The 56,834-nt window shown below is 59.6% G+C and carries 54 protein-coding genes and 2 pseudogenes (1 of these 56 running past the window's edge); 30 read left to right on the top strand and 26 right to left on the bottom strand.

The annotated features are described in order from the left end of the window. The 3 genes from Q2M23_RS32585 to Q2M23_RS32575 form a co-directional block, all read left to right on the top strand. Positions 1 to 215 carry the final stretch of an enoyl-CoA hydratase/isomerase family protein gene (locus Q2M23_RS32585; protein WP_050401602.1) on the top strand. The gene continues 565 nt to the left of window position 1, outside the view, so only the last 215 of its 780 coding nucleotides appear in the window; the start codon falls outside the window, past its left edge; the stop codon is at positions 213 to 215. Between the two features lie 3 nt (positions 216 to 218). Further along, on the top strand, positions 219 to 2,090 hold the full coding sequence (locus Q2M23_RS32580; RefSeq protein WP_316398258.1) for an AMP-dependent synthetase/ligase: 1,872 nt from the start codon (positions 219 to 221) through the stop codon (positions 2,088 to 2,090). Positions 2,091 to 2,225: 135 nt separating this feature from the next. Continuing rightward, positions 2,226 to 3,458: an ABC transporter substrate-binding protein gene (locus Q2M23_RS32575; RefSeq protein ID WP_253589477.1), complete on the top strand. Its 1,233-nt coding sequence runs from the start codon at positions 2,226 to 2,228 to the stop codon at positions 3,456 to 3,458. Positions 3,459 to 3,522: 64 nt separating this feature from the next. Here the strand turns inward: Q2M23_RS32575 and Q2M23_RS32570 are convergent, their stop codons facing one another. Further along, the gene (locus Q2M23_RS32570) at positions 3,523 to 4,386 is read right to left on the bottom strand and encodes an AraC family transcriptional regulator (protein ID WP_225643874.1); all 864 of its coding nucleotides are present in this window, start codon (positions 4,384 to 4,386) and stop codon (positions 3,523 to 3,525) included. A gap of 1,268 nt (positions 4,387 to 5,654) precedes the next feature. Further along, a complete protein-coding gene (locus Q2M23_RS32565) occupies positions 5,655 to 6,122 on the bottom strand; it encodes a MarR family winged helix-turn-helix transcriptional regulator (RefSeq protein ID WP_253589480.1) in 468 nt (155 codons plus the stop codon). Positions 6,123 to 6,412: 290 nt separating this feature from the next. On the opposite strand from Q2M23_RS32565, the gene Q2M23_RS32560 reads away from it, so the two are divergent. The 9 genes from Q2M23_RS32560 (at position 6,413) to Q2M23_RS32520 (ending at position 15,871) form a co-directional block, all read left to right on the top strand. Continuing rightward, positions 6,413 to 8,671: a xanthine dehydrogenase family protein molybdopterin-binding subunit gene (locus Q2M23_RS32560; protein ID WP_316398257.1), complete on the top strand. Its 2,259-nt coding sequence runs from the start codon at positions 6,413 to 6,415 to the stop codon at positions 8,669 to 8,671. 4 nt (positions 8,672 to 8,675) lie between these two features. Beyond that, positions 8,676 to 9,125 (top strand): CoxG family protein, encoded by a 450-nt coding sequence (locus Q2M23_RS32555; protein ID WP_016840497.1) that lies wholly within the window; start codon positions 8,676 to 8,678, stop codon positions 9,123 to 9,125. A gap of 2 nt (positions 9,126 to 9,127) precedes the next feature. Next, positions 9,128 to 10,003: an FAD binding domain-containing protein gene (locus Q2M23_RS32550; RefSeq protein ID WP_316398256.1), complete on the top strand. Its 876-nt coding sequence runs from the start codon at positions 9,128 to 9,130 to the stop codon at positions 10,001 to 10,003. Further along, the gene (locus Q2M23_RS32545; protein ID WP_316398255.1) at positions 10,000 to 10,488 is read left to right on the top strand and encodes a (2Fe-2S)-binding protein; all 489 of its coding nucleotides are present in this window, start codon (positions 10,000 to 10,002) and stop codon (positions 10,486 to 10,488) included. The genes Q2M23_RS32550 and Q2M23_RS32545 overlap by 4 nt, the downstream gene beginning before the upstream one ends. A gap of 38 nt (positions 10,489 to 10,526) precedes the next feature. Beyond that, entirely contained in the window at positions 10,527 to 11,738 is a 1,212-nt protein-coding gene (locus Q2M23_RS32540; protein WP_316398254.1) for an FAD-dependent monooxygenase, read from the top strand. A gap of 32 nt (positions 11,739 to 11,770) precedes the next feature. Further along, positions 11,771 to 12,487, top strand: coding sequence for an isochorismatase family protein (locus tag Q2M23_RS32535; RefSeq protein WP_316398253.1), 717 nt, complete (start codon positions 11,771 to 11,773; stop codon positions 12,485 to 12,487). Further along, on the top strand, positions 12,484 to 13,296 hold the full coding sequence (locus Q2M23_RS32530) for an alpha/beta hydrolase (RefSeq protein ID WP_316398252.1): 813 nt from the start codon (positions 12,484 to 12,486) through the stop codon (positions 13,294 to 13,296). Before Q2M23_RS32535 ends, Q2M23_RS32530 begins: the two co-directional genes overlap by 4 nt. A gap of 60 nt (positions 13,297 to 13,356) precedes the next feature. Next, positions 13,357 to 14,409, top strand: a complete 1,053-nt coding sequence (locus Q2M23_RS32525; protein ID WP_316398251.1) for a leucyl aminopeptidase — start codon at positions 13,357 to 13,359, stop codon at positions 14,407 to 14,409. Positions 14,410 to 14,521: 112 nt separating this feature from the next. Further along, a complete protein-coding gene (locus Q2M23_RS32520; RefSeq protein WP_316398250.1) occupies positions 14,522 to 15,871 on the top strand; it encodes an MFS transporter in 1,350 nt (449 codons plus the stop codon). A gap of 336 nt (positions 15,872 to 16,207) precedes the next feature. Here Q2M23_RS32520 and dinB read toward each other — a convergent pair whose 3' ends face one another. The 4 genes from dinB to Q2M23_RS32500 are packed head-to-tail and all read right to left on the bottom strand — an operon-like array spanning position 16,208 to position 18,926. Beyond that, a complete protein-coding gene (gene dinB / locus Q2M23_RS32515; protein WP_316398249.1) occupies positions 16,208 to 17,311 on the bottom strand; it encodes a DNA polymerase IV in 1,104 nt (367 codons plus the stop codon). Next, positions 17,308 to 18,033, bottom strand: coding sequence for an SOS response-associated peptidase (locus tag Q2M23_RS32510; protein WP_316398248.1), 726 nt, complete (start codon positions 18,031 to 18,033; stop codon positions 17,308 to 17,310). The genes dinB and Q2M23_RS32510 overlap by 4 nt, the downstream gene beginning before the upstream one ends. Before the next feature lie 3 nt (positions 18,034 to 18,036). After that, positions 18,037 to 18,486, bottom strand: coding sequence for a hypothetical protein (locus Q2M23_RS32505; RefSeq protein ID WP_316398247.1), 450 nt, complete (start codon positions 18,484 to 18,486; stop codon positions 18,037 to 18,039). Positions 18,487 to 18,530: 44 nt separating this feature from the next. Next, on the bottom strand, positions 18,531 to 18,926 hold the full coding sequence (locus Q2M23_RS32500; protein ID WP_199805267.1) for a hypothetical protein: 396 nt from the start codon (positions 18,924 to 18,926) through the stop codon (positions 18,531 to 18,533). A gap of 140 nt (positions 18,927 to 19,066) precedes the next feature. Between Q2M23_RS32500 and Q2M23_RS32495 the strand changes: the two genes are divergently transcribed. Both Q2M23_RS32495 and Q2M23_RS32490 read left to right on the top strand, forming a co-directional pair. Next, on the top strand, positions 19,067 to 19,990 hold the full coding sequence (locus Q2M23_RS32495) for a Ku protein (protein WP_316398246.1): 924 nt from the start codon (positions 19,067 to 19,069) through the stop codon (positions 19,988 to 19,990). A gap of 35 nt (positions 19,991 to 20,025) precedes the next feature. Further along, positions 20,026 to 20,703: a hypothetical protein gene (locus Q2M23_RS32490; RefSeq protein WP_316398245.1), complete on the top strand. Its 678-nt coding sequence runs from the start codon at positions 20,026 to 20,028 to the stop codon at positions 20,701 to 20,703. Positions 20,704 to 20,718: 15 nt separating this feature from the next. On the opposite strand, the gene Q2M23_RS32485 is transcribed toward Q2M23_RS32490, so the two are convergent. Next, positions 20,719 to 20,976 carry a hypothetical protein gene (locus Q2M23_RS32485; RefSeq protein ID WP_316398244.1) on the bottom strand — a complete coding sequence of 86 codons (258 nt, stop codon included), beginning with the start codon at positions 20,974 to 20,976 and terminating at the stop codon, positions 20,719 to 20,721. Positions 20,977 to 21,920: 944 nt separating this feature from the next. On the opposite strand from Q2M23_RS32485, the gene Q2M23_RS32480 reads away from it, so the two are divergent. The 3 genes from Q2M23_RS32480 to Q2M23_RS32470 all read left to right on the top strand — a co-directional run bounded on the left by Q2M23_RS32480 (position 21,921) and on the right by Q2M23_RS32470 (position 27,212). Continuing rightward, on the top strand, positions 21,921 to 23,927 hold the full coding sequence (locus tag Q2M23_RS32480) for a ParB/RepB/Spo0J family partition protein (protein WP_316398243.1): 2,007 nt from the start codon (positions 21,921 to 21,923) through the stop codon (positions 23,925 to 23,927). 718 nt (positions 23,928 to 24,645) lie between these two features. Continuing rightward, the gene (locus Q2M23_RS32475; RefSeq protein WP_229191564.1) at positions 24,646 to 24,957 is read left to right on the top strand and encodes a DUF736 domain-containing protein; all 312 of its coding nucleotides are present in this window, start codon (positions 24,646 to 24,648) and stop codon (positions 24,955 to 24,957) included. A gap of 872 nt (positions 24,958 to 25,829) precedes the next feature. Continuing rightward, complete coding sequence (locus tag Q2M23_RS32470; RefSeq protein WP_316398242.1) at positions 25,830 to 27,212, top strand: serine hydrolase domain-containing protein; 1,383 nt, start codon at positions 25,830 to 25,832, stop codon at positions 27,210 to 27,212. A gap of 50 nt (positions 27,213 to 27,262) precedes the next feature. Here Q2M23_RS32470 and Q2M23_RS32465 read toward each other — a convergent pair whose 3' ends face one another. Next, positions 27,263 to 27,667: a hypothetical protein gene (locus tag Q2M23_RS32465; RefSeq protein WP_316398241.1), complete on the bottom strand. Its 405-nt coding sequence runs from the start codon at positions 27,665 to 27,667 to the stop codon at positions 27,263 to 27,265. A 79-nt stretch (positions 27,668 to 27,746) separates the two neighbouring features. Here Q2M23_RS32465 and Q2M23_RS32460 point away from each other — a divergent pair, with 79 nt between their 5' ends. Further along, positions 27,747 to 27,977, top strand: coding sequence for a helix-turn-helix domain-containing protein (locus Q2M23_RS32460; protein WP_063709270.1), 231 nt, complete (start codon positions 27,747 to 27,749; stop codon positions 27,975 to 27,977). Between the two features lie 447 nt (positions 27,978 to 28,424). Here the strand turns inward: Q2M23_RS32460 and Q2M23_RS32455 are convergent, their stop codons facing one another. The 6 genes and pseudogenes from Q2M23_RS32455 to Q2M23_RS32430 form a co-directional block, all read right to left on the bottom strand. Beyond that, a complete protein-coding gene (locus Q2M23_RS32455; RefSeq protein WP_316398240.1) occupies positions 28,425 to 28,895 on the bottom strand; it encodes a hypothetical protein in 471 nt (156 codons plus the stop codon). Between the two features lie 15 nt (positions 28,896 to 28,910). Further along, positions 28,911 to 29,573 carry a hypothetical protein gene (locus Q2M23_RS32450; protein ID WP_316398239.1) on the bottom strand — a complete coding sequence of 221 codons (663 nt, stop codon included), beginning with the start codon at positions 29,571 to 29,573 and terminating at the stop codon, positions 28,911 to 28,913. 79 nt (positions 29,574 to 29,652) lie between these two features. Further along, complete coding sequence (locus tag Q2M23_RS32445) at positions 29,653 to 31,185, bottom strand: ATP-dependent nuclease (protein WP_316398238.1); 1,533 nt, start codon at positions 31,183 to 31,185, stop codon at positions 29,653 to 29,655. A gap of 111 nt (positions 31,186 to 31,296) precedes the next feature. Next, positions 31,297 to 31,954: pseudogene (locus Q2M23_RS32440) on the bottom strand (SOS response-associated peptidase). Between the two features lie 3 nt (positions 31,955 to 31,957). Then, positions 31,958 to 32,605 carry a hypothetical protein gene (locus Q2M23_RS32435; protein WP_316398237.1) on the bottom strand — a complete coding sequence of 216 codons (648 nt, stop codon included), beginning with the start codon at positions 32,603 to 32,605 and terminating at the stop codon, positions 31,958 to 31,960. 32 nt (positions 32,606 to 32,637) lie between these two features. Further along, on the bottom strand, positions 32,638 to 33,051 hold the full coding sequence (locus tag Q2M23_RS32430) for a hypothetical protein (RefSeq protein WP_316398236.1): 414 nt from the start codon (positions 33,049 to 33,051) through the stop codon (positions 32,638 to 32,640). A gap of 169 nt (positions 33,052 to 33,220) precedes the next feature. Here Q2M23_RS32430 and Q2M23_RS32425 point away from each other — a divergent pair, with 169 nt between their 5' ends. Continuing rightward, on the top strand, positions 33,221 to 33,973 hold the full coding sequence (locus Q2M23_RS32425; protein ID WP_316398235.1) for a hypothetical protein: 753 nt from the start codon (positions 33,221 to 33,223) through the stop codon (positions 33,971 to 33,973). A gap of 432 nt (positions 33,974 to 34,405) precedes the next feature. Here Q2M23_RS32425 and Q2M23_RS32420 read toward each other — a convergent pair whose 3' ends face one another. From Q2M23_RS32420 to Q2M23_RS32400, 5 genes are all read right to left on the bottom strand, one after another. Beyond that, a complete protein-coding gene (locus Q2M23_RS32420; RefSeq protein WP_316398234.1) occupies positions 34,406 to 35,017 on the bottom strand; it encodes a TetR/AcrR family transcriptional regulator in 612 nt (203 codons plus the stop codon). A gap of 43 nt (positions 35,018 to 35,060) precedes the next feature. Beyond that, positions 35,061 to 36,587, bottom strand: coding sequence for a class I adenylate-forming enzyme family protein (locus Q2M23_RS32415; protein ID WP_316398233.1), 1,527 nt, complete (start codon positions 36,585 to 36,587; stop codon positions 35,061 to 35,063). Further along, positions 36,584 to 37,018: an OB-fold domain-containing protein gene (locus Q2M23_RS32410; protein WP_316398232.1), complete on the bottom strand. Its 435-nt coding sequence runs from the start codon at positions 37,016 to 37,018 to the stop codon at positions 36,584 to 36,586. The genes Q2M23_RS32415 and Q2M23_RS32410 overlap by 4 nt, the downstream gene beginning before the upstream one ends. Before the next feature lies 1 nt (position 37,019). Continuing rightward, positions 37,020 to 38,177 (bottom strand): thiolase family protein, encoded by a 1,158-nt coding sequence (locus tag Q2M23_RS32405; RefSeq protein ID WP_316398231.1) that lies wholly within the window; start codon positions 38,175 to 38,177, stop codon positions 37,020 to 37,022. A gap of 346 nt (positions 38,178 to 38,523) precedes the next feature. Next, entirely contained in the window at positions 38,524 to 39,420 is an 897-nt protein-coding gene (locus Q2M23_RS32400) for a dihydrodipicolinate synthase family protein (RefSeq protein WP_316398230.1), read from the bottom strand. A 136-nt stretch (positions 39,421 to 39,556) separates the two neighbouring features. Here Q2M23_RS32400 and Q2M23_RS32395 point away from each other — a divergent pair, with 136 nt between their 5' ends. Both Q2M23_RS32395 and Q2M23_RS32390 read left to right on the top strand, forming a co-directional pair. Beyond that, a complete protein-coding gene (locus Q2M23_RS32395; RefSeq protein WP_157340379.1) occupies positions 39,557 to 40,003 on the top strand; it encodes a CoxG family protein in 447 nt (148 codons plus the stop codon). 262 nt (positions 40,004 to 40,265) lie between these two features. Beyond that, positions 40,266 to 40,796, top strand: a complete 531-nt coding sequence (locus Q2M23_RS32390; RefSeq protein WP_316398229.1) for a cupin domain-containing protein — start codon at positions 40,266 to 40,268, stop codon at positions 40,794 to 40,796. A gap of 71 nt (positions 40,797 to 40,867) precedes the next feature. On the opposite strand, the gene Q2M23_RS32385 is transcribed toward Q2M23_RS32390, so the two are convergent. After that, entirely contained in the window at positions 40,868 to 41,644 is a 777-nt protein-coding gene (locus Q2M23_RS32385; RefSeq protein ID WP_316398228.1) for an aspartate dehydrogenase, read from the bottom strand. A 158-nt stretch (positions 41,645 to 41,802) separates the two neighbouring features. On the opposite strand from Q2M23_RS32385, the gene Q2M23_RS32380 reads away from it, so the two are divergent. Next, the gene (locus Q2M23_RS32380) at positions 41,803 to 43,230 is read left to right on the top strand and encodes an aldehyde dehydrogenase family protein (RefSeq protein WP_316398227.1); all 1,428 of its coding nucleotides are present in this window, start codon (positions 41,803 to 41,805) and stop codon (positions 43,228 to 43,230) included. An 81-nt stretch (positions 43,231 to 43,311) separates the two neighbouring features. Here Q2M23_RS32380 and Q2M23_RS32375 read toward each other — a convergent pair whose 3' ends face one another. Then, a complete protein-coding gene (locus Q2M23_RS32375; RefSeq protein ID WP_316398226.1) occupies positions 43,312 to 44,244 on the bottom strand; it encodes an alpha/beta hydrolase in 933 nt (310 codons plus the stop codon). A 39-nt stretch (positions 44,245 to 44,283) separates the two neighbouring features. Next, entirely contained in the window at positions 44,284 to 45,237 is a 954-nt protein-coding gene (locus Q2M23_RS32370; RefSeq protein ID WP_316398225.1) for an amidohydrolase family protein, read from the bottom strand. A gap of 227 nt (positions 45,238 to 45,464) precedes the next feature. Between Q2M23_RS32370 and Q2M23_RS32365 the strand changes: the two genes are divergently transcribed. The 8 genes from Q2M23_RS32365 (at position 45,465) to Q2M23_RS32330 (ending at position 53,997) form a co-directional block, all read left to right on the top strand. After that, entirely contained in the window at positions 45,465 to 46,322 is an 858-nt protein-coding gene (locus tag Q2M23_RS32365) for a xanthine dehydrogenase family protein subunit M (RefSeq protein WP_316398224.1), read from the top strand. A gap of 9 nt (positions 46,323 to 46,331) precedes the next feature. Further along, complete coding sequence (locus Q2M23_RS32360) at positions 46,332 to 46,805, top strand: (2Fe-2S)-binding protein (protein WP_316398223.1); 474 nt, start codon at positions 46,332 to 46,334, stop codon at positions 46,803 to 46,805. Further along, on the top strand, positions 46,805 to 49,096 hold the full coding sequence (locus Q2M23_RS32355) for a xanthine dehydrogenase family protein molybdopterin-binding subunit (protein WP_316398222.1): 2,292 nt from the start codon (positions 46,805 to 46,807) through the stop codon (positions 49,094 to 49,096). Before Q2M23_RS32360 ends, Q2M23_RS32355 begins: the two co-directional genes overlap by 1 nt. Before the next feature lie 195 nt (positions 49,097 to 49,291). Then, positions 49,292 to 49,930 (top strand): TetR/AcrR family transcriptional regulator, encoded by a 639-nt coding sequence (locus Q2M23_RS32350; protein ID WP_316398221.1) that lies wholly within the window; start codon positions 49,292 to 49,294, stop codon positions 49,928 to 49,930. Between the two features lie 519 nt (positions 49,931 to 50,449). Next, on the top strand, positions 50,450 to 51,301 hold the full coding sequence (locus Q2M23_RS32345; RefSeq protein WP_316398220.1) for an ABC transporter ATP-binding protein: 852 nt from the start codon (positions 50,450 to 50,452) through the stop codon (positions 51,299 to 51,301). An 8-nt stretch (positions 51,302 to 51,309) separates the two neighbouring features. Continuing rightward, a complete protein-coding gene (locus tag Q2M23_RS32340) occupies positions 51,310 to 52,089 on the top strand; it encodes an ABC transporter permease (RefSeq protein ID WP_316398219.1) in 780 nt (259 codons plus the stop codon). A 19-nt stretch (positions 52,090 to 52,108) separates the two neighbouring features. Then, positions 52,109 to 53,209, top strand: coding sequence for an ABC transporter substrate-binding protein (locus tag Q2M23_RS32335; RefSeq protein WP_316398218.1), 1,101 nt, complete (start codon positions 52,109 to 52,111; stop codon positions 53,207 to 53,209). Between the two features lie 176 nt (positions 53,210 to 53,385). Beyond that, on the top strand, positions 53,386 to 53,997 hold the full coding sequence (locus Q2M23_RS32330; protein ID WP_316398217.1) for a TIGR00730 family Rossman fold protein: 612 nt from the start codon (positions 53,386 to 53,388) through the stop codon (positions 53,995 to 53,997). A gap of 170 nt (positions 53,998 to 54,167) precedes the next feature. On the opposite strand, the gene Q2M23_RS32325 is transcribed toward Q2M23_RS32330, so the two are convergent. The 4 genes and pseudogenes from Q2M23_RS32325 to Q2M23_RS32310 form a co-directional block, all read right to left on the bottom strand. After that, positions 54,168 to 55,004 (bottom strand): alpha/beta fold hydrolase, encoded by an 837-nt coding sequence (locus Q2M23_RS32325; RefSeq protein ID WP_316398216.1) that lies wholly within the window; start codon positions 55,002 to 55,004, stop codon positions 54,168 to 54,170. Positions 55,005 to 56,003: 999 nt separating this feature from the next. Then, on the bottom strand, positions 56,004 to 56,240 hold the full coding sequence (locus Q2M23_RS32320) for a hypothetical protein (protein WP_316398264.1): 237 nt from the start codon (positions 56,238 to 56,240) through the stop codon (positions 56,004 to 56,006). A 183-nt stretch (positions 56,241 to 56,423) separates the two neighbouring features. Continuing rightward, positions 56,424 to 56,542: pseudogene (locus tag Q2M23_RS32315) on the bottom strand (Lrp/AsnC family transcriptional regulator); the annotation flags it as partial. 101 nt (positions 56,543 to 56,643) lie between these two features. Then, positions 56,644 to 56,834 (bottom strand): hypothetical protein (locus Q2M23_RS32310; protein WP_316398215.1); only part of this gene is annotated, 191 nt, incomplete at its 5' end.

Genomic DNA, 56,834 nt, shown 5'->3' with positions numbered 1-56,834 from the left:
AGGATGCTGCAATCGAGTACGCAGAGATGCTCGCGAGCGGCCCAAGAGAATCAATCATCTGGACCAAGTATTGCGTGAACAAGATCATCAAGCAGTACGCGCATCTGCTCCTGGACACCTCGACCGCCCTCGAGACGATCACCTTTGCCGCGCCCGACCGGCGCGATGCCGTGGCCGCCTTCGCTGAAAAGCGCAAGCGCTTCGCGGAGCGTTGAGAGGTGAGCGCCGAGGGTTTCGCGTCAGGCGCCCAACTCGCCGACGTGACCATTCCGCAGCTCCTGAGCCAGCGGAGGGTGGAGCTTTCTGACGAGATCGCGTTCAAGCAAAAACGTCGCGGTGAGTGGATCGCCACGACCTGGAAGCAGTATTCGGACCTGGTGGCCAAGTTGGCGGCCACTCTGCAAAAGGCTGGATTCGAACGCGGCGATCGCGCGGCGATTATGGGGGATGTGTCCCAGGAGTGGCTTCTTGCCGACATGGCGATCATTTGTGCCGGCGGCATCATGGTCGGGGTCTACTTCACCTCATCGGCGGAGGAGGTCGGCTATTATCTCACCGACTCCGGAACGTCGTTCATGTTCGTCGGGAGTGAACTTCAGCTCGGTACTGTCCTTGCATCGGGCCGTGCTGACCAGCTGAAAAGAATCATCGTGCTCGATCCCGCGTGGAAGAAGGCAGGCGGGCCGGCGAATGTCGTCTCTCTTCATGACTTCTGGAGGGAAACATCGGTCGACGCCGACATCTTTCTGCGGGAGCAAGTCGCGAAGGCAAAGGCGAGCGATCTGACCAGCATCGGATACACGTCCGGCACGACGGGATTTCCGAAGGGAGCCATGCTGACCCATTTGTCGCTGCTCGCCGGTGCGCATAGCGTAACCCTGTTCACGTCGAAGTTGCGCTCCGATGTCCACCGTGTCGTCGTGCACCTGCCGATGTCACACACGGTGGCACGCGCGCAGGCAACGACACTGCCTCTACTCATCCGCCTGGTGCCGTATTTCGGCGAGAACAGCGCAGAGTTCGCTCAGACGGTCAAGGAAGTGAAGCCGACCTACTTCATGGCTCCGCCGCGGTTCTTCCAGCGTTATGCCACCCAGATCCTCAGCAAGGTTCACTCCGGGTCCGAGAAGCAGAAGCAGAACTATCAACTCGCGATGACCATCGCCCGCAAGGCTCTTGATGATCGCCAGGCCGGAGGCGTGCCAGACACGTTCGTTTCCGGCCTCTTTGCCGTGTGTCAGCAACAGGTTTTCCGTCCGCTGCTTTGTGAGGTCGGGTTCGAGGAACTCACGGTTACATACACCTCGTCTGCGGCGATGCCTCCCGAGCTCATGTCGCTGTGGCAGCTATGGGGATTGCAGCTGAAGGAATGTTACGGACAGACGGAGCTGGTCGGCGCCAATCTGGTGCAGATGGCGGAATGGCCGGAAGCCGGCACCGTGGGCGTACCTCTGCGGGATCCGGCTTGGGAGACCGCTGTTCTCGAAGACGGGGAAATGATTGTCAGGGGACCCGGACTCTTTGTCGGTTACTGGAATAAGCCGGAAGAGACCAAATCCGCTCTGAGCGATGGCTGGCTCTACACCGGAGACATCGTGGACGTCGATTCGGCAGGCCTTTTCAGGCTGGTCGATCGAAAAAAGGAGATCATCAACACTTCCAACGGAAAGTCTATCAGCCCGACGCAGATCGAAAACGAGCTCAGGCGCAGCCCGTTTATCTCTGAGGCGGCTGTGCTTGGAGAAGGAAAGAAGTACCTCACCGCGCTGATCGAGGTGAACGCGACCGCGACGATGGATTGGGCCAGATCGCATGGTCTGCGGATCGACCGGTACTCGGAACTGGCGAACTCCGAAACCGTGGTGCGGATGATCGAAGCAGAGATCGGCAAGGCGAATGGTCGGCTCGCCAGGGCCGAGCAGATCAAGGCGTTCCGGATATTGCCGGAAGAGCTTTCTCCCGAGAACGGCATGATGACGCCGACTCGGAAGAAGCGTCGGAAGCAGATCATGGAGAGGTATCGGTCGTTGATCGATACGCTTTACGACGAGAGCGAAGACAACCTCGTCAAGGCGGAAGTCAAACCCTGAGCCAAATCATGCGGGCGGCGCATCTCGTGAAGCGCCGAGCGCGAGCGCACGTCCCTGGCGCGATAGCGCCTCACCGTTCAGTGAGCGCTATCAGACCGCATCGATATTCTTGCAGCCAACCAAAGGGGGAATGAAATGAGAAAGCACAGCGAAAGCGGTTTGAGCCGCCGGTCCTTGATCGGTAGCGGAATTGGCGCCGCAGTCGGGTTCGCATCGTGGCAGTCAAGAGCGGCCACCCCGACCAAGGTGCGTGTCGGCGCAATCAATCCGAGCAGTGGCGTCCTGGCGTTTCCGGGGCAGGCTTGCGTGCGCGGCATCGATGTCGGTGCGAAGTTCGCAAAGGAGAAGTTCGGTATAGAGCTGCAAATCATCCATGCGGACACGCAAAGTCGGCCGGAAAACGGACGGATTGCCGCCGAAAACCTGATCAGACAGGGGTGCACGGTACTTATCGGCGCGTGGGATTCCGGAGCAACCATCTCCGCGCTTCAGGCCGCAGAGGCCGCAAAAGTGCCTATGGTCGTTCACATCGCGAGCGCGACCCAGGTGACCTCTCAGGGATTCACCGAGGTGTTCAGGTATTACCCGACGTCCCTGACAATCGTCAGGAAGTCCCTCATGGAGCTGAAGTCACTCCTGTCCTCGATCAAGGACGCGCCGACAAGCGCCGCCGTCATGCACCTCAACAATACGATGGGACAGTCGACCGCGGCGAGCATCGATCAAGCCTGGAAGGAGGTCGAAGTGCCCCTCAGGATTGCCGAGTATATTCCATACGATGAAAGAGCCAAGGATCTCTCGGTCGAAGTTGCAAAAGCCAAAGCTTCTGGCGCGGACGCGTTGGTCTCCGTGACGCGTGTCAACGACGCCATCATGATCATTCGGGAATGCACCAAGCAGGGGTGGAATCCAAAAATGATCTTCTCACCCAACTCGAATGGCGCGCAGGACAAGGCGTACTATGACGCGTTGGGCAAGTATGGCGACGGCGCGATACTCTCGACCCTGTGGTATAATCCGAAGGCGCCCGATGCCGCGGCGATCTTGAAGAGATTTGCATCCGATTATCCAAATGACTGGGTCGACGGGAATTCAGGGTGTGCCTTCGAAGCTGTTCAGATTGTTGCGGACGCCGTAAGCCGCGCCGGTTCTTCCGAGTCCGCTGCGATCCACGCCGCGCTTAAAGGAACGGACATGACGCCTATCCTGATGTCCAGCGGCAAGATCAAGTTCGACGCCAATGGCCAGAATACGGGCAGTGACGTGACCATCCTCCAAGGGCAGAACGGGAAGCCTCGCGTGGTGGCGCCGCAGTCGGTCGCCGAAGCTGCGCTCCAATACCCTCTGGTCCCATTCAATTCACGGTAGGAGAAGCCGTGAGCTGCGGCCCCAGCGGGCGGTGCTGGGGCCAGCGTTCCCCGCGCGAAGGTCTTCAAGCCAAGGGCTCACGGCCTACGAAGCTGGATCGCTCGGCAAGGAAGCGGCGCGGGCTCTTGCCCATTGCCTTCTTGAACATGGTTATGAAGGCGCTGGGGGTCTCATAGCCCAGATCGAGCGAGACGGCCTGAACGGAAGATCCCGCAGACAGCCTCTGCAGCGCGACCAGGATGTGAAGGCGCTGTCGCCAGCGTCCGAACGTCATCCCGGTTTCCTTCAGCACCAGGCGGGCGAAGGTCCGGACACTCATCGCATATCTGGTCGCCAGTTCGTCGATCGTGCTGCGATCGCCGGGGTCATTGAGCAGCGATGCCGCGAGATGCTGAAGCCGGCTGTCGGTGGAGATGGGCAAGTACATCTGTTCAGTGGACATCTGCACCAATTCGTCGAGCAGCACGCGTCCGAGCCGGCTGGTCGGCCCCTCGACCGGATACAGGGGAGGAAAAACGGAGAGCCGATGTATCAGTTCACGGACGAGCGATGATATCGTGAATGTGCAGCACGTGCTCGGAAGCGTACTCGCCTGCGGATCGATGAAGACGACGTAGACCTTACCATTGTCCGAGACGCAATTGCTGTGCATGACGCCGGCCGGTATCCACACGGCACCCTGCGGCGGAACGATCCATAGTCCGCCGGGGGCACGACACATCACCGATCCATGTGAAGCGACAACGAGTTGCCCTTTCTTGTGTGAGTGGAGCGGAAGCTCGTCATTGTCTTCACCGGTTTCGATGCAGAATGAGGTGATCGGCCGATCGAACTGATCCGGATCAATCGGATCGTAGTTGATCCGAAGCTCGGGCAAATTCATTCTGGCAAAACCAGGATCCATTTCGGACGTGGATAACATGCTCATCGAATTCGCTCGTTATTGGCTACGGCTTCCGCAATTCAGGAGGCGGAGATAAGGGGCGCGCCTGGAGTCCGGGTGACGATAGCGCTCCGGGACATGCTCGTCACCGAAAAGTAACGCGAGGATGCAAGAATCCGATCCTGCGGGTTAGCCTCGTCCTTCCCCGGAGGATTTTGGTGACGGTCACGGCTGCGCATTGCCAGGCTCCGCGACGGTGAATGCAGCCGGAAGGCTCAACGCAGGAAGCTGCTGCGACAAGACGCGTCTCGGGGCGCCAGACCGGGTACCGCCCCGATGGTAGAAAATGCCGCGTTGCCGCGTCAACCGGCTCCATCGATCGCGCTTTCACGGTTCTCCGCGAGGGTTTTCGCCAGAAAATGCCGCGACCCCCGATGCTACCAAGGAACAATTTCGCGGAAAGCCGGCACGGACGTGTTGCCGATTGGAAGGCGAAAGCCAGGGCGCGCAGGCTGTGAGGTCGAAAGACGGAGGGGCGCGCCGGGCGAACGTTCGGGGGCAATTGAAGTGGCGGAGCATAGTCGAACAGTCTTCAGCATATCCTTGAGCGGTCAGGAGCAGGAGTTCGCGGCAGCATGCCGAGACTTTGTACTGCAGGAGAAACCCGAGCTCAGATCGTCCATCGTTGTAGCGAACAATATGCTTTCGATCGCCGACCAGCCACATGTCCGGCAGGCATTCATGGAATTGGGCCTGGCCAGACTGGTCCGCGTTCTGCGGCTCGCGATCGTGGGTAAAGCGATTGCGATCAGGAGAGCACCAAGATTGCTGTTTGATCTCGCGCGCTTCAGGACAAAAATTGTGCGGGCCCTGCGCAGACGCGCCGGATAGCCGCTCAGGGAACGGCGTCGATCGATCGTGCGACGAAAGCCGGCATTCGGTAGATGGCCAGTGATGGGCTCGTCAATTGGTGTGATCCTGTCGCATCGGCTATGGACCAACTGGCCTCCGGTCCATGCAGCATGGCGCCCGCCGATGTGGCTTATCCCGGCCTTGTCACGCGAAAATGCCGGAAACTAGTACAATTCCGTCTTCTTCAGCACAAAATGCCGGGCGGCATACCGGATAGTTCTGTCGCTGAGATCGTTCGTTGGGCTGTCTTCGATCGAGATCCGCGTTCGGCGTTTGCGAAGGATCCACATCCTTCGCTTCCTCCCTGGACTTGGCCCGGCTCGTGCCGGGCCATTTTTTTGCTCGGCGGCGGCTGAAGCGTTTGCGGGATCAGCTTGTCGGCCGGCTCAGCGCTGTGGGGCTCAGCGGCGTATGATTTTCTTGAGCATCTCGGTCAGAGTCCGAAATTCTTCCCTCGTCAAGGGGGCGAATGTCTCGCCGGAAATCTCGCCAATGGTCTCGATCGCAGCGTCCGCCGTCCGCCTCCCTTTGTCCGTTAATTCGATCTGCCGTCGTCGTGGATCCAAAGGATCCTTGGAGCTCTTGATTAGCCCGCGCGATTTGAGGCGATTGATGACGCCAGTAATCGTTGCTGAATCATAGTGGATCAGTCGTCCCAGGTGATTTTGAGAACATGATCCGACTTCCCTCAGTTTTGCCAGCGTCGAGAATTGGGGTGGGGTCAGTTCTTCGATCATTTTCGCGACAAAGATCGATGTGTGGGTACGGAGCGCTACGCGCAACAGGAATCCTGGTGCATCGTCCAACCTGTAAGACTGTGCGGCCTCTTTCGGCTTCTCCGTCGGAGCCGTCTTGGTTTTCGGTTGCACGATTTTCGTCCTCTTGCGGCACTTGGCCGTGGCTCGGCTTGAACAAAGCTGGATGGCTCGGCCTCGGAAGTCCCGAGTTGATCATTTGTGTACATTCGTTGCCCCCAAGAATCCATGCCGTCTGACCGCGAGCCCTATCAGCCCGGTGGGTCGGAACGTATCATTACTTGTGTGCTAGTGTATCGCTTGCATACAAGTGATAAATGCGATAGGGATTGAGGATTGCCCCCTGGGAGGAGCCGCGCAGGCTTCCTGGCCATCGGCGGCGACCTCGCACCCCGGATCCGAGCATGTCGGTGACTGACAGCAAGAGCGCCGTACGACCCGACCTCATCGAGAAGGTTACGGGGCGGGCAGAATACGTTACCGACCTCGTGATCCCCGGGATGCTGCACGGCTTTGTGGTTCGTTCGCCGGCTACTCACGCGCGCATCTCGTCGATTGACGCGAGCGTCGCCAGGTCCGTACCCGGCGTCGTCGACGTGCTCATCGGAGCAGATGTCGCCTCGTTCGGTTGCTGGGGTGTCGTGCTCAAGGACCGGCCGATCATGGCAATCGACCGGGTCCGGTATGTGGGCGAGCCGGTCGCCGTGGTGATCGCTGAGACCATCGAGATCGCCGAAGCCGCCGCGGAACTCGTCGACGTCGAATACGACGAGCTTCCGCATGCAACGACGATCCGGGAAGCCTTGGTGGCGGATGCGCCGCTCATCCATGAGCGCCACGAAAATCTCGAAGACTTCTACTTCAAGGGCGGCGCCAGGCCGACCCCGAACAGCAACATTTTTCACACTTACAGGAACAACGTCGGAGATGTCGACGCTGCGGAGGCGGTTGCGGCGTACATCCACGAGGACCACTTCACATTTCCGGCGATCTCGCATTTCGCGATGGAGCCGCATGCGGTCATCGCCGACTTCCAGGGGGACTCCCTGACGGTCTGGGCCGGTGCGCAGACGCCGACCGCGGTTCAGAAGGTCCTGTCCAGACTCTTTGGGCTGGCATTGGCCAAGGTCCGCGTAATCGTCCCGTTTGTTGGTGGGGGATTCGGCGGCAAGGCCTCCGTCAAGATCGAGCCGTTGGTCGCTGCCGCGTCCTGGAAGGTGCGGCGCCCGGTTCGTGTAGCTCAATCCATGGCCGAATCGATGCTCACCTGTCGAAGGCTTGGCGCAGACATCACGATTCGAACCGCGGTCGACGCCAACGGACGGATCCTCGCGAAGAGCGCCAGGCTTCTGCTCGACGGCGGAGCGTATTCAGATACGGGCTCGGCGGTCGCCACGAAATCGGCAAATCGCATCATGGGGCCATATGTGGCGCCGAATCTGCGGCTCGAGGCATGTGCGGTCTACACGAACACCGTCCCGGGCGCGGCATTTCGCTCAATCGGCGGCCCGCAGGCGGTTTGGGCCAAGGAATCGCACATGGACAATGTGGCTGCGGCAATCGGAATGGATCCGACAGAGTTCCGCTTGCTCAACTTGGTCCCGCGTGGCGAGCGCATCCGTCCCGATCTGCGCGCGCTCGACATGGACATGAGCGAGCTGATTGGCCGGGTAGCGCAATCGTTCGCATCCGAGACGAGGGCGTCCAACCGTCAGGCGCGCGGATTGGCCGTCGCCGCGACCGATCCGGCGAACACGCCGATCAGCAACGCGATCGTACGTCTCAAGATCGATGGGTCGGTCCTCGTTTCGGTTTCGAGTATCGAAGTCGGCCAGGGTGCGCACGCGACGATGGCCCAAATCGCGGCGCAAACCTTGAAGCAGCCGGTTTCTGCGGTCACCGTCCTGCGCTCCGATACAGCGGTCGCCCCATATGACTGGGGTACCGGCGCGAGCCGCTCGACCGTCGTCGTTGGCCTCTCCGTCGAGAGCGCCGCTCTCGACGCGGCCGATCAGATTCTCGAAATGGTTGCCGAGGTCTGGGAGCTTCCCCGCGTCAGCCTGTCACTCGTCGAGGGGGGCGTTTCGACTGGTTCGGAAGTTCTCACTTTCCATCAAATATTTCATCGCAGCCTGGGTGTCGATTCGGGAGAAGTCATCGGCCGCGGCGCCATAACGCCTCGTTCGAAGAAGGGCTCCCTGGCCGAGTCACCTTTATTCTGGGAGACATCCGCCGGTCTCGCAGAGATTGTCGTCGATGAGGAAACCGGCGAGATCCATGTTCCTCGGTACGCCAGCGCTGCCGACGTCGGTCGTGTGATCAATCGCGTCGCTGCGGAAGGTCAGGACGAGGGCGCCGCTGTCATGGGGCTCGGTCACGCGCTCTACGAGGCCCTCGAGTTCGAGGACGGGCAACCCGTCAACGCGACGCCTATCGAATATTCGATACCGCGGATCTCCGACGTGCCGTCCTCGTTCGACACGATACTTGTCGAAAACGGCGACGGCCCGGGGCCTGGCGGCGCCAAGGGAATGGGCGAGGGAGCAATCCTTCCAGTCGCACCGGCGATCGCCAACGCGCTGTTCTCCACCTACGGCATCCGAATCACCGATCTGCCAATGACACCCGAAAAAGTGTGGCGCGCGCTACAGAAGAGGAGCTGAATTCATGGAATTCAACATGTCGATGGCGGTGCCAGCGACGCCGGCGCAGCTTTGGAGCACGCTGCTCGACGTTCCACGCATATCAAGCTGCATCCCCGGGTGCGAAAGCGTCGAGGAAATCCAGCGGCTTGCAACCTACAAAGCGACCGTCAAGCAGAAGATCGGTCCATTCAAGCTCGAAGTGCCGGCTGACATCATCGTTGAATCGATCACCGAGCCGTCTCACGTGCGCACCCGCGCTACGGGCCGTGACAAGATCACAGGAACGCGGCTGGCGGTTGTCCTCGACGTGACCGTCACGCAAGAAGGGTCTGGGTCCACATTTGCCGTGGACGCGAAAGTCGACGTGCAGGGCCGCCTTGCGACCATGGGATTCGGCATCATCAAGCGCCGGGTCGATCAGAACTTCGAAGAGTTCGAGAAGCGGCTCAAAGAAATGCTGGGCGCGGCCTGACCATGCTGCCGTCACCCTTCCAATTCGAGCGGCCATCGACGATCGCCGACGCCGTGCGTGCCGTCGGCGATTCCGGCGACGGCATGTTCTATGCCGGCGGGACCGAGTTGCTGCTCGCGCTGAAAATGCGCGTCATCCGTGCAGACCGCCTCATCGACATCAAGGGTATTCCTGGGCTCGATTGCATCGCCGTCAACGACATGAACGAGATCGAGATCGGCGCGCGCTGCACGCACAGGAGGATCAGCGGCGATTCCGTCATCCGCGAGCACGTGCCGGCGCTGGCATCGCTCTGCGCGGAGGTGGCGAACATCAGGGTCCGGAACGTTGGAACAATCGGCGGCAATCTCTGCTTCGGAGAGCCCCACGCCGATCCGCCGACGATGCTCGCGGCCTTGAACGCACGACTGGTGCTCGAGGGATCCAAGGGCACGCGTGAAATTCACGCCGATGATTTCATTCGAAGCGAAATGGAAACTGTGCGCGAGCCTGACGAGCTGCTGAGAGTCATCGTGTTCCCGCGGCCCGCGGGACCGGTAACTTATCGCCGGTTCAAGCATGGTGAGAGGCCCTCAGTGAACGTCGCGATGGCCTGGTCACTGAACGCCGGCGGGAGCACGATCAGAAGCGCCCGTGTGCGGGTCGGCGCGCTTGGTTCGCGGCCACAGCCTTTGACGGCCGTCGAAGGTGCCCTCCGAAACGTAGCGGTGGCAGAGGCTCGTCGGGTGATTGAGACAGCTCTTCCCGCGGCGTTGGATCAGCTTGAGGTCAACGCGGATCGGCATGGCGGGGCCGATTACAAGCGTCACCTTGCAGGCGTGCTTCTTCTGCGTAACGCCGATGAGGCGATCATCGCCGGGACGAGCTGGCTGAAATGACACAGGTGTTGGCCATCTCGTTCTCGTTGAACGGCAAGACGATCGCCGTCGACGTCCCGGCTCATGTGCTCTTGATCGACCTCATTCGAGATCGTTTGGGCCTAAAGGGAACGAAACGTTCCTGCGACATGGAAGTATGCGGCGCTTGCACGGTCCTTATCGACGGTGAGCCGATCTCGAGCTGCACAACGCTCGCCGTCGATGTGAATCGGCGCGAGGTTACCACAATCGAGGGTGTGACGCCGCCGGACGGACTATCCCGGATCCAGGAGGCGTTCGTGCTTCATGGCGGTCTGCAGTGCGGCTTCTGCACGCCCGGCTTCATCATGGCGGTCACGGCGCTCTTGAAGGCCACGCCACACCCGACAGACGCGGAAATCCGCCACTACCTGCACGGCAATCTTTGCCGCTGCACCGGTTACACCAAGATTTTCGAAGCCGTGAAGAGCCTTGCGGTCCAGCAGGTCTCGCAGGATGCCGTTTGAATCCGCGCGAGACAGCGCAGCTACCTTCTGGAGATATCATGAGTATTGATCAGGTCAAAAGAACGAGTGTCCTTATCGCAGGCGCTGGCATCGGCGGTCTGGCGATGGCGCTATCGCTGCTTCGACGCGGCATCGATTGCGACGTTTTCGAGCAGGCGTCCGAGTTGCGCGAGGTGGGCGCCGGCCTTTGGGTCTCCATGAACGGTGTGCGTGTTCTTCGCGATCTCGGCCTCGCCGAGCAAGTCGAGCAGAACTGCATCGCGGCAGAGCGACGTTCCATCCGGCTCTGGAGCACGGGTGAAACGTGGTCCCTCTATAATCGGAGCTCCGACGCGGCCCGGAACCAACCCTATCTGCTGCTGCGCGCCCATCTGCTGAAGATCCTTGTCGACGGTGTGCGGCGATTAAAGGCGGACGCCATCCATCTGAACGCCCATGTTGTCGGGTTCAGCCAGAGCGACGAGGGAGTTCGGGCGCAGTTCGCAGATGGCCGTGAGATCGAAGGTCGCGCCTTGATCGGCGCCGACGGCTCCCATTCGAAGGTTCGTACCGGTCTGATCGGCCAGATCGAGAGCCAGTACACCAATGCAATCGCCTGGCGTGGTCTTGTGCCGGTCGACCGCCTCGAGCCGCATCAGCGCGAGCCCGTGGTGTCTACCTGGATCGGGCCGACCGCGCATGTCACGGCATATCCGGTCCGTTGGCAGAACACGGAATTGATGACGTTCTCGGGTCAGGTCGATCGCAACGACTGGCTCCTGGAATCGTGGTCGGAGAAGGGCTCTGTCGAGGAGTGCCTGAAAGACTTCCTGGGCTGGCATCCCGACATCATCGCGCTCGTCAGCAACGTCGATAGCCTTCACAAATGGGGCCTGTTCGTGCGGCCTACGCTGGCTGGCTGGTCGCAAGGACGGGTCACGCTTCTTGGAGATGCCTGCCATTCCATGCTGCCGTATCTCGGTCAGGGAGTAAACATGGCGTTGGAGGACGCGTCCGTTCTCGCCCGCTGCTTCGAGCAGCAGCCCGACGATCTCGCGAGAGCTTTCCAGACATACCAGAGTCTGCGACTTGATCGCACAACCAGGGTCGTGAAGTCCGCTGCCGGGATGCTGCCGATCTTCCATAACCCGGCGCTGTGCAAGGCCGAAACGGCGGGAGACTACATCAGGACCCAGTGGGCGCCGGAAGCGACCGCCGCTCGTTACGACTGGATCTACCAGTACGACGCGACCGCCGTTCCTCTTCATTGACATCTCTCCTCCACGAGCACCGGTGCACAACGATGATCGGCAAAGAGCAGCCCTGGGACGACGTAATACCGCTCGAAGAGCGCGAGACCTATGCCATCGCAGGGTTGGGTGGCGCGGCTGGATTCGGCAGGCGGCCCGCGCTCCTGGTGATTGACGTGCAGTACCGCTCGGTCGGTGACGCCCCGATGCCGATCCGCGACGCGATCAAGCAATATTCAACCAGCTGCGGTGAGGCTGGTTGGCAGGCCATAACGCAGATTTCCGAACTGATGCGGTTGTTTCGCGGGAGAGGATGGCCGGTGATATTTCCGCATGTCGCCTGCAAGGTCAGCCATGACCAGGGGGCATTCGCGGCAAAAATTCCGGGCATCATGCAGATTCCGCCCGAGGGCTACGACTTTGTTCGCGAGGTGGCTCCAGAGCCGGGGGAGCTGCTGCTGCCAAAGACGCAGGCGAGCGCATTCTTCGGTACCCCGCTGACGACGTATCTCGTCGGGGCCGGGATCGATTCACTGGTGGTGACCGGCTGCACGACCAGCGGCTGCGTCCGGGCATCGGTCGTCGATGCATGCGCGCTGAATTTCAAATCGATCGTGCCGAGCGACGCCGTCTATGATCGTTCGCCGACTTCGCACGCGGTCAACCTGTTCGATATAGCCAGCAAGTACGCAGACGTGATGCCCACCTCGGAAACCATCCAGCGGCTTCATGCGCTGCCGGCGGACCGTACGCAGGATCGCCCGACATGAGTGTCGCCCAGGTCCCCGGTCTGCTCTACGGCGCTCACGTGCGTGCGAACGGCATCCGCCAACATTACCTGCGGTTCGGCGGAGCCGGGCCCGCCATCGTCATCGTCCCGGGCATCTCGACGACGGCGGCACAATGGGGGTTCATCGCGGAACGTTTGTGCATCGGGCACGACGTCTATGTACTCGACGTCCGGGGGCGCGGCCTTTCCGAAGGCGGACCGCATCTCAATTATTCGCTGGATGCCTGCGCCTCCGATCTGGTCTCGTTCGCCGAGGCGCTGGAAATAGGCGCATATACCTTGCTCGGCCACTCCATGGGGGCCCGCATCGGAATTCGTGCCGCACGCTGGCGACCATCGTCCATAAGACAGTTGATCCTGGTCGATCCACCGGTCTCCGGCCCCGGACGTCGCGCCTACCCAAGTCCGATCGGACCTCTTCTCAAGCTGCTTCATAGCGCAAGCCTCGGAGAAGCGGACGCGGCGCTGCGAAGCCCGTCCGCGCCGCGCTGGCCTGAAAAGCACATTCGTGCTCGGGCCGAGTGGATGCACACCTGCGACGAGCGCGCCCTGGTCGAAAGCCACAAGGGCTTTCATCACGATGACATTCACAATGACCTCGCCAACCTCAACGTTCGCACTTCGCTGCTCGTTGCGGGCAAAGGCGATGTCATCCGTCCCGAAGATGAAAGAGAAATTCAAAGACTGCTGCCGTCCATCGTGATCAGGCGACTGGAGAGTGCAGGTCACCAAATGCACATCGACGACACGGAAGGCTTCCTTTCGATCGTCAATGACGTTCTCGCCTGACCCCTCGAAAGACCGGTCGGAGCGCTGCGAATACATGCCTGGCAAAGGAGATGACTGAAGATGACCCGGCAACGCATCGATGTTGAAATGCTCGAACTGTTCAAGGCCGAACTTGCACTCTGCAAGGTGAGGGAAGGCGAGGTCGTAGCTGTCCTGAGCGGCGGCGAGGATCAGTCGGAGTATGCCCAGACGTTCATGCTGGCCGCGCGGACCCTTGGCGCGACAACCTTCCACCTCAATGTTCCAAAGTACGGCCAGAGCAAGGTTGCGGGCCAGCAGGGCAGACACGCGCTGAGCGGTAACCAGCCGGCGATCGACACGCTCAAGCGCGTGGATATGGTGATTGATCTTCTGGGCCTGCTGTTCTCGCGCGAGCAGCTCGAAATTCAGGAAGCGGGCACGCGCATTCTGCGCGTAATGGAGCCGTTCCACATTCTCAAGAAGATGTTCCCGACCGAGGATCTCCGCCGGCGAACGGAGCTCTCACGAACGCTCCTGCAGTCAGCCAGAACCATGCGCATCACGTCGCCGGGCGGAACAGATGTGACCTACGGATTAAAGCAGTATCCGGTCATTTCCGAGTACGGATACACCGATGAACCGGGCCGCTGGGATCATTTCCCGTCAGGCTTCGCTTTCACCCAAGCCACGGATGGCGACGTCAACGGAACTGTCGTTCTGATGCCAGGCGACATTCTCTGCGCATTCAAGCGCTATATTCAGTCTCCGGTCACGCTGACCATCAAGGACGGCTTCATTGTCGACCTCAAGGGCGAGGGCACCGACGCGACGCTCATCAAGAACTATATCGACAGTTTCGGCGATCGGCGCGGATGGGCAATCTCGCATATCGGGTGGGGATCGAATGAGCGCGCCGACTGGCACCATATAGCTGCATCTCAGCAGCTTGCGTCGGAGCACATCATGAACGCGCTTTCCTTTTATGGAAACGTTCTGTTCTCGACGGGACCGAATACCGAGCTTGGCGGCACGAACGACACGCCGTGTCATCTCGACATCCCGCTCCGCGGCTGCAGCCTTTGGCTCGACGATGTCCATATCCTCGACAAGGGTGAGTTTGCCTATTCCGAGTTGAGGGCACCGGGCCGCTAGGCCTCGCCCGCCTGATCAAGACCTGGAGCCGCATCCGCGGTTCCCAATAACGCGGAAAGCGTTTCGGCAACGACCATCCACTGTCCAGCTCTTTCAACGGGAAACGCATTGCATGTCCAAAACCCTCTCAGGCGCGGAAGATTACACGGCCAGGCAACGGTATTCGATCATGATCTCGGCGATGCTGGGATACATTCTCGACTTCTATGATGTCCTGATCTTTCCGTTTCTCTTGCCCGCGATCCAGCGGTCGATGTCGCTATCGTTGACAGAGATCGGCTCCCTGCAGGCCCTGACACTATTCGGATCGGCGATCGGCGGGGCCCTGTTCGGCGTCATCGGTGATCGCCTTGGCCGGAAAACCTCGCTTCAGCTCACCATCGCGCTGTTCTCGGTCGCCGCGATCATTTCCGCCTTCGCATGGAATTACTGGTCGCTTGCGGTGCTTCGGTTCATCACCGGCATTGGTCTTGGCGGCGAGTACGGCGTTGGCATGGTGCTTTTCAATGAGGCCTGGAAAAAAGGCAGCCGAGGCTTGGGAGCAGCTGCGCTTCAGGGCTGCGCCGTGATCGCATCGTCCACGGCTTCGATCGTCGGAATCTGGCTTATCGCGACGTTCAGCGACGAGTGGAGCTGGCGCATCGGCTTGCTGAGCGGCGGAGTGCCGATCCTGCTGATCATCTTCATTCGCTTCTTCATGCCTGAGTCGAAGATCTGGCTGGAGTACGAGGCGCAACGCAAGGCCGGTCCGGTCGCGGCCGCGGCCCGCACTCTTCCCCTTGCAGACTTGTTCCGCAATGGTCTGGCGCGGCAGACCGTCACTGCCTTCGTGTGGCTGATGAGCTACATGCTTTGCTACTACAGCGTCGTCTCCTTCATTCCGACGCTGTTGCTCCGGGACATGCACACGCCGGGCGATGTCGTTCGCACCACGGCCGTTCTTCTTTCGGTGGTCAGCGGCATCTGCTACCTCGCCAATGGCTTTTTCAACGACAGGGCTGGCCGCCGGTTCGGTGCTCTCGTGCCGGCGTTGTTTTGGGTCGGATCCCTGGTTGGCATGGCGGTGTGGGGAAGTCAGCTCTACGCCGGCTCGAAGACCGAGTGGCCGATGTTCTGGCTCTATATCGGTTTCGGTATTGGCAATGTTGCGCTCGGCGTGACGGGCGTCTGGATCTCGGAGCTCTATCCGGTCAACCTGCGCGCAACGGCGGTGTCTACATTCTATATGGGCGGACGCGGCCTTGGCAGCATCGCGCCAGTGATCGTGCCCCTTGCGGCTGCTCATTTCGGCGGAAGCCTGCTGAACGGCATGGTCGCCGTGGCCCTTCCTGCCGCAGCTACTTTCATTCTGGCTTCTCTTCTGCTTCCTGAAACGCTCGGTCGCGATCTGTCCGCGAAGGGCTTCGAGGCCGACGCGGAATCGGAGCCTGCGATGAAGGCTGCGCCGGCCTCGAGCGTATGATGCACTTGTGAAATGACGCGCAGCCGGCGAGATGAGAGCTCATCGCGCTCATCTCGTCGGTCCGGCGCGGAAGGTAGCATCCGGTACTGGGCCGTCGATACGGACAAATGACGTCTGATCGAGACTAGCACTGCATCGGATCAAATGTTGGCCCGCACCGTCTTCATCATGCCTGCCGGTGCGCTGGTGGCAGGTGTTGTCGACCGGCCGATGCGCGGCGTCCTTGCCGACCTTGTTGCGGCCATGCAATAGAACCGCATCGGCAATCTGGATTTCCACAGCGTGGAGATAAAGACGTATCGTCCGGATTGGCGACGTCCGTGTCAGCCGCGACCTTCAGATCGGTAGGTCAAGTTGCGGCGCCGCATCGTCGCCTTGTAAGGACGAAAGCGAAACCCCCAACAGGCGGACTGACCTGGAAAAGGGTATCTCGTTCTGAAGCAGCGCGATCGACAGTCGTTCGAGTTCCGCGCGGCTCGAAACCGCGGCAGGTACCGACCTGCTGCGCGTAATGATTTCGAAGTCGTTGAACTTTACCTTGAGGGTCACCGTTCGGCCACGCGCTGCCTTGTCTTCACAGTGCCGCCAGACCTTGTCGATAAGTGGCTGCAGTTCGGCGGCCAACGTTTGGAATTCGGTCAAATCGCTTGAGAAAGTGGTCTCTGCGCCGACCGACTTCCGGATTCGATCCGCGCGGACCTCACGATTATCGACGCCCCTCGAGATCCAATAGTAGTACGCACCGGCCTTGCCGAAATTGGCTTGCATGAATGCGAGCGACTGATTGCGCATATCGAGCCCCGTGTAGAGGCCCAGGGCATTCATCCTGGCACCGGTCGCAGGACCAATGCCGTGGAATTTGCCGACGGGCAGGGTTTCCACAAATGCCGGGCCCATTTCAGGCGTGATGACGTACTGGCCATTCGGCTTGCGGTGATCCGATGCGAGTTTTGCCAGAAACTTGTTATAGGAGATGCCGGCCGAAGCATTGAGACCTGTCTCGGCCTTGATCTTGGCCCGGATAGCGAGCGCGACGTCGCGCGCCCACGGGATGCGTTGCAGGTTGTCGGTCACGTCGAGATACGCCTCGTCGAGTGACAGGGGCTCGATAATCGGCGTGTGTTCAGCGAAGATTTCACGGATTTGCTGCGAGATTGTCTTGTAGACCTCAAAGCGCGGCTTGACGAAGATCAGATCGGGGCATTGTCGTTTTGCCGTGACGGACGGCATGGCCGAACGAACTCCGAACTTTCTGGCTTCATAACTGGCCGCCGCCACGACGCCGCGCTCGCGGGACCCTCCAACGGCGACCGGCTTGCCACGCAGGTCTGGATTGTCCCGCTGCTCGACGGACGCATAGAATGCGTCCATGTCGTTGTGGATGATCTTGCGCTGCCGGACCGGCGCAACCGCCTGGTCGTCATCGATCTCGATGGTCACGTCCCGAGCCCGGCCATATCTTCCTTGACGCCGCGGGCGACGACCCGAAGTGTTCCGTCGGCAAGCGGCCGCTGCAATTTCAGTGCCTTGTCCGGAGGTGCCGTCATCCAGACGTCTACCTCCACCGGCGATGTGAGGATCACCGGCATCGCCTTCGGGTGAATGGCACCGACCTCTGCATTGGGCTCCGTCGTCAGGAACGCGTAGAGGTCATTGGTCGTCTCGCCTTCCCTGACCTTCCGGACGGACGTCCAGCTGGTCCAGATGCCGGCGAAGCAGGCGAGGGGACGGCTCTCGTCGAGCGCGAACCAGATATCGCCGCCCTCAGCCTTGTTGAACTCGCTGAAGGAGTTGAACGGCACCACGCAGCGGCTTTCAGGGCCGAGCCATCTCGTCCAGTGCCTGCTCTTCACGTTGCGGATGTTGGTCGTGCCGCCGTCCGGCTCCATCCGCAGCAATTCCTTGAAATCAACCGTTTTACCTTTCGCCTCGAGCTTTGCCGCGCGCTTCCTGGTTGCTTCCATCATGGCGTGCTGCGACGACGGCATTCCCCACCGTGCCGTCGCGAGTTCGCGGCCCTCGGCCCCATTGCGCACGATCGGCGCCTTGTAATCGGGAAAAACCCCCGGCATCGGCGCCAGATTGCCGACGTACCGGTTCACGACGCGGAACAGCGCGGCGATGGCAGCTTGATTGGTCGTGATCGAATAGAGATTGCACATCGGTCAGGCTTTGGTCGGAGAGTGGCGCGGCTGCCCCGCCAGTTGTAACAGAGTTGCGGAGGGACGCCGGCCCGCCGTGGTGCATTTTCGGCAGCGCAGCCGGCTGGCGAGATCATGTACGAAGGTGGCCCGCGGATTCTTCATGGCCGCGAGGTCAACGTCACTTGGCGTCTTGCAAGCTTCGCATCTGATTTCGAGCCAGGCGAAGCCTCCATTTAAGGCCTGGTCGATCGTCGGGGAGGGATCGATCGGCTCTCCGTCGGACCACATGCGTTCGTTCCAGCTCTCGCACAGCAGCTTGTCCGCCTGCTGGACGAGTGCTTCCCCCTTCGCCCGCATTTCTGCCGATCGGGTGGCCAGGATGCTCGCCATTGCGCGCGCCTTGCCAAGCTCCTTTTTCAGCGCCTTGCGGCCGCTGCCCGACAAGGGCGTGGGGTGGTATTTCGGGGTCATCCAGACACCGGCGCAAAGAGATCCGATCGGCGACCTGGTGCTGGCTACGGCGCCTCAAACGCCGGCCAGCACCCGTCTTCCTCATGCCTGCCGGTTCGTTGCCGGCAGGTGTTGTCGAGCAGCCGCTGCGCGACGTCCTTCCAGATCGCGTCGCGGCCATACAAGCGGACTGCATCGGCTGTCTGGATTTCGACGATCCGCTCGCAGCGGCGGCACGCCACGCGAAGGACGTGACGCCGAATCTCAGACAGACGCCGTTGCCGTATCTGGGCATCGGCCGCATCGGCGCGAGGATCCTTGAGCACCGATTCCCAGTATTTGGCGGGAAGCGGTGCATCCGGAGCCGGAGCGGGCGGAGCCGGTCTGCGGGCGGCCTCGGCGGCCAGCTTTTCCATCTGCTTCGGGGTCGGCATACGCCAGCTCGCGGGTCGGTCGGTCATGCCGAATTAGAACATAACAAGAACAAATGTCGAGTCCGCTCGGATGATCGCAGAGAAAAAATCGTCCTGATGGGAAGGCCGTGATGTCGGAACCAAGGCCTGCGGATCGTCTTGAATCCGGCATCAGTATCGGAGTTCCCATGGCCCCCCGCGCGAACTGGAAAGGCTTCCTGCGGCTCTCGCTCGTTACCTGTCCGGTCGCGCTGTATCCGGCGACGTCCGAATCCGAGAAGGTCTCGTTCAACCAGCTCAACCGCAAGACCGGCCACCGGATCAAATACGCCAAGGTCGATGCCGATACAGGCGAGGAGGTGGCCAATGAGGACATCGTCAAGGGCTACAAGGTCGACGACGACACATTCGTCGAGGTGACCAGGGAGGAGCTCGAGAACGTCGCGCTGGAATCGACGCGAACAATCGAGATCGACGAGTTCGTCGACCGCAGCGAGATCGATCCGCGATATCTGATCCGGCCCTACTATCTTTGTCCTGACGGCAAGGTGGGGCACGATGCGTTCGCCGTCATCCGCGAAACCATCCGCGAGATGAACAAGGTCGCGATCGGACGCGTGGTGCTGACCAATCGCGAGCACATCATTGCGCTCGAGGCCATGGATAAGGGCCTGATCGGAACATTGCTGCGCTATCCTTACGAGGTGCGTTCCGCGGCCGAGTATTTCGACGACATCCAGGATGTCAAAGTCACCAAGGACATGCTCGATCTCGCCAAGCATATCGTCAATCAAAAGTCGGGTCACTTCGAGCCGGACAAGTTCGAAGACCAGTATGAAACGGCCCTGATCGACCTCATCAACAGGAAGCGCGCCGGCAAGCCGATTGTCGCGAAAGCGCGGCCGCGTGGCGAGAACGTCGTCGATCTGATGGACGCGCTGCGCAAGAGCATCGGCAACGAAAAGGCCGCAAATGCATCCCGGCCGGCTAGGAAGCCGCGCAAGTCCGCAAGCGGTCAAAAGGAAATGCTGATGCCGATCGCCGGCAAGAAACCCGCGAAGGAAGCTGCCGCAAAGAAGCCGGCCGCGAAACCGCAGCGCAAGTCAGCCTAGGTCGTCTTGCCGATTTTTGCTGATATAGATACGGCATGGCATTTCGTGTCTTGATCATCGGCGGCACGGGGCAGGTGGGCGCCGCGGTGGTGCGAGCGCTGGCTGCGGAGCCCTCATGCGCCGAAGTTTTGATGGTCAATCGCCGGGCGATTTCTCTGAGCGCTGATCCCCGGGTGCGGCAGGTGGTTCTGGATACCGCAGCTGCCGAGTTTCCATTGGAGGTGACCGAGCTTGCCCAAAGCTTGATTGCGCGGGGCGATCCTGTCCTCGCGGCATGCTGTGTCGGTGTCGGTCAAGGCAGCCTGAAATGGAGCGAAGAGGAGCTAAGAGCCCTTGAGATCGGCGTGGTCGGTGGCTTTGCCCGCGGTTGCCGCTCTGGCGGCATCACACGGTTTGCTTTGCTCTCGGCCGTCGGAAGCACGTCGCAAAGCAGAATCCGCTATGTGCGGATCATGGGGCTCAAGGAAGAGACAGTTCAAGCGGCAGGCTTCCAACGTCTCGCGATTTTTCGGCCGGGAATCATCGCGGGTAACGCGCATACGCCGAGCTATGTCGCCTGGCTCGGACGCCTGATTCCGGGACGGTTTGGCGTGATCGAGCAGGACGATATCGCGCGCGCCTTTGTCGCGGAGTTCGTGGATAGCGGTGCCCAGGACGGTGTTGTGTATCTCGAGAACGGGGCCATGCGACGAATGTCCCGTACGCTTAAATAGCCCGCGTTTCCTGAATCAGGGGCATTCGGGGCAGGTATCGCCGATCGAATCCAGGACCTCTCGAACCTCGGCCACGGCTTCATCAGTGGAGAAGCCCGCCGGTGGATCCTTACGGGCGATATCGAAGGCCCGATCCCGCGCATGCGGATCGGCGCGATCCTGCATCCAGCCGTGCTCCTCGCACTCGCGGATCGCACCCGCTTCCTGAAGCACGTGGATCGCCCATCCACGCAGCGTCCGTATCGCTGGCCTTCGTTCCCTCGTTGTCAGCATCGAACTCGCTCCTGACAGACGAATCGCTCTGCCCGCAATTCGTTCCCCTCCTAGCACATGCCTGGGATTCGCGAGGCTGCGAGCTCAATGATGACGTCCGATGCTCTTTGCTCGTCTCAGCCTTGCGCGTCTGTGCGAGATAACGATGGAAGACTGGGTTTGCGACTTCGAGAAGGCATCGGGGCAGGAGAAAGAAGAGTTGCAGAAAACTTCTCCAACGCGCAGATCAGTGACGCGGTGACAATGGCTCGCAGGAAGATCCAGGTTCGTCAAAGGTGGTCATCGTGTTCCTGTCCGGGTGCGTGCGGCGATGGCCGCACCGGGCTCTTGTGAACCGCGCCGTGTGTGACGTCTCGGCCCATCCGGCTGCGATCCCTCGCGCAAGCGCATATGACGCTCATCACGCTCGCAATATGTCGCAATATATTAATGTGTCGCTCGCCGGAGGCACTCGCTCGCGGGCCCCGCCGGCATTGCATGCCGGCGTCGCTATCGCTGTCCCGCGCTCGTGTGCCTTGTTAACCGGTCTCGCGACTGCAGTCGCCTCGGTGCCCGCGGTCATTGCATGACCGCGTCGCTATCACTGCCCTGTCGTCGGCTGCCTCCTTTGATTTTGTCACGCTTGGCTTGATTTCACTTCTTTCGGATTACGCAGGGTTCTCATCGTCGAAGCTATGGGGCGCTGCCCCTCGCGCGCGCCAGGGTGAAGCGCCGGCGCCGACTCGAGCGGTCTCCCCGGTCTTCCGCGCTGTTCTCGCTCTGACAACGTTGGACGACGTGGGCGCACGCTTGTGCAGACCCGCTTCTTGCGAAGCGGCCCTTCGGGCGGGCGAACCCCCTCCACTCGGGTCGCCCTGGCACTTGCTACCCCCGGTCTCGCCGACGGGCAGGGGCGCAGGCGCGGAGTGCGCCTGCACCCATGAAGCCAAAAAGGGAGATCGATCATGTCGGCCAAGTCAATTGGAATACCTGATGGAACAGAGGTTCGCATTCCGCTCGGCAAGCTCAAGAAGTCGCCGAAGAATGCCCGCAGGACGCCACACAGTGAGGCGGCGATCGAGGCCTTGGCGGCGAGCATCGCCGTCAAAGGCATCCTGCAGAATCTGGTCGTCGAGCCGGAGGTCGACGGCGAGGGGGCGGCGACGGGGTTCTTCTGTGTGACCATCGGGGAGGGCCGTCGGCTGGCCCAGCTGCTGCGGGTCAAGCGCAAGGAGATCAAGAAAAACGAGCTGATCCGCTGCGTCATCGATACCGCGAACGACCCCCACGAAATCAGCCTGGACGAGAATGTCACCCGGGAGAACATGCATCCGGCCGACGAGTTCGAGGCATTCCGGAAGCTCGCGGATGAGCGTGGCCTCGGTGTGGAGGAGATCGCGGCTCGCTTCGGTGTCACCGCGCATGTGGTGCGGCAGCGCCTGCGGCTTGGCGCGGTTTCGCCCAAATTGGTGCAGCTCTATCGCGACGGCGATCTGACCCTTGAGCAGCTGATGGCGTTTGCCATCACGGACGATCATGCCCGGCAGGAGGCCGTTTATGAGCGCCTGCCCTTCGACCCGGATGCCAGCACCATCCGCCGTCTGCTCACCGAAACCCACGTTCCTGCCACGGATCGGCGGGCGCGTTTCGTCGGGCTCGAGGCTTATACGGAAGCGGGCGGCACGGTGCTGCGCGACCTCTTTACCGAGGATCGTGGCGGCTATCTGGAGGACGTCTCGCTGCTCGATCTCTTGGCGACCGCAAGGCTCGACCGCGAGGCGGATACCTTGCGGGCGGCCGAGGGATGGAAGTGGACGGAAGCCCATCTCGACTTCCCGCATGCCCATGGCATGCGCAGGGTCTACCCGCATCCGGTCGAGCTTTCGGCGGAAGATCAGGCCGCCCTCCAGGCGGTTCAGACCGAGTTCGACCGGCTGACCGAGCAGCATCAGTCGGCCGAGGAACTGCCCGACGACGTGGACGCGCGGTTCGGCGAGCTGGAGGCCGAAATTGAGCGGCTGGAGGCGAAACAACAGGCCTACGATGCCACCGACGTCGCGCGCGGCGGCGCCTTCGTGGTCCTCAATCACGACGGTACGGTGCGGGTCGAGCGGGGTTTCATCCGCCCGGAGGACGAGAAACCCGAGTCCGAAGCCGGTCCGGAAGGCGGCGCCGAGGCGCGGGAGGAGGAGGGTCGGGACGGTGAGGAGGGCGCGCCGGATGGCGAAGACGGCGAGGAATCGAGCGACGAGGAAGACGAGGACCAGAAGCTATCCGACGCCCTTGTTCGCGACCTGACCGCGCACCGAACCTTGGGGCTGCGCCTCAATTTGAGCGAGCAGCCTGATGTTGCCATCGTGGCGGTCACCCATGCGCTCGCCGCGCAAATCTTCTATCTCGGAGCGAACGCGCATGTGGTCGGCATCCAGCCGGTGCGGACCGATCTGGCTGCGCATGCGGACGGGATCGAGGACACGCCGGCCGGCAAAACTTGGTCGGATCGCCATGGCAATTGGGCGCGGCAGGTGCCCAGAGACGTCGCCGGACTATGGGGGTTCGTGGCCGAGCTCGACCACGACAGCCGCATGGCGCTGTTCGCGCATTGCGTCGCTCTGACGGTCAATGCGGTCAAATTGCCGTTCGACCGGAGGCCGCGGGCGCTAGCGGCGGCCCGCCGTTTGGCCGAGGCCGTGGCTCTCGACATGACCGCCTACTGGCGTCCGACGGTGCGCAGTTATCTCGGCCGCGTCACCAAGGCGAACATCCTGGAAGCTGTCCGCGAAGGCGTCGGCGGGGAGGCGGCCGAGCGCCTGACGGCGCTGAAGAAGGCCGACATGGCGCAAGCTGCGGAGCAGCTGTTGGCGGCGACCGGCTGGCTGCCGACGTTGCTGCGGATGGCCGTGTCGCAGGGGCAAGCCGACGCGCAAAGCGAGGCGGAAAGCAGCAAATTCCGACCGGAAGCTGCGGAGTGAGACCGGTGCCGGGGCCGCTCAGGCGGCCCCGGCGTGATCAAAATTTTCGGCCGCGCACCTGACGGCGCGCGGCCGATTCCATGGATGCAAAGCGCCGACTCCCCACGCAAACGCCCGCTCCGATCAGGGGTACGATCCGCCTGATTAATACCCATTGCAGTAGCCAGGGTGGCTGTACCGCGTACCCGTCGACCCTCACCAGCGAGGCGCAGACCGGGGCCGGGAAGCACGGATCGTGCCTTCACCGTGCCTGTCGAGAGCGCATTCGGGCGGACAATAGCTCTGGCAGTGTGACCGGTTTTCTATGCGAACATGGGGCTGGTTCCCTTGCGTTCATCCGGCTGAATTTTCACTGCGAGTGATGTGCGGATATCGCCTTCTCCGAGCCGCTGTAGCCGTTGTCAATGCCGCGTAACCGGCCGTCGCCATGGAAATCTTCTTCAATTTCGTCATGGGCTCGCGTCCAACGCACCCTCGATTGGGCTGATCAAGCCCGGGGGACGGCAAGGGCCTCGATCGCCTTCCCGCAACGGCTCACGCCTGCTTTTTTCCCTGCCGCGAAGGGGGCGGCATTCCTCGCGGGGAGACAAAAAAGCGGGCTTTCGCCGTCCTCCGCTGGCGCTGCGGGCCTAAAGGCTGCGGGCCGATCGCTCCCCGGGCAAGGGATCGCCATCGAGGCTGCGATGGACGTGGCCCGAGCAAACAGACGGAGATTATCATGGCGACCATCGGCACTTTCACCGCTTCCGAGAACGGATACACCGGCTCGATCAAGACGCTGACGCTCAACATCAAGGCCAAGTTCACGGCATCCGAAAAGGACAACGACAAGGCGCCCGACTACCGCATCTTCGCGGGCGCGACCGAGTTCGGCGCCGCCTGGAAGAAGACCGTCCGCGACAGCGAGCGCGAATATCTCTCGGTCAAGCTCGACGATCCGAGCTTCCCGGCCCCGATCTACGCATCGCTGGTCAAGGTCGAAGGTGAGGAAGGTTTCAGCCTGATCTGGTCCCGCCGCAGCGGCGACTGATCCTGACGGATCATCGGCCCCGCCTCTTCGGAGGCGGGGCTTTTTTGCTTGCCTTGCGCGCCTTTGAGGGGAAGCGGAAGAGGATTTTGCGCTTGGAAGGGGGGCTTCCCGGCCTGAGAAAATGCGATCGATCGGATGGATTTTGGGACGGTATTTTGGGCCGAGCGACCGGCATTTCGCGTCGGACCTGGCTCCGATTTTCGATCGCCGGGCGCGTTATTTCGTCGGCTTCCAGGAGCGTCGACGCCTCGTTTTGCTGTAGCGAAACTGTGCCGTCGATGAACGTGGAACCCTGCACGGCACATCGGGATTTGCGCGATCGGTAACGCTACGTGACGTCGATGCAATGGCCTTGTCGCGGCAGAGAGAGGAAGCGTGAGCGGGGTGAACGTGAAGAATAGGAGAGCGCAAGATAAAAGCAATGGTGCCGAAGCACGGCTAAGTCGTTGTCTGGACATCCAAGAATTGTCGCCATAAGCGCGCTACGTATCGCCACAATGTGTTCAAGTGGCGCAGTGTCTTCGTGAAATTCGTCTGCATACTCCGTTCGGATGTGCTGTGCGGAGATTCCAACATCTCGCCGACAGCAGCGCATGCGAATTTTCGGAATGGGGTTCGTACCGACGGAACTGCCGCGTGACGGTCGCTTCCAAGTCACGCCCAACGTCGAGGTAATGTTTTCAACGCGACCACTCCTGTATGGCAGTCGTCGAAGCTGCTCGGAGTTAAGATGCTGGCGCGCGGGAAGAGGGACGAACGATATAGGTCGATAAGACGCGGGCTTGAATCGAGACTTGACCGCGCGTTCGATCCAGCCTGCAATGTGCCGCGGAACAGCCCGAAGGTCTCCCTCCGATAGGTTTCAAGCATCCATGTCAGACTGGCTCTCTTCTGCCCTCGATTACATCCCCACCTGGATTGATTATCAGCGGGAACTGTTCGATCAGCCGGGAGTCTCGCTGGCGATCGCTCACAAAGGTCAGGTGCTGCTTGAACACGCGAGCGGTTTGGCCGATCTCGCAACCCGCGAACCACTCACCCCCAGTCATCGCTTCCGCGTCGCCTCGCACTCGAAGACGTTCACGGCGGCTGGGATCATGTTGTTGCGTGAGCGCAATAAGATCTGGCTTGACGACCGCCTGGGTGAGTATCTGGCAGATCTTACGCCGCAGGTTTTTGATGTCACTATTTCGCAGCTGCTTTCGCATGCGGCCGGCCTGACCCGCGACGGGCCTGACGGCGGTCAGTTTTCGGACCGCCGTCCCTTCCTGAGCGAGGCGGAGTTTCGTGCCGATCTCTCCGCGCCACAGCCGCTCGGGCCCGGCGTCACGTTCAAATACTCCAATCACGGTTTCGCGTTGCTTGGTAAAGTCATCGAGAAGGTGACCGGTGAGCCGTATGGCCGGTGGATCCATGATCACGTCGTCGCCCCAGCCGGCCTCACAGAGACGACGCCCGATTTCGATCCGACCGTCTGTCGTCCATTCGCCCGTGGCCACTCGACGCGCCAACCCTATGGTCGGCGCTTCGTCATCCCCGGGGACAATGTGACGAACGATATGGCCTCGGCGACAGGCTTTACGGCTACCGCCGGCGACCTCGCGCGGTTTTTCGGCCAGCTTTCTCCCGGCGCCCAATCGAGCATATTGACGGCGGCAAGCCGCCGCGAGATGACGCGACGCCATTGGCGCGATGCCCACTCACAGCTGGAGCGCTACTACGGTCTAGGCACGATTTCAGGTCCGCCAGGTCCGTGGGGTTGGGTTGGTCATGCCGGTGCCTTCCAGGGAACGCTGACGCGCTCGGTGGTTCTGCCGGAGCAGGATATCGCGATCAGCATCCTCACCAACGCCATAGACGGTCTCGCGAATGTCTGGTTCGAGGGCGTGATCCACATACTAAAGACCATCCACGATGTCGGTGCCCCGGGACCCGAGACCGCTCACTGGCGCGGCCGCTGGTGGACCCTGTGGGGTCCGTTGGATCTTGTGCCCGGCAAAGACAGGGTGTTAGTTGCGACGCCGAGCCAGCTGTCCCCTTTCTTGGACGCGACCGAACTAAGTCCGTCCGGTATCGACAAGGCAGTCGTGACGTCGGCGCAGGCATTCGGGGATCTCGGTGAGGCCTGTCGTCTTTTCCGTGGCCCTGCCGGCATGGTCGAACAGGTCAGGATCGGCGGCAAACACTTGGTGACTGAAGACGCGATCCGGTCCGAAATACGACACCGGTACCAGCCGAGCTCAGGCGCAGTTTAGACGACGTTCTGTCTCGATAGATGTTAACGCGTCTTGAAGGCCAAGTTGGGTCAACTATTTGATGCCCGATCTATGGCGGTTCTTACCAAGGCGATCGCGCGTTCGAGTCGGCTGGACAGAAGTGCGAGGTCTTCCAGGGTTGCCTCCTCCATTCGTAGCGTTTCCGCGCTCAATGTGTCGCTCATAAGGTCATCAATCGAAAAGACGATCTCCGCTGCGTGGCCAACTTCACCAAGAACATTCGATAGTCCTGGGACAATCTCGCCACATGGCGTGATGCGCACCGACAGCCTCGTTTTCGAGATTAAGAGGTTCTCGACCGTCTCTGCCGGCAGATCGACGGCCGAAACGATTGCCCCGTCCAACCGATACCCAAACCGGTACACGCCGGCGTGGGGCGAGGCCACACCGGGTACTTCAATGAACGGCTCTAGGTCTGACGCTTGAGACTTCATGAGTTTTCGATAGCTGCGCGCTGTCCATATCGCAAAAAAGAGGCGATATGGACTATATTCCCTAGAGACTATATGCCCCATGGTGCCCGATCCTGCAATGCAGGATTGGTGCAGCATCGTAGGGGGAAACGTGCGACGGCTGCGGCAATCGAGGCGCATGACGCAAGAGGAGCTCGCATTCGAGGCGCAAATAGATCTAACTTACGTCGGTGGCATTGAGCGGGGCCGTCGAAATCCCAGTTTGTTAGTCATGGCGAGAATCGCACGGGCGCTTTCCGTGCCCATCACTAAACTATTTGTGGAATCCTGAAATCGGCAAAGGCGACGAGGCTACGTGCCCCTCCGCCAGACCTTGGTTAGCGCGCGCGCTTCTCGAAGGGCCAAGGGAGGCCTCCGAAAGCGCGGGAGCTCTATTGGGAGGTTTGGTAGGGACGGCCTGTCGCAGAACGCCTCACTCGTGCCAGCGCTGGCCCCTGGCTACGCCTCCTTGGCAGCGATAGCCTATCGGCGGCGCAACGGTTGACGCGGGTGAGGGTTACGATGGTCTGGTTTGGGGGCTCATTGTCTGTGGCGACTCGATCTGCGGCCCTTGGGCATGGTCGATCAGCCACAATGGTGCGGCGCGCGAGAAGCTTTTCGGCGCGCCGCTTCTACCGCCGCGCCCTAAATATCGCGAGGGAAAGCCGGCGAAGATCGTTTACATCCGAGGACCGATGTTCCCGAGATAGGCGAGAGAAGTGCGATGGCTGCGTCGATCCTAGTTGGGCGCCGGCGGCAGGCACTTGTTAATGCGGGCATCCTGTCTCGTCTTCACGAAGCGGCAGACACCGAGCAAGGATTCCTCGAAGAGCTGATCGACCGATGGCGTGACGCCGGTCGTATCGTACATCATGCCGAGGGGAATCCCTCGACTGCATTCATTCGCGTTGCGGGTCCGATAGACGAGGTCGTCGCAGCGCTGTTGGTGTGCACCAATATCCTGCAGCGCCTTAGCGCGCAGCTCTTTGTCGTAACGTTTTAGGTTTTCCTGTTCTGCGAGCGCATCAGCACGCAATTTTCGAATCTCTTCGTCCGACATCTGCGAGACGCGGTAGGCCCGCATCTCTGAGAGATCGGCAGCGGCCCAATCGTCGCGCTTTGCTTGATAGACGATGCCACCGCCAATGAAGCCAACGAGCGCGACCGCGACGGCAATTCCGAGAGCTGGCCAACTGATCAAACGGGCCATTGGTGGATTCCCCGGCTACGGCAGAAAAGCGCCGACCAAAGCTTTCATGAATCCCTCGAGCGATGTTCGGGCAAGAATGAGCGCTAGAAGCGCGAACGCAGCAGGAACGCAGACCTCCGCACCCTTGCGCACCTGCCTTAGAACGCGAGGTAATTGTCTGACCCCGATGCGGCGCTCCGCCTTTTCTACGGCAGCATTTGCGGCATCTTCCACTTTGCCATACGCATCCCACCAAGGTTCCGGGTCCGGTTCATAGTGGCCGTCGCGTATCTCGCGTTCCTGTTGGACCATGTCGTCATCGGCGGACTGAGCCGAGGCGAGAGCGGCCTTTGTGCGCTCTCCTTCGATATATCGAGTCACCAGCACACCGGTCTCACGATCACGCATCAAGTCGGTCGATGCACGGAGCATGAAACTAACCAGCAGCAAGAGGACGCCGAGTGCTAGCAGCATCGATAGCACGTCAGAGCGTCCTCCGAAGTCTAACGGGATAAGGTTCGTAGGTAGAAGACGGACATTGAAGAGAACAGCCGTCATGCAGATTGCCGATGTTACGACCAGATGTCGAGCCGTGCGCATGGTTTCTTCGCTGAGCGGGTCTCCGTAGAGGCTCTCCAAGAAAGTGCTCGCGGACACTGCGTCGGCGTTCGTATCGTTGTTATTTTTTTCGTCGGCCACTTAATGCAAAATTCCGAATAATGGGTCTGAGTCTTAAGATTGAGGATAGGTTGGCATCGCGGGATGACGACCTGCAGCATCACTTTCGCAGGGGCTCCTCTTCGGCCTTGCCGGCAATAAAATCAGCTATTCGGCGTGCCTCGGCTGGATTGCCAGCCATCCAGAGACCGATGAAGGCTGACGAGACTATCGCGACCGGGATCAATCCTGCCTTTTGCCCGACTTGGCTGAACAGCAAGTGAGGATCGCGATTTGTTTGATTTACCTCGATAACGATTCTCCGTACCTTTTCTTCCTGATCGGGCTGGAGATGCAGGGCAACGGCGAGCTTCATCGATAGCGTGTCGAGGTTTGAGGCTACGTAGTTGAAAACCTCGGCCTCGGGAGCTTGGCCCGGCAACTTGATGACGCCAGCGGCTTCATCGGCGGGCTTTGGGCTGTCACCGTCTAGGATGCAGGCCGATTTCAACTTCCCTGAAACTGCCGGATTGCGCTGGTGCGAGGTGTGGATGCCATAGGCCTGCCCATCGCCACTGACGGCATAAACTCCGATCTCGTCGATGTGCTCTGGGACGAGATTTCGGATTATGCTTTCGACCCATTCCTTGGCGAAGGAGTCCTCTACAAAGATCGCGAGCGACTCGTCGATCCGGCCCGTGATCGCGCGGAGAGCTTGGATTGAAATCCGTCCCTGTCGTACCTTGCCGTCAATCGATGACCAAATCGCTTCGGGTGGTAGCGGCAACAGAGCATCTTCCGAATGCGTCGTAAAAATTGACTGCGTCGATTTGCGTCCCGCCACGTCGATTAGGTATTCGACCATTCGGCGAACGGCCACAGGATGCAAGCCGTTCTCGATTTCTTCGATCAGGATGAGGGTATTGTCGGGCGCGGACTCGATTTCGCTCACCATGCGGATGACAGACGACTCTCCGGCACCAAAGTGGAATTCGGAATACGTGATCGTTCCGTCACCGCCAACGTAGAAGCTCTGCGAGTTGGATATCGCCGCATGCTCGAATCTCGAAACATCTTTGCCGAGTATTTTTGCGACCTGTTTTTGGACCTCTGCCGTTAGTTGGCTGCGTTTGCCAGAGAACTTGTAGTTCACAGTAGCCAGCTTCTTAAACTCCCGCCGTTCGCCAGCTGGAACTGTTCGTTGGATACCGAAGTACAAGACCGGCCTTTCAATCAGGTCGTCTCTCACCCACTTTGATCGCTTGAACTTTGCGCTGCGTTGAATGAGCTGAGTGGGGTTTTTGCTCTTTTGGACAATGTCGAAGCTGATGCCCCAATCCGACATGGTCTCGTCGCCTATGAAGCTTTTGGGAAAGAATAGTGCGGGGCGAATAGATTTATGAGCGATCGCCGCAGCGCCGAGGATCGTCGACTTTCCGCCTCCATTAGTGCCGATCAATGCAGTAACGGGGAACTCGAAATCGACGACCTCGCCCGCGAATGCCCTCGCTTTCGCGAGCTTCATCCGCCTGAGATACGAACCGTAGCTGTTTGATTTGACCTTTTGCAGCAGGGCGCGCACCTCGCTGTCTCGGATTTCTGATTGATATGGCCCCATTATTCCTCCAAACCCCGGCAGCGCGGCGCGTTCCACCTGACTTTGGCACAATAGTGTCAGGGTGCAATCGGGGATAGGTCGAACCGGCCGATGACGCTTTTGGCGGGTAGGAAATCCACAAGCCTAAAGTAGTGGGGCAGAATGCCGTCACACGGCCAACTTGTCCTCTTTGTCCGCGCCGGGCATCACGATCTTGAGCGCGTCATCCGGCAATGACCGCTGCAGCGCCTTGGCCTCATCCCAAGGCGCGCGCATCCACACGTCGCGCTCCTCATCGGTCGTCAGGATCACCGGCATGGCCTTCTCATGATCGGGGCGACCACCACGTTGGGCACGGTGGTCAGGAAGCCGTAGACCAGATGAGGCCCGGGGATGGGTTTGGATTTGGTGCCCCGGTCGCCCTTGAATTCGGTCCAGATGCCAGCGAACGCGGTGAGGGGCCGATCGTCCGCGAGCGCGAACCAAACGACATCCTTCTTTTTTGTCTCCAGGTTCGGCTCCGGCGCATACTCGGCGAAGCTGTTGAACGGGACAAGGCAACGGTTCTCCGGCTTGAGCCAGCCGCGCCAGTGCGGTGACGAGGTGTTGCGGATGTTCGTGACCGGTGGCCCGCCTGTGCGCGGCGGGGGCGGCGTGCCCCAGCGCATCATGATCATCTCGCGCTCTTCGGCGGCGGCATTCCGGTCACGGGGGCAGGGTAGTCAGGAAACACGCCGGGCATCGGCGCGAGGTTACCGACGTAACGGTTGACCACGCGGAAGAGGTTGAGGATCGCGGCTTGGTTTGTAGTTATTGAATATTGCACATGTCATCGAAAGACCCGGAACAACGCTGCGATGCTCTCCCAAATGGTCGCACGCACGACCGTTTCGGCGGCCACTTGAGCTAACCGACCGGTGGATCTCGATGAAGCGAGCTGAACGGTGGCGTGCGACGAGGGAGGCAGACCCAATCTGACTTTCAACGCTCCTCGGTCTAGCTCCGCGAGTTTGGTGTACTCTTCGCTTTTTGCGTAGACCAGCCAAAGCAGCGCGTCTTGTTCCGCTTTTGGCAGGTGAGAAACCTGATCTTGCATCCTCTTGATGAACGCGGTGTATCTCGTCTCGATGAACTTCCTATCGCGCCCGAGGATTTCGCGCCAGAACTCATCCACCTGCGGCGTAACGTCGATAGTTTCGACGGCAGCTTGAGCAAGACGATCAGCCGAGCCTGCGGTGGTAGGAGGACTCAAACCCAGCCTGACCTTCAGTCCTTCCGGGTCATTCTGCTGCAAACTTCCATAGATGGCCATCTGTCGCATGATCGGCTGAAGTGCCTCTGCCTGTTGCGCCGCTGGTAGGCGCGCAACCTGAGGTTCCAGCCTATCCATGAACTCTCCGAATTTCCTTTTCTTGGTTTCGGGATCGTCCTCCAGACTATCGCGCCAGACCTCATCCAGTTGCTCCAAAAAATTCATAGGTGATGCTCCAAAGTAAAAATCTGAAATTTCTATCTCTCTCCCGGCCACCACGTCGAAGGTGGGTCATTGGCGGAAATCGTCGTGGCCCGCAGCGCCACGAGGTGGCTGCGCTTGTAGGGATAGCCCTGGACCGCCGAGCAATCCTTGCAGCGCATGCGGCGCTCCAGCTCGTGCACGGCTGTCGATTTTGGTTTGCGGACGATGGTGAGGTCGATGGTCTGATGCGACTCGCAGCCGAGGCAATTCACCTCAAGGTACCGATAGCCCGCATTGAGCGCGTCGCCGAGGGCAGGGGACGGCTGCGCCGGTCCCTGAAAGCCGAGCATGCGTGCGTTCCACGCCTCGCAGGCCAGTCGGTCGGCTTTCCGGCGCGCCTCGGCGGCTTGCTCGGCCGCCGCGCGGACGGAGGCGCCGTAGATTCGTTCCCGGGATTTGCTGCCCATGCAGAGAACAATGCGCCGGGAGGAGCAGTGAGAGCAAGCCGCCAGCGGTTGGGGCCGTGCGTGCGGCTTGGCACACGGGCTTGGTCAACGGAGCAAAGCTAAGAGCCAGCTCACCACGTCGTCGCTTTTTGGTGTTACAACAATGCCTTGAGGTGCGCTGGAGGGGGCGATGCCAAAGCAATGGGGGGCCGTGCTTCAAGGGCACGAGTTCGATCTGCAAGACTGGCGTGACATGCTCAAGCCGCCGTTTGATCCGTGGGTCGAGGTGCATGGAGCCGATACAGTATTGCGATCAAACTCGTTTGGTGACCTCACATCTTCGAATGAGGTGCGCGACCGGGCAGTCACTCACATCGAGCGGTTGAACGGGGCTATGTTTGTCGCGATGCAGGGGCAGCCGCTTCAATTCGGCGGGGTTATCGAATTTGCATCCGATGGCAAGCATAGTAGGACGCTGTTCGCTGAGGGGTTTGTTGAGCGCGCTCGGTTGAGAATGCACGCAGTGGCCGTCGTGATAGGGCCGGACGGCGTGCCGAAGCCGAACCCGCCTCCTAAAGAGAGCGACGTCCAAAGATGGGCGGCCATCGCTGACACGGACGATCTCTTGGAAGATGCGTTGATCTTTTTCGGCCGGGCTTCTCCGTCCGATCACGGTTCTCCACCGACCTTTTGGTTCGACATTTACAAAGCCCTCGAATGCCTGATCGAGAAATTCGGCGGCGCGCACAAATTCTGCACTCTCAATTGGGCTCCCAAGGCACAGATTGAGAACCTAAAACGGACCGCCGATTGGGGCAGGCACGCCAGCCGGAGCCGGAGGCATCCCCCGCCGCCCAATCCGACAACCAAGCAAGAAGCCTACGAACTGATGGCAAAGCTGCTGCGAAAAGCGTTTGAGGCTGGCGACGCCTCACGGCCTTGAAAGCTGGGATGCGATACCCGACGAGCAGGCGTGCAGCTTACCGGGCCACGGTGGCAGTTAGGGTGCTGGCGCGCTCGGAGAGATTCCAACTCCCGACCCGCGGAATCGAAATCCATGAGTCAGCTGGCAGCCAGATCGCGTCAGGTCGTTGGGAAGACTGTCCAAAGGCATTTAGACGCCGGAAATGCACCCAAGCTCGTCATCTACCTCCGCAACCCGTTGAAATCACATATAATGCGAACTCCCTCCGAGCGCACCATAAGCCCAACAGGGATACGTTTTGCTGGCACAGCATGCCACCGAACGATTGGGAGGAGTTGACCAATGTTAGCGGAGGGCCAAGACGTGACTGATAAGGCCTGGCTGCAAACCTTGTCTGTTCACGGAATGCGCGAGCGTGCTCCGCGGTGCCCACAAAAGTCGGAAGTGCGGTTAGGGCTTGGCGAGGATCTCGTCGATCATCCTGTTGATCGCCTCGCGCGCATTCGTTCGCATTCTCGGACTAGACTTGACCAGTTGCAGAATGACATGACCATGTACCTCAACCAGCATCCGATCGACGGTTTCTTCGATCGGTATATCGCCGCGGATTTCGCCAAGCTCCTTGCCTTCCATGAAAAGCTTGACCCAGAACCGGCGCTGTTTGTCGAAGCGTTTGGCTTGAATTGATTGAATTTCAGCGTCGCGGGTGCTCATCGCGACATAGTTTATCCAGAAACGCCACCACCGCTCCTTGGGCGACTGCAATGCGTAGGATAAAGCGATGCGGCGAAGCTGGGCAACTGGCGACCCCTTGTATTGATCCCAGTCATCCGGCAATTCATAACCAGATTCCAGCGCCGCGGCGATCAACGCTTCCTTGCTACGAAAATGATAAGTGATGGTGCCGAGGCTTACCTTGGCAGCATCGGCAACTTGCCGCATCGTGAGATTTTCGATCCCTTGCTCCGCAATGAGATCATACACCACGCCTGCGATGTACTTCTGTTGCAGTTGTCCGCGGGTTTGGGGTTGGGGTACCCGCTCAAGGGAATTGGCAGTCATTTACGATGTTGCGCTCGTTCGTTAGGTAAGCACGCTTGGCCTATCAGTGTCGTGTGCTGAATAGTGTCCGCAATTGGTTCTTGATCACCTTGCCGGTACTATTTCTCGGCAATTCGCGCAAGAAAACCACGTGCTTCGGCTTTTTGTAGCTCGCAAGCACGGAGGCACACCATCGAATCAAGTCGTCTTCGGCGAGTATAACATCGACCTCTGGCTCGATGAACGCAGCAACAGCTTCCCCGTAAACGTCGTCGGGGACGCCTACGACGGCCGCGTCGGCAACCCCGCTATATCGGAGCAGCACTTGCTCGACCTCTTTGGAATAGATGTTGTATCCGCCAGACAGCACCATGTCTTTCTTGCGATCGACAATATGGAGAAACCCATCCTCGTCGAAACGGCCGATATCGCCTGTCTTGAACCAGCCTTCCTGGAAGGCGTCTTTCATCGCCTGCGGTTGATTGAAGTACGTCCGGAACAGCAGATATTGTCCGGGCAAGCCGCATCTCACCCAAATCTCTCCTGCTTCGCCGGTGTTGACCGTCTGCCCGTCTGCATCGACGAGGCGCATTTCGACACCGGGGGTGACGCGACCGACCGAAGTCCCATGGTCGAATTGTTCGTCCGGCTTGAGCATCGCCAGCGAGCCTGCCTCGGTCATCGCGAAAAATGAGAATATTTCAAGCTTCGGCAACGCCTTAAGCAAACGCCGCTTGATCTCGGTTGGAAAAGCCTCGCCCGTTGCGACCAGCACGCGCAATGAACTGAACCGCGTTGGTTCGGCCTCGATGACAGGCAACATCATTCGTCCGACGGTCGGAACGATCGAAATCAAGCTGATCTTTTCGGCCTCGATCAGCCGCGCCGCTTCATTTACGTCAAAGCGAGGCATAATATGCAGCGTCGCGCCCAACACGGCCATGTTGCCGACCCGTGCAAATGCCGTGCGATGCGCAAGCGGCGTCGTCACGACGATGCGATCATCGGACGATAGCTTCCAATACATCGCGTTCAAGAAGCCGTTTCCGACGATATAGTTCGCCTGCGTGGTTATGACCCCCTTTGGACGTCCAGTCGTACCGGACGTGTAGGAAATCATGCAATCATCGTGCTCGGGAGGCAGTTCAATTGGCTCCGGTTGACATGCGAGCATCGACGCAATGGAAAAATCAGCCGAGTCGTTGGAAGGCCCGACCACGAAGCGGCGGATGGCGTCTCCATTACAGATATTGTCTACCACTTCACGCTCGTCTTTGCTAAAGAAGACCGCAGCCGGCGCCGCGTCCGCAAAGATGATCGCAATCTCGTTGGTCGACAATCGCATGTTGATCGGCATCGCCAGCGCGCCACTCTTCACAATCGCGAAGAAGACTGTGACGAACTCGCAGCAGTTGGGCAGGCACACTGCCACGCGATCGCCGGTGGCGATCCCCGATTTGCGCAGGGCCGTTGCTATACGATCGCTGTCCTCGTGTAATTGACGAAATGTCACGCGGGTTTCGCCGCAGACGAGGGCGAATTTATCAGGGAACGCCTGCGCTTGCGCGGCCAGATAGGATGCAAGTTTCACGGCTCGACTCGTACAGGAGCGAAATCAGGATAGACGGTTTCGTCGTTCAGCCGGTCCCAACGAACTTCGACCGGCATGCCGATGGCAACTTCGTCCTCGGAACAACCGACGAGATTGCACAGAAACCGCACTCCCTCCGCGAGGTCGACGTAGGCGCAAAGGTAAGGGGCACGCGCCTCGTGACCGGGCCAGGGAGAGCGCGTGACCGTCCACGAATAAACCGTGCCCTTTCCCGAGGTCTCGCGCCATTCGATCGTATGTCGACCGGTATAGAGACTGATTGGCCGCGGATAATGCTGGTATCTTTGAGTCTGTGTGCAGAACTGCAGCATAAGCTTGCCGCGTTTGGCCCCACTCCAGAACTCCTTGGTATCCAGATAGGAGCCAATCTTCGGCAGCGGGCGCTGAGGCTTGATGGTGTCTTCGATCATATCATTGCTCCAGGATCATCACGCCGGACGTGCACCAGTTGCGCGCATAGGGAATGCCGCCGATACCGGTCACCATGGCATTCTGGGTTCTCTTGATTTGACGGGGACCACCGTCACCAAACATCTGCCGAACCGCTTCAACCAGATTGAGCCCGCCGCCCGCGAGACCTGGTTGACCGGCAGATATCTGACCGCCTCCGGTGTTGAGCGGCAAATCGCCGTTGAACGTCATGTCCCGGCCGAGGACAAAATCCGCACCCGCACCCTGTGGGCAAAAGCCGATCTGCTCAAGCTGCAACATGATGGCGATAATGAAGTCGTCGTATGGATGAAACGACTGGATGTCCGAGGCTTTGAGCCCGGCCTGCTTGAGCGCCCGCGGACCGGATTCGAGAAACCCGGAATCGATGATTTCAGTCATCGGCTCGGTCACCTTGTAGTGTGTCCTCTCCGCGTAGCCCGTCGGATAGACCGCCTTGAGGCCTCGCCTCGTCGCCTCTGCCGCCGACATCACCAGAACGGCATTCGCACCATCACAAACCATCACGCTGTCCAGCACACGCAGCGGGTCCGAGACCAACTTCGAATTCAGATAGTCGTGCTCGGTCATCGCCTTGCGCAGCCGCGGACAGGCATTGTCATTCAGGATCGCATGCTGCCGCTGAGTGACCGCCAGCTTTGCCAGTGCGTCTCTGTTCAGGCCATAAAGATGGTCATAGCGGCGCATGATCATGCCGAAGGCGCCGACAGGTCCGCGTAAGCCAGTTGGATATTGAAATTCGTGACGCTGTGCACCTTGCTCCGGCGTCGCGCCACTGGATTGCGCGTCCGCTGCAAGGACCAGCGCAATCGAGCACATACCGCTGCGGATCGCCATTGCCGCCCGGGCCACGCCGCCGATGCTCGATACACCGCCCAATCCCATCAGTTCGAGCCAGCTCGGCGAGATGCCTAGTACATCGGCCATGTATTGCGCCCAAAATGGATTGGCGCTCTCGCTCATGGTTTCCGAAACGGAGAGCCCATCGATTTCGGACTTATCGACGTTGGTCCGGGCCAGGATCTCGTCGAGGGCGTCTCCCGCAAGCTCATAGGATGTACGTCCGGTACGGACATCTATTTTTGTCTCAGAATACCCTACGATCGCAACGTCTCTCATGGCGCCCTCACATATCAATAATCAACCGTACATCTGTACGAATAGTCGTACAAGTGTACAAATCAAATGCGGACTGGTGGCGCCGGGGGATTGCTTCCGCGACATGCTCGATTGTCCGCCTCATCCTCCCGCCGGCGCAGGCGAGCATGCGGATCTCATTTTTCTGCGTTTGACGAGTGTCCGGCGCGGACGGTCGCGCGCAGCTCGGGCGGGCAACGGACGGCGAAAATGACCGAGATCGTATCCTCGGAAAGTGGGCGCCCTTTCGGAGGGCGGTTGAAAGCACAACTGATGAGACCTGCCGGAGGCAGGCGCATCGACCAATATCCGGCCGAACAGCAGCGATCTATTTTGAGGCCCGCGTGCCGAGTTCACCAAACTCCTTGAGGATGTCGGAAACTTCGGCACCTGCCGCTTCAGACAGGGGAGACTGCGGCTGAGCAGGCAATCCAACGTCGTATCCTTGCAAGCTAAGGCCACGTTTGATGCAGGCTGCTAGGTTAAACTTTGCGAAGACTTCGTTGACGCGCCATAGACGGCGTTGAAGAGCTGCCGCCTCTTCCCAGCGCCCGGCGACCGACAGATCATAGAGTTCGACGCTCGTGCGCGGCAGGATGCAGGCCGGACCTGCCATCCATCCCAACCCTCCCAACATCATGACGGCGATTGGAATGTGAGACGACGCGGCAAAGACGCCAAGTTCGGGACATCGGTTCATGATCGAGAGGAGGCGCCCCGTGTTGTTGGAGGCGTCCTTGACGTACTGAATTTGGGGATGGTTGGCAAGGCGCTCGATGAGGTCAATCGAAAGGTCGGTCTTCTGGAACTGGGGGTTTGTATAGATCAAGAGTGGCAAGGCGACCGAATCCGCAACGGCGAGAAAGTAGCTTTCGATTTGCCTCTCATCCAACGGGAAATATGACTCGAGTACCAGGAGGATGCAGTCCGCCCCCAATTCCTTGCAGCGCTTGGCTTGCCGGATAGCCTCGCGGGTCGTGGTGGCTGCGACACCAGCGATAACAGGTACCCGCCCTTGGGCCGCATCGGCGGTGTGTCGCACGACCTCGGCACGAGCGTCGGCATCGAGGTAGGCATATTCGCCCGTCGAACCAAGAGCTGCGAGACCATGCACGCCGGCCTTGATCAGATCATCGCAAATGGCCAGTAACACGGGACCATTGACGGTCCCGTCGCTTCGAAGGGGCGTCGGAAGATAGGGAAACACTCCTCGAAACTTCGTCATGAACCGCTCCCGGGCCAAGTGCATCTGTTGCCAGGTACATTCATGTTGACTGATTAGTCAACTGAAGACATCATGCGGCGGAAAGAATTTGCCCCTGGCTCCGCGGAGGGGTTGGCGAACAGAGGAGATAGTTTGTATGGCCATGATCATGAACGGCGAAGTCCAACTTCCGGCGTCGCGCGAGGCGGTATGGGCGAAGTTGAACGATCCCGAGGTGCTCAAGGCGTGCATTCCCGGCTGCGAGGAGCTTGAACCGACGGACGACGGCGGTTTTCGTGCGGTTGCCAAAATGAAGGTCGGCCCGGTGTCGGCCCGCTTCAAAGGACGTGTGACGCTTGGCGACCTCGACCCGCCCAACGGCTACAAAATCTCCGGTGAAGGAGAGGGCGGGGTTGCCGGCTTCGCCAAAGGCGGCGCAACGGTGGCCCTGGTCGACAAGGACGGCGGCACACTGCTGACTTACAACGTCGAAGCCCAAATCGGCGGGAAGCTTGCCCAGTTGGGGCAGCGCCTGATCCTTGGCTCAGCCAAAAAGCTGGCAGATCAGTTCTTCGGCAACTTTGCCAAAGAAGTGCAAATCTAAGTCATTCGGCCGGCCGCTCACCCGGTCCACGAGCTGACTTCCTCCGAGACGATCCCAGGGGGAGTGCGGAAAGGCGCGGTGATCAGGAGCTCAGATGAGGCTGCCGCTTTTGTGTTGACTAAATAGTCAACAATGAATACGCTCTGGATGATACGGGGTTTTCAGCTGCGGTCAGCTTGGCATCTAAGGCGATATGCCAGATGGTCGGGCCGGCGCCCGCCGACGCTGGGCGAAACCAGGTTGTTTAAGACAGGAGAACTAGATGGCTACGGCAAGGCACGCTCGCTCGAAGGAGCTTGAAACAGCTTCATTGGAGCAGATCATGGATCGCTACGTCGCGCGTTACGCCGACCGCCGCGCGGATTGGGCGGCGTTCGAAGACGCCAAGATCGAAGGCTTCAAGCGCGCGCAACACCGCTTCATCGGCGCTGGCGGTTCGGGCAAGCATAACGACGTTTCGGCAATCCCGCCGGGGAATTTCACGCTTTCGATCATGTTCGTGCCTCCCGGACAGGGCAATGCCGCTCACACCCATGAGGTCGAAGAAGTGTTCTTCGTCCTGCAAGGGCACCTCGACGTCTTCGTGCAAGACGAGGATGGCCGCAAGATCAGCAAGCGCCTCGGCCCATGGGAATGCATTTCCTGTCCGGCTGGCGTGATCCACGGCTACGATAACAACAGTCTGGAGCCCGTCTACTTCCAGGTCATGCTCGGTCGCGCCAAGCCCGAAACGATGGGATACGCGGATGATGAACTCTACAAGCGCCGAGATGAGCACTTGAAAGCATCATAGAAAACAAGTTTCTCCCGAGCGCCTGAGCCTTTCTGTGACGGAGGGGATGGCGCCAAGCTTGGGCCGGCGGATCACGCGAGGATCAAGCCGGCCCGCTTTTTGATTGCCTGGATCAAGCTGTGCGGCGCCAGCACGGATGTTTTCGGATTCGACGGTAAGGTTGCCGATCGAATCGAAGCCGAAATTTCACCGAACGGGCCGCGTGCTACAAACGAGTGATTATTGCCGTCGGCGGCAGGATCGACAATCAGGCGCACCTTCGTTTTCTCGAAGCCGAGCCCGGCGAGCGCCAGTGCCGCGACGACATTGGCATTTTGCGGAAACTGAAGCGCGGCCGTTCGTGCATCGCATTCGAGAAACGTGGTCGCCTGCGTGACGGAGGACAGATCAATCAACTGTTCCGCACGAGTACCCATCCAGGCCTTCGACGCCTTACGGCCGGAATATTCCACCGAATCAAGGCCGGCTTCGCGGGCAGCGCTGACCGCATCGATGCCGCCGAGTGCGCCACCCGGTATCAGCAGGCGGCCACCTCCATCCGCTGCGGCCTTTCGCAGCGCGCGCTCGAGCACGGAATCCGCTAACGCGCCGACTGAGGCGACCAAAAGATCCGTTCCATGCCGGAGGATGGCCTCGCCAGCGTCGCGCAGGCTCCCGTGACCCGCGCATTCAACCACCAGATCGGGGCCGGTCGCCAGGAGAGCTCCAAGGCTGTCGACGACGGGAACTGAACACGCCTCGGGGCGTGGGAGCGAAAACGCAGCGCTGACCTCGATGGAGGGGTCGGCTTTCAGATGCTCGATGACAAAGCTTCCGATCGCCCCGAAACCAATGACCGCAACCCTCACTATGGCCTCCCATTCCAGACGATCATGCGTATCGAAATCATGTTGACTATATAGTCAACATGGTGTCAAGCTCTTGGTGGTGCACGCAAGGCGTGCCGAGAACTCCGCGCCATCGAGGTCGCGCTCTGGGGCGGCTTCACTCAAACGGGAAGAAAAAGATGACCACGACTAATGTCGGTACCTCGGTTTCGACGGCGGCGTCCGCAATGGATCAGGTATTCCCTGTGAAAAACCCGCACACCGGCGGCGTGGCTTTCAACGTGCGGCCTGGCGGTCCGGCTCAGCTAGCAAGTAGTGTGCGCGCAGCGAAAACGGCGTTCCGAACGTACCTCAGGACTCCCGCGCATCAACGCGCCGCATGGCTCAGCGGGGCAGCGGCTGCCATGGAACGCATGGCCGCCGAGCTCGTCGAGATGACCATCGCTCATATCGGCAAGCCCCGTAAGGCAGCCGAAATGGAAGTCAACCGCAGTGTCGCGTTTGTCCGGGCCTGTGCAACCCATTTGCACGGTTTGAAAGGCGAGATGGTGCCGGTCGACATGGTGCCCAACGGTGCGGGGGTGTTCGGTTTTACTCGCCGCGTCCCGTACGGCGTCGTGGCCGCGGTCACGCCGTTCAACGCGCCTTCGAACCTCCTGGTGCAAAAGCTCGCTCCAGCGCTGATTACGGGGAACGCCGTCATCATCAAGCCATGTCTGGAAGGCACCGAGATCGCTCAAGCAATCGCCAAGGCTTTCATCGCTGGTGGTGTCCCGGAGGGGCTGGTGCAAGTCCTTCCCGGCGATCGCGAGGAGGCACTCGGTTTGGCCGCTCACCCCGATGTCGATGTCGTCACCTTGACTGGAGGTACTGCGGCAGGCGACGCGCTGGCCAAAGCAGCCGGCGCGAAGCGATTTATCGGCGAGCTAGGTGGAAACTCACCCAACATCGTTCTTGCCGATGCCGATATCGAGGATGCGGTGAGGCGCATCGTTCCGTCGTCGTTCGAAGCGAGTGGCCAGCAATGTATCTCGACGCAACGCATCATTGTGGAAGCGTCAGTATTCGATGAGTTCCTTCGACGCTTCGTTGATGGGGCAAAGCGCCTCAAAGTCGGCGATCCGACGCTGCCAGACACCGATCTCGGTCCTGTCGTCTCGTCGTGCGCGGCCGCGAGGATCATCGCAATGATCGATGACGCGCGTGGTCGCGGTTGTCGCGTCGAGACCTGCGGTGAGCTGGTCGATTGCATCATTCCGCCGACGATCGTGATCGACCCGCCTGTGGGCACTCGTTTGATCAGGGAAGAAGTGTTCGGACCTGTCGTTGTGGTGATGCGCGCTCGCGATATCGATGATGCGATCCGCATAGCGAACGATTGCGAGTTCGGTCTGCAGGGATCGTGCTTTACGTCGAGCCTCGCAAGCGCGTTGCGGATGTCCGAGGAAATCCACGTCGGCTCGCTCTGGATCAACGAGGCGAGCCGCTTCCGGCTGGATAACTATCCCTTTGGCGGCGTCGGCCGATCCGGTGTTGGACGTGAGGGGCTGCCCTACGCGTTTGAAGAATACACGCAGCCGAAATTCACCGGCATTCGGCTGCCTTGAGTAGATCGCGATCGTGCTCCGGCAGAGGCGGAAAGCTGGAAACCAGGTGAACGCGCCCAGAAAGGGATCCGCGATCTTGGTTCAGCCAAATTGAACCGAGGTCGCGTCGCTCGTTTCAGCGATAAAGTCGAGGCAGGCCTGGCCTAGAACGTCCTCGGCGGTGTCGAAGTGTGCGATGATCGAGGTGTGATTGTGGCCTTTCATCCAGACGAGCGGCGGCGCGCGACCCTTCGCTGCCGCTAGCCGGTGGGCAAGCTCGAAGCAGTAGACGTCGATCAACGGATTTTCGAACTCGGAGCACGCGACGAAGGTTGGGGGACTAGAACTGTCGACATGCGAGACGGGCGAGACATCATCATAGGTCGAAATATCAGGCCCGTAGTATTCGGTGACACGCTTGGCATTGGGGTTGTCCGCTCTCGCATCCGCCCGTACGCGTCCGCTGACGATCAGTACGCCCGCGAGGCCATGCCCCGTCGCGGGTTGATGCCGCTTATCATAGGCATAGCTTCCGACGTGGGCGCCGCCGGCGGAGTGTCCCATCAGGAATATCCGATTAGGGTCGACACCCAGGTCCGCCGCGTTGCTTTGCATCCAGTGCACGATGGCCGCGATGTCCCGGGTGGCCTCGGGGTACCGCGCTTCGGGAGCCAGGCGATAGCCGGCGTTGATGCCGACGATCCCGTGGCGGGCGAAATAATATAGTACATTGGCGTATATCTCCGTACTGCGATGACGGCTACCCTCGGTGAAGGCGCCGCCATGGACAAAGATCAGACCGGGCCGCGCTGTGGAGCTGCTGTCAGCTGGCTGGAATACCTCGAATGCCTGGCGTTCGTGATTTCCATATCTCACCGTCTCGGCTTGGATCCCGTCTTTCGGCGAGGACTTCAATACTCTGCTGAATTCCTCCACCATCAGCCTCACATGGCCTTTGGTGTCGCTCGCCCACTTTGGGCCGATTTCCGCCATCAGGACGCGGAGATGGGCAGGAATCGTGGGGCGCTTGGTCATAAGTCGGCTTGCCATCGTGTGTCGTCGCCGGTTCGGCAGTTACAGCTTGAGCAGTCGTCTGGCGTTATTGCCGACCAACTTGCGCTTGTCGTCGATCGAAAGCTGAAGGTCTCGGATCCAATTCATTCCATCCTTGTTGACCACGTACGGGTAATCTACGGCGAACATGATACGGTCGATGCCAAGCTCGAGCATGGTGCAGGTCAAGGCCGGCGTCGAGAAGAAGCCGCTGCAGGTCACATGGAAATGTTGGCTGAACTGTCTACGGAAGCTTAATCCTTCCTGACCAGGGCGGGCCAAGGCCTGGTCAATGCGCCAGAGCAAGAATGGCAAGGTCTCGCCAAAGTGGCCGAGAATGATCTGTAGCTTTGGATACTTTTCAAGCGCACGGCTCAAGACGAGCCGAATCGCGGCGGTCGCCGTTTCAACGGTAAATCCCCAAGCAGGCCGGATCACCGTGGGAAAGTCGCGCGCATAGTCTTCGTAGTAATGCTTGGTGACCTCGGAATGTGGCACCGATGGATGCAGATAGATCGGCACATCGAGCTTCTCGGCGACTTCGAAGATTGGCCAGAAGCGCCTATCGTCGATGAACAGGCCGTTGGTCAACCCGTGGATCATTGCGCCCTTGAACTTGAGGTCTTTGACGCAGCGCTCGAGTTCCCGTGCCGCCTGTTCGGGCACCGGTGTCGGTAGAGCAGCAAATGCGGCAAATCGGTCGGGATGTCTGGCGCACGCCTCTGCAAGGCGATCATTGACTCGTTTGGTCAAGTCGACCGCGATTTCAGGCGGGAGCTTCTGGGCCGCCGGTGCTCCATGGGAGAGCACCTGCACGTCGATTCCCGCCTCATCCATTGCACGCAACCTGGCGTCGCCGATCTCGGTGAGTTGGTCAGCTACATGAGATTTGTTCTCGCCGGCCGGAAAATGTCGCGCCATCTCGGGATCCCAATAGTGTTCCTCGATGGCGATTACAGGTGTATCGTTCAACATGGCAAATGCCTCTTTTCGAACCTCGAAGTCGGATCGTAGCCATGTCGTTCTGTGAGCCAAGGAGTTGAGTGTTATAGTTGTCTTCCTAAGACCGCTTGGCCTCCGACTTGCCGTGAAGCGCTGATCCGGCGATCGCTGGGCCGAGCGAATTACGGGCGCTTCTTTTGGTTCTTATTGGGTCGCGGTGAAGACCGTCAGTCGGCCCGTCGCGTATTGGTGGAGACAGAATGAAGCCGCCTGCTTTCGAATATGTCGCGCCCTCGACACTGGCTGAGGCTGTCAGTCTTCTCGCTTCGTGCAACGGAAATGCCAAGGTGATTTCCGGCGGTCAGAGCCTGATGCCGATGCTCGCGTATCGTCTGGCTGCGCCGGACCTCCTCGTGGATTTGAAGCATCTGAGAGATCTCGCTGCGATCCAGATCGGGGCGGACGGCGTCCGGCTGGGCGCAAAAGTGAGGTGGTGCGATATCGAAAATGACCGGCGGCTCGCGGTCAGCCATCCACTGCTTGCCGAAGCCATCAAGCACGTTGCGCACTACCAGATCCGCAATCGTGGGACCGTAGGCGGATCGGTGGCGCACGCCGATCCGTCGGCCGAGATGCCTGGCGTCGCCCTAACTTGCGATGCGCGCATGACGATCGTCGGCCCTGCCGGCTCGCGCGTCGAGGCGGCGGCCGACTTCTTCACGGGCCCGTTGGAGACCACCCTTGAGCCGGACGAAATTCTCACCGAGGTGCATTTGCCAGCGTGGCCGGCGGCAAGGCGATGGGCGTTTCTCGAGTTTGCGCGTCGCAAGGGCGATTTCGCGATGGCTGGCGTTGCTCTTCACTACGATCTCGATAGCGGCGGCCGCATCACCGATGCGCATATCGGTGCGATTGGGGTCGCCGACCGGCCAATTCGGTTGACCGAAGTCGAAGCGGTGCTGAACGGCAATAAGGTAACCGATAAGTTGATTGCGGCGGCTTCGGCAAAAGCACGGCAAACGGTCGATCCGCCGAGCGACATTCATGCGCCCGGCGCATATCGTGCAGCCCTCGTCGCGACACTGCTTAGTCGCGGCTTAAAGAAGTCGGCCGCTTAGGAGTTCTAGATGAAGATCGAATTCAGCCTCAACGGCAACCCCGTAAGTGCCGACGTTGAACCTCGTACCACGCTTGCCGATTGCATCCGGGACGATCTTGGTCAAACCGGAACCCACTTGGCATGCGAGCATGGCGTCTGCGGTGCTTGTACGGTCCTGGTGAACGACGAGGCCGTCCGCTCCTGTCTTATGCTCGCAGCCCAGGTACAAGGCGAGCGGGTTGTAACGATCGAGGGGCTCTCAGGCGATGAATTGACGCCATTGCAGACTGCGTTCCGCAAGCATCACGGTTTGCAGTGTGGTTTCTGTACCCCGGGCTTCATTACCACGGCGCATGCGCTCTTGAGCCACGAGCCGTATGCGGACGAGGAGCGGATACGCGAAGTGCTTTCAGGCAACCTCTGCCGATGCTCGGGATATGTTCCGATCATCGAGGCCGTGCTCGAAGCGCGCAGTTTTTACCAAGGTGCCGGGAGCAAGTGATGAAGGCCTCCAACTCGTATATTGGCCGCCCGATGGAGCGTGTCGAAGACCTGCGCCTCCTTCGCGGCAGGGGGACATACGTCGCAGACGTGAACCGGCCAAATCAGCTTTATGCGGTGATCCTGCGCAGTTCGACGGCGCACGGCCTGATCAAGTCGATCGATAGTAGCGCAGCGCTCGCGCTCCCGGGGGTGCATCGCGTCCTGACCAGCAAGGATCTAGGCGGCAAGGTTCCGCGGATTCCGCTGCGCCTGCAGCCGTTGCCGCAGCTCGAGCCGTTTCATCAACCGGTGATCGCCGATGGCAAGGTCCGCTATGTCGGTGAGCCCGTTGCGGTCGTAATTGCCCGCAGCGCGGCGGTGGCCGAGGATGCGCTCGAGCTTATCGCATTGGATATCGAGCCGCTGCCGGCCGTAGCCAATCGCGAGCATGCCGAAGCCAAGCGATCAGTCTTGTTCGACGATCATGGCTCCAACGTTGCGATCACTTGGAAGGCGTTTCGTGGTGATGCCGACGAGGCGTTCAAGAACGCAGACTACGTCCGCCGGGAGACGTTCAAGGTCCAACGCCACGCCGCAATGTTCATGGAGCCGCGTGGCTTCGTGGCTGAATGGGACGCGTTGGTCGGGAAATTGACGGTGTGGGGCGCAGCCAAGACCGCTTGGCATAACCGCCGCACGCTTGCCGCTCAACTCGAACTGCCGATCGAGGCGGTCGATCTCATCGAAGTCGACGTCGGTGGCGGCTTTGGTTCGCGGGGCGAGTTCTACCCGGAAGACTACCTCATCCCTGCAGCCGCGCGCATAGTGGGCCGGCCGGTGAAATGGACTGAGGATCGCCGCGAGCACCTCATGAGTGCCAACCACGCGCGCGATATGGAGTGCGACGTCGAATTCGCGGCTACGCGTGACGGTCGCTTCATCGGTCTGCGTGGGCAAATCTGGTCGGATATTGGCGCTTACGTACGCACCAACGGATCGGTCGGCCCACGGAATATCGCGCAATATATGTGTGGTCCATACTGCATGGAGCATGTCGACCTGAAAAGTTCGATGCTGACCACCAACAAGACGCCGTGCGGTACTTATCGCGGCCCGGGGCGCTATGAGACCGATTTCGTGCGCGAACGCATGATCGATCTGGCCGCTCAGGACTTAAAGATCGATCGGATTGAGCTGCGCCGTCGCAATCTGGTGGCGGACGCGCAAATGCCTTATCCCTTGCCATCAATCACGCCATACGACAGCTCGACCGAGCTCGATAGCGGCGACTATCACGCCGTGTTTGATCGCTGCCTGAAAGAATTCGACTGGGAGGAAAAGAAGAAGCTGAGCGGCAAGTTGATCGACGGGTACTACCACGGCATCGCGATCGGTAGCTTCATCGAAGGTGGCGCGGCTGGGCCGAAGGAAGAAGTGCGTTTGGTGCTGGAGACTGACGGCGCGTTGTCGGTGTATATGGGATCATCCTCGGTGGGGCAGGGCCTGGAAACCATCATGGCCCAGATCGCGGCCGACGCGATGGAGATGCCTTACCATAAGATAACGATCCTCCACGGATCGACCGCCTATGTAAAAGATGGTTACGGTGCGTATCACTCTCGCTCGACCGTGATGGGCGGCTCGGCCATTCTGTTGGGCGCCGAAAAGCTCAAGGAGCTGATCAGAAAAACGGCGGCAGAGCGGCTCGGATGCAAACCCGAGGAGGTGATCGTCGATAGCGAACGGGCTAGCTTCGATGGGAGCCAGCTTTCGTTTTCGGGTCTGTCGGAAGCGCCCCTGGAGGTCGAGGCCGAGTTTTTCAATAAGAAGTACACCTGGGCTTATGGCACGCAAGCCGCGCATGTCGCAGTCGATCCGGGGACGGGTCATGTCAAGGTGATGGAGATCATGTCGGTCGAGGATGTTGGCCGTATGATAAATCCGTTGACCTTGCATGGTCAGGCAATCGGCTCGATGGTTCAGGGCCTCGGCGGCGCTTTCCTCGAACATTTGGTGTATGACGACGAAGGGCAACTCCTGACCGGCTCCTTTGCCGACTATCTGTTGCCCTCAGCCTCTGACTTTCCCAAGCTGGACTCGGTGACGCTAGAGCTCAGGCCGTGTCCGAACAATCCGCTCGGCGCCAAGGGGGCCGGCGAGGGCGGGCTTATTCCGGTGGGGGGACTTATGGCTAACGCCGTGGCGGACGCGCTGTCGCATCTCAATGTTCAGCCGATGCAACTGCCACTGTCACCGCCGCGAATCTGGCAACTGGTCGAGGAAGCGGAGGCATCCCACGCGAGAACTTAGTCATTTTGCATTTGATTTTCGGGTGCGGTTGCGCTCTGTTCGTGCAGCAAAATGGGGGCGTTCCGCAGCCCGAGCGTCGGCGAACGCAAAGGCCGATGGCGAAGTGGACGCCTCCAATGTATCGCTCTTGTAGACGAAGGGAGCCCCGTTTTGGCGCGTCGTAGTAGTGATCCGGCTCGCGTACGCGAGAAGATCTTGAAGCTGGCGATCGAAGAATTCGCTCGCATCGGGTTCGAGGGCGCGCGAGTTGACCGTATCGCGGAGCGATGCGGCCTCAGCAAGAACATGCTGTATTACTACTTCAAATCCAAAGAGGGCTTGTTTGTTGCCGCTCTTGAGCGGATGTACGAGGATTTTCGTAATCAACAGCGCGACCTTTCCGTGCGCGCGAGTGACCCTGTGCTCGCGCTGAAGCAGCTGATCGAGCACACTTTCGTTGCGCTCGAGAGCAACCCGAATGCGATCCGCCTCCTGAACGAAGAGAACAAGCACCGCGGAAAGTATATTCGCAAGTCGAAGCGGATCCGGGAGCTCTACAATCCGCTCGTCGAAACTCTCAGTTTCGTCCTGGAACGCGGCAGTCGAGATGGAATCTTTCGCTCCGGTCTGGACCCCGCAGTCGTGTATCTGACACTCTCGTCGCTGTGCTATCACTACCTCTCCAACCAATACACGCTGGAAAATGCGCTCAATAAGGACTTGAGCTCAGCATCTTCGCGAGAACATTGGCTCAAGCACGTTACGAATCTCGTCCTGCAGTATTGCGTGTTGGATCCCGGCGCGGCGTTAGAACGGAAATCAAACGTCAAAGCGCTCGCAGAGACCGCTGGTTAAGTATTCGTTTCGCCCTGTTCGAAGGAAGATGAACTGCTTCTTCCAAGGCATTTCACGATCGCGCATCAAGCGAGACGCTTGAAAAGAGTGCAGCTGGCAGGGTCTACCTAGAGGTCCATCTCGGTCCAAGGCCCTCGATCCGCTCGCCATGATCTGCTCTTGAGCGGAACCAGCGAACTGTGGCGCGCCAGTTCGCCCGCAGCAGATCACCATGCTGGCAACATTGGAAGTTGAAGCTGCCCAACCGCTAGAGCGCAAGGCGCGGGCATTCCGGATGCCTCTTGCGGCAAACTCGAATGTACGTGCGATCACTGGCGGCGACCGGCTCCACGAGCATCTCAACATAAGCGCGCGATCGGGCGATCCTGTCGCGATTAAGGCAGCCCAAATTTCACGCTGGACAAATTCAAAAATCCAGTTAACTAGATAGTCAACAGAAATAGAAAACGGCGCATGTGGCGCCTTGGCGTAGTTCTTGCTCCCCTCGAGAGCCACTGTCAGCCCTGCGGGAAGGAAACAATGATTGCTTTGAAAGCTAAGGTGGAGGGTGGCGCATATGGCGCTCTGGTTCCGAACGCTGGCGGATCGAAGCCGCCGATGATTCACATCGCTGGTCTTGAGAAACGGTTCAGGACGCGTTCCGGCGAAACCGTAAACGCGCTCACAAACGTCGATCTCGATATTCAGGAGAACGAGTTCATTTCGGTGGTTGGTCCGAGTGGGTGCGGCAAGACGACGCTGCTACGCATCCTCGCGGGTCTCGAAGGCGCATCTTCAGGCGTCATTCAATGCGACCAGACGCAGATCACTGGGCCGCGCCCGGACGTCGGCGTGGTGTTCCAGCAAGCGACGCTCCTGCCATGGAACACCGTATTGGCCAATGTCCTGTTGTCGGCACACCTCAAGAGCGATCGATCGGAAGCGACGGTAAGGCGCGCCGAGCGCCTGCTGGCATTCATGGGGCTGAAGGACTTTGCGCAGAAGTATCCCTTCGAACTGTCCGGCGGCATGCAGCAACGTGTCTCGATCTGCCGGGCATTGATGCGTGAGCCGCGAATCTTGCTGATGGACGAGCCGTTCGGCGCGCTCGATGCGATGACGCGCGAAGCGATGAACATGGAATTGATGCGGGTCTGGTCGGAAGAAAAAAAGACCGTCATTTTCATCACCCACAGCATTCCGGAGGCGGTATTGCTCGGCGACCGTGTCGTTGTCATGTCGCCGCGACCGGGGCGGATATCCGAGATCATCGACGTCGATGTCGGTCGTCCTCGCACGCTGCAGACAATGGCAACCCCACGCTTCGGAGAGATCTGCGATCACATCCGGAATATCTTCGGAGCACAATCCTTGACGACGACATCGCTATGAGTAGTCCAATGAACCCGTCGCGAGCCCATCTATTGCAGTCGATCGCCGTCGCGGTGGCTGTGATTGCCCTTTGGGAAGGCATTTGCCGAGCATTTGCGGTCTCGCCCATCGTGCTCCCGACTCCGAGCTCGATAGTGGTCAGGCTGTATGCGCTGGTCACGAGCGGCATGCTCTGGCCGCATCTCTGGGCAACGTTGGTCGAGGTTCTGAGCGGCTTTGTGCTCGGCTGCGTCGCAGGTTTGATCATCGGTGCGATGATCTCGCTCATTCCGGTTTTCGAGCGGCTCGTCTATCCCTATCTCGTCGCGCTGCAAACCTTGCCGAAGGTTGCCATTGCGCCGCTTTTTATCATTTGGTTCGGCTATGGCTTGACGTCGAAAATCGTAATCACCGCGCTCGTCTGCTTCTTCCCTGTGCTGGTCAGCGTGATTGCTGGCTTTCATTCCACTGATAAGGATCAGCTCGACATGATGAAGGCATTCGGTGCCACCAAATTGCAGACATTGATGCGCCTGAGAGTTCCCTCGGCGTTGGTGTTGATCTTTGCCGGCCTCGAGATCGCTGCGGTTCTTGCCGTAATCGGCGCCATCGTCGGCGAGTTCGTCGGTGCGCAAGTTGGACTCGGCTATCTCGTGGTCACGCTCAACTTCAGCATGGACGTCTCCGGTGTCTTTGCCGTGTTGATTATCTTATCGGCGATCGGCCTGGTGATGCACGGGCTGATGCGGTATGCCGCACGCAAATACATCTTCTGGATCAGGCGTAGCGATGCGCCGGTCATGACGTGAAACAGTTCAGGAGATAACGATGTCGACGATATTGCGTAAGCACGGATTGTCGGGGCCGGCGGCTGCGATAGTCGTTTTCCTCGGCGGAATGCAGAATGCGAGTGCACTGGAAAAGGTGCGATTGCTGATTCCGGTTCGCAATATTGACGAGGCGTTCTCACCATTCGTCGTCGCCAAGGAAAAGGGCTATTTCGCATCCGAAGGCTACGACGTTACGTTGATCGCGGTTGGCGGCTCTAACGAATCGGCGATTCAAGTGTCGGCGGGCAATGCCGAAGTCGGCGCCGCCTCGCCAGGCGAAGCTCTGGTTGGGGTTCAGTCTGGAAAGCTCGACATTCGGTACTTCTACGGACTCTACTATTCGAATATCTGGTCGGTCGCCGTGCTACCTGACAGCCCGATCAAGGCGCTCGGCGACCTGAAAGGCAGGAAGCTGGGTGTCCAATCGATGGGGAGCGCCGGTACGACGTTTGGTCGCGCGTTTGTGCAGGCCGCCGGCCTGGATCCCGACAAGGATATTTCCTTTCTGCCGATAGGTGTGGGGGCGCAGGCCGTCACATCGGTCCGTCAGAAGTTTGTCGACGGGGCCGTCTACTGGGATGCCGCGCTCGCCAAGTTCAAGTTCTCAGGTCTCGGCCTTCGCGAGCTACCGGTGGCGGAAAATCTGCGCGCGCTGCCGGATGTGGGCTTGCTGGCCCGCACGCAGACGATCGAGAGAAATCCGAAGATGTTAACGGGAATTGGACGGGCCGTTGCAAAGGGCTACGACTACTCGATGGCAAATCCCAAAGCGGCGGTTCTGATCACTTGGAAAGCGTATCCCGAGGCTGCATCCAAAAACCCAGACAGCGCTGCAGCGCTTGAGGAAGGGATAACCGTCAATCAGGCACGGCTCGGCATCTGGAATACGCCTAAGATTGGTGACAAACACGGGACGCTTGTCTCCGACGATTGGAATCGGCTAATCAACTTCTTTGTCAACCAGAAGATCTTACCGGCTCCCATAGCCGTCGATCACGTTCTAACGAACCAGTTTATAGATAGTATCAACAACTACGATCGAACCGCCATCATCAACGATGCGAAGAAGGACGGAAGCTCCCAGCTCCAGGGCGATTGAGGATCGTCATGCTCGGCGCCATACTGATTGCGAGAGGCCTTGTACGGCTCCCCCTGCCAAACTGACTATAGCGCATCGGTTTCCCTCGAAACGGGATAGGGCGTGTTAGGGCGGAGACGGCGGATGTCGAGTATCGAGCCCTTGTGACGGCGCTCATCGGGAAGGTTATCCCCAACATGAGCAAGATCAAAGCAGTCTGCGTCTATTGCGGTTCCTCGCCCGGTCACGATGCTGCCTACGTCGAGGCAGGCGAGCGATTGGGACGCGCTCTTGCCGCGTCGGGATTAACGCTGATCTACGGCGGCGGAACCCATGGCGTGATGGGCGCGGTCGCTCGCGGCACATTGGATAACGGCGGCAAGGTCGGCGCCATCATTCCGCGATTTCTCACAAACTGGGAAACGACGACTGACGCGCTGAAGATGTTCGAAGACTTGACGATCACCGACACCATGCACGAGCGCAAGCACAGAATGTTCGAGCGTTCTGATGCCTTCGTGGCGCTTCCGGGGGGCATCGGCACCATCGAAGAAATCGTGGAAATCATGACGTGGGCCCAGCTTGGACAGCACCGCAAGCCGATGGTCCTGGTGAACGTCAAAGGCTTTTGGGCACCGATGATGGCCATGCTGGATCACATACGGAGCGCAGGTTTCCTTCATCGAGATCACCTGCTTGAACTCATTGTCGTCGATCGTGCCGAGGATGTCATCCCCGCGATTGTAGCTGCCGCCGCCAAAGATGCCGCGTCCGAAGCCGGTGGTTCGTCGGTCATCGACAAGATGTAGATTTCGGCGTCCTCAGACGTCATGGGGCCGGGTGCCGTTGGCTTCTGATGTTGGCCCATCGCGACATGCTGCGCTGCCGCACGAACTTGGTCGCTATAGGAGCAAAGCGGACGTAGTCACCACCAGCCACATGCCCCGCTGGTTTATAGGTACACGGCCTAGCTAGTGACCTATGTGTTCTCTAAAATAATATGGGCGAGTTCGGCCGGCCTAGAGAAGAAGGAAGAATGGCTGGTATCGATGCTAACGATCTTCGCACCGGGTACGTCAGCCGCCATTTGACGTTGGCTTTCAACTGGAATCGCTTTGTCCATTGTACATTCGATAAAAACGCGAGGGATTTTGCCGAACCGATCGGCCGTTATCTCTGACACTACAGCGTAGGGCACGGTGCTAGTGATCGGCACGCAATTCTTAATAGCTATATCGATGTCATGGTCGCTACAATCGCCGTAAAACGCAGCCTTCACGAGGTCGCGCCGGGTTGTATCGAGCTCGAGACCGCGACCATCGCCAACTAACTTAACTATGTCCAGGATTTCCTTTTTCTTAGGATTTGTGGCATCTGCTTTAGTATAATCCAAGACCGTTTTTCCTTGGGGGACCATGAACGCTGTAAGATAGATTAGCTTCGAAATCTTCTCCGGATACTTCTCCCCCAGATACGTCAATGTGGCGCCGCCCATGCTATGGCCGAGCAATATGACAGGCTCTCTTGAATCTTGCAGCATTTTCTCAACGGGCTGCACATACTCTCCCATAGTCGAAAAGCTATCATATCGGCTCTCGTCGTATCCATGTGACTTGAGGTCAGGCGTGGCCACAGCGTAGCCCGCTTCAGCCAGAAAATTGCTGACTTTTTCAAAACAAGCGCCCCAGTGCCATGATCCGTGGACCATAATTATCTTCTGCCTGGTCGGCGCAGACGCTTCTGCCGATACTGCAGAGGCGGAGATGGCAGAAAAAGCAGCTGCACCAGCAATTTTGAGCGCGTCACGTCGTTTCATAAATGTTTCCCCAAGTAGCTGTAGTACGGAAGTCGGTCGGGCGTCGGAAGGCAATCCGACGGGCCGCCGTGAGCGATTGAATGCTCTAATTCGCCACCGCGAGGTCGGCTGCGAAGCCGGCCGGTATGAGCGGCCCAAATGCTGCTCAGTATCTCGTATTCCGAGACGTCCATCGGGTGATCGATAGGCGGATATTGAGCTAAGTTGCGCTGCAACGCCTCCAGCTGCTTGGCCAGCCCGCACCTCAGTGCTTCAAATACTCGCCGAAGTTTTTGAGAAGTCATCTAGTGTCTCCGAAGCAATAGTCGCCAGAGGCGGCGGCTTGGACCATTCGTCGACGGGTCTGAGGAGGGTCTGTCCAACCGTCAAACACCAAACAGCCTCCGGTCTAAGCGCGGATTTCTCCGCTCTAAAACGGGTAACGTGGGCTCACTTCACCTCTCGGGATCGCGCGGCGCGTATATTGCTAGATTGTGTTGACGATATGGTCAACATGATTCGCGATAAATGCACCTCGGTTCAGTTTACCGAATGGTCGGCGGGTTGCTGGCACTCATTAGCGATGGCTCAAGTTGTGCGACAGGACTCGAATATGAAGCCGGAATTAAAGCGAGCGGCGTTGGTGTTGTTGGGGCGGCGCCGTGATGAAGTTCACGGGTGGCGCGTCGGCGGAAGGAGGAATACGGGCCGGCCTGATACGTAGATCAAATCGGTCAAATGATCCCTTGCAGATCCGCAACATCCAAGGGGCCGGTTGGCTTCGGCGTCTGTAGTCTGCATGGCAGCAAGTTGAAGCCCACTTGAACCAAGCCTCGATTGCGGACTTTGGGTGAAGAACGCCGAGGGGCTGTGCAGGGATGAGACCCAAGTGCGGTGGATCTGTCTACGTTCATAGAATCCGAGCGGAAATGATTGTCTACCATATCTGATCGTTGTGGGTTTCCTGGTGGGCTCAGCTCGCACCTATCGACGGCTTATCCGTGTGCGACAATCCGAACGTCACGCTATGCTCTGGCCTTGCGGGGAGGGCAGTGGCTTCGCACCTTGCCTTGGCGCCACCATACCTCGCCGTGGATTGACACGGTCTGATCTGGACGGGCGCGTCGTGTCGATCGGGAGCACCGTCTTGTACGAGATCTTTTTCAGGGCAAGATTGGATTTGATACTGAATACACCCGAAATTCGCGATAGCTTGTTTACGATGAGATCTTCGAGGTCCTCAATATCCGAAGCCATGACGCGGAGCACACCAGTTATGAGATAGCATTCCATCACTTGCTCCATGCGATCGATTGCCGGTGAAGTTATCGAGTGAGTTCTGTACTTACTTTTCGAGCCTCACCCGGATGAATGCGGTCACGCCAAGACCCAGCACGGAGGCATGAAGGATCGTAATTCTGCGATCAATCACGCCAAGCTTTTCGAGGTTTTTGACCCGGGGCGAGGCAGGGTGAAGGAGAGAGGTTAACTCGAGCGGCGAGTTCGACGTTGGTCAGGCTCGCGTTCGGCTGCAATTCATTCAGGATCTTGATATCGATTCTTGTCCAGCGCCACCACGGTCATACTGTAGTCCTCCCATGGGCAAACGATACGACTGTCGAGGCACCCCGCGCCCGGGGCGTCAGATTCACTGGCAGCTTCATGCATGGCCCATGGACGACTTGTCGTCAGGCGCCGCCGTCGCGTCGAGGTTCGCAGCAACTAACGGGCGGGTCTCGTCTGCAGTGCGTTGCTTAGAGATAGTCCCTAGATAGTCGTCCGTGAAGAATGCGGATTGACTTGAGAAATAAGCAGAATTGGTCTTGATGTAGTATTCGATTTTGCAGGAAA

It is taken from the genome of Bradyrhizobium sp. 33ap4, from assembly GCF_032654765.1.
Classification (GTDB): domain Bacteria; phylum Pseudomonadota; class Alphaproteobacteria; order Rhizobiales; family Xanthobacteraceae; genus Bradyrhizobium; species Bradyrhizobium australafricanum.
Note: the sequence above shows the minus strand (reverse complement) of the source record. Positions and strands in the feature narration are given on the sequence as shown.

Coding starts and splice junctions, on each gene's coding strand:
- Q2M23_RS32455 (WP_316398240.1), bottom strand. CDS start 28,895: ATGGCCCGTTTGATCAGTTGGCCAGCTCTCGGAATTGCCGTCGCGGTC.
- Q2M23_RS32535 (WP_316398253.1), top strand. CDS start 11,771: ATGATCGGCAAAGAGCAGCCCTGGGACGACGTAATACCGCTCGAAGAG.
- Q2M23_RS32375 (WP_316398226.1), bottom strand. CDS start 44,244: ATGACCAAGCGCCCCACGATTCCTGCCCATCTCCGCGTCCTGATGGCG.
- Q2M23_RS32510 (WP_316398248.1), bottom strand. CDS start 18,033: ATGTGCAATCTCTATTCGATCACGACCAATCAAGCTGCCATCGCCGCG.
- Q2M23_RS32405 (WP_316398231.1), bottom strand. CDS start 38,177: ATGAGAGACGTTGCGATCGTAGGGTATTCTGAGACAAAAATAGATGTC.
- Q2M23_RS32420 (WP_316398234.1), bottom strand. CDS start 35,017: ATGACTGCCAATTCCCTTGAGCGGGTACCCCAACCCCAAACCCGCGGA.
- Q2M23_RS32530 (WP_316398252.1), top strand. CDS start 12,484: ATGAGTGTCGCCCAGGTCCCCGGTCTGCTCTACGGCGCTCACGTGCGT.
- Q2M23_RS32355 (WP_316398222.1), top strand. CDS start 46,805: ATGAAGGCCTCCAACTCGTATATTGGCCGCCCGATGGAGCGTGTCGAA.
- Q2M23_RS32500 (WP_199805267.1), bottom strand. CDS start 18,926: ATGACCGACCGACCCGCGAGCTGGCGTATGCCGACCCCGAAGCAGATG.
- Q2M23_RS32505 (WP_316398247.1), bottom strand. CDS start 18,486: ATGACCCCGAAATACCACCCCACGCCCTTGTCGGGCAGCGGCCGCAAG.
- Q2M23_RS32575 (WP_253589477.1), top strand. CDS start 2,226: ATGAGAAAGCACAGCGAAAGCGGTTTGAGCCGCCGGTCCTTGATCGGT.
- Q2M23_RS32320 (WP_316398264.1), bottom strand. CDS start 56,240: ATGGCTTCGGATATTGAGGACCTCGAAGATCTCATCGTAAACAAGCTA.
- Q2M23_RS32545 (WP_316398255.1), top strand. CDS start 10,000: ATGACACAGGTGTTGGCCATCTCGTTCTCGTTGAACGGCAAGACGATC.
- Q2M23_RS32485 (WP_316398244.1), bottom strand. CDS start 20,976: ATGCTGACAACGAGGGAACGAAGGCCAGCGATACGGACGCTGCGTGGA.
- Q2M23_RS32390 (WP_316398229.1), top strand. CDS start 40,266: ATGGCTACGGCAAGGCACGCTCGCTCGAAGGAGCTTGAAACAGCTTCA.
- Q2M23_RS32570 (WP_225643874.1), bottom strand. CDS start 4,386: ATGAGCATGTTATCCACGTCCGAAATGGATCCTGGTTTTGCCAGAATG.
- Q2M23_RS32330 (WP_316398217.1), top strand. CDS start 53,386: ATGAGCAAGATCAAAGCAGTCTGCGTCTATTGCGGTTCCTCGCCCGGT.
- Q2M23_RS32345 (WP_316398220.1), top strand. CDS start 50,450: ATGATTGCTTTGAAAGCTAAGGTGGAGGGTGGCGCATATGGCGCTCTG.
- Q2M23_RS32490 (WP_316398245.1), top strand. CDS start 20,026: ATGGCATTTCGTGTCTTGATCATCGGCGGCACGGGGCAGGTGGGCGCC.
- Q2M23_RS32465 (WP_316398241.1), bottom strand. CDS start 27,667: ATGAAGTCTCAAGCGTCAGACCTAGAGCCGTTCATTGAAGTACCCGGT.
- Q2M23_RS32410 (WP_316398232.1), bottom strand. CDS start 37,018: ATGATCGAAGACACCATCAAGCCTCAGCGCCCGCTGCCGAAGATTGGC.
- Q2M23_RS32495 (WP_316398246.1), top strand. CDS start 19,067: ATGGCCCCCCGCGCGAACTGGAAAGGCTTCCTGCGGCTCTCGCTCGTT.
- Q2M23_RS32470 (WP_316398242.1), top strand. CDS start 25,830: ATGTCAGACTGGCTCTCTTCTGCCCTCGATTACATCCCCACCTGGATT.
- Q2M23_RS32335 (WP_316398218.1), top strand. CDS start 52,109: ATGTCGACGATATTGCGTAAGCACGGATTGTCGGGGCCGGCGGCTGCG.
- Q2M23_RS32435 (WP_316398237.1), bottom strand. CDS start 32,605: ATGAATTTTTTGGAGCAACTGGATGAGGTCTGGCGCGATAGTCTGGAG.
- Q2M23_RS32550 (WP_316398256.1), top strand. CDS start 9,128: ATGCTGCCGTCACCCTTCCAATTCGAGCGGCCATCGACGATCGCCGAC.
- Q2M23_RS32395 (WP_157340379.1), top strand. CDS start 39,557: ATGGCCATGATCATGAACGGCGAAGTCCAACTTCCGGCGTCGCGCGAG.
- Q2M23_RS32325 (WP_316398216.1), bottom strand. CDS start 55,004: ATGAAACGACGTGACGCGCTCAAAATTGCTGGTGCAGCTGCTTTTTCT.
- Q2M23_RS32340 (WP_316398219.1), top strand. CDS start 51,310: ATGAACCCGTCGCGAGCCCATCTATTGCAGTCGATCGCCGTCGCGGTG.
- Q2M23_RS32475 (WP_229191564.1), top strand. CDS start 24,646: ATGGCGACCATCGGCACTTTCACCGCTTCCGAGAACGGATACACCGGC.
- Q2M23_RS32525 (WP_316398251.1), top strand. CDS start 13,357: ATGACCCGGCAACGCATCGATGTTGAAATGCTCGAACTGTTCAAGGCC.
- Q2M23_RS32540 (WP_316398254.1), top strand. CDS start 10,527: ATGAGTATTGATCAGGTCAAAAGAACGAGTGTCCTTATCGCAGGCGCT.
- Q2M23_RS32370 (WP_316398225.1), bottom strand. CDS start 45,237: ATGTTGAACGATACACCTGTAATCGCCATCGAGGAACACTATTGGGAT.
- Q2M23_RS32430 (WP_316398236.1), bottom strand. CDS start 33,051: ATGGGCAGCAAATCCCGGGAACGAATCTACGGCGCCTCCGTCCGCGCG.
- Q2M23_RS32425 (WP_316398235.1), top strand. CDS start 33,221: ATGCCAAAGCAATGGGGGGCCGTGCTTCAAGGGCACGAGTTCGATCTG.
- Q2M23_RS32520 (WP_316398250.1), top strand. CDS start 14,522: ATGTCCAAAACCCTCTCAGGCGCGGAAGATTACACGGCCAGGCAACGG.
- Q2M23_RS32460 (WP_063709270.1), top strand. CDS start 27,747: ATGGTGCCCGATCCTGCAATGCAGGATTGGTGCAGCATCGTAGGGGGA.
- Q2M23_RS32365 (WP_316398224.1), top strand. CDS start 45,465: ATGAAGCCGCCTGCTTTCGAATATGTCGCGCCCTCGACACTGGCTGAG.
- Q2M23_RS32560 (WP_316398257.1), top strand. CDS start 6,413: ATGTCGGTGACTGACAGCAAGAGCGCCGTACGACCCGACCTCATCGAG.
- Q2M23_RS32360 (WP_316398223.1), top strand. CDS start 46,332: ATGAAGATCGAATTCAGCCTCAACGGCAACCCCGTAAGTGCCGACGTT.
- Q2M23_RS32555 (WP_016840497.1), top strand. CDS start 8,676: ATGGAATTCAACATGTCGATGGCGGTGCCAGCGACGCCGGCGCAGCTT.
- Q2M23_RS32380 (WP_316398227.1), top strand. CDS start 41,803: ATGACCACGACTAATGTCGGTACCTCGGTTTCGACGGCGGCGTCCGCA.
- Q2M23_RS32480 (WP_316398243.1), top strand. CDS start 21,921: ATGTCGGCCAAGTCAATTGGAATACCTGATGGAACAGAGGTTCGCATT.
- Q2M23_RS32400 (WP_316398230.1), bottom strand. CDS start 39,420: ATGACGAAGTTTCGAGGAGTGTTTCCCTATCTTCCGACGCCCCTTCGA.